General features: G+C 28.4%; 54 protein-coding genes and 2 riboswitches (2 of these 56 cut by a window edge). Of the genes, 47 read left to right on the top strand and 7 right to left on the bottom strand.

From position 1 onward, the window contains the following. From WJW32_RS00245 to prfB, 19 genes are all read left to right on the top strand, one after another. On the top strand, positions 1-186 hold the final stretch of the coding sequence (locus tag WJW32_RS00245) for a glycosyltransferase (RefSeq protein WP_340253246.1). It extends 2,424 nt beyond the left edge of the window; the window shows 186 of its 2,610 coding nt (coding positions 2,425-2,610); its start codon lies off the left edge, out of view; it ends in the stop codon at positions 184-186. Positions 187-189: 3 nt separating this feature from the next. Then, positions 190-1,284 carry a DegT/DnrJ/EryC1/StrS family aminotransferase gene (locus WJW32_RS00250; RefSeq protein ID WP_340253249.1) on the top strand — a complete coding sequence of 365 codons (1,095 nt, stop codon included), beginning with the start codon at positions 190-192 and terminating at the stop codon, positions 1,282-1,284. A gap of 108 nt (positions 1,285-1,392) precedes the next feature. Next, positions 1,393-2,049, top strand: coding sequence for an acetyltransferase (locus WJW32_RS00255; RefSeq protein ID WP_340253252.1), 657 nt, complete (start codon positions 1,393-1,395; stop codon positions 2,047-2,049). A gap of 102 nt (positions 2,050-2,151) precedes the next feature. Next, positions 2,152-3,276, top strand: a complete 1,125-nt coding sequence (locus tag WJW32_RS00260) for an FkbM family methyltransferase (protein ID WP_340253255.1) — start codon at positions 2,152-2,154, stop codon at positions 3,274-3,276. 98 nt (positions 3,277-3,374) lie between these two features. Beyond that, complete coding sequence (locus WJW32_RS00265; RefSeq protein ID WP_340253258.1) at positions 3,375-3,623, top strand: acyl carrier protein; 249 nt, start codon at positions 3,375-3,377, stop codon at positions 3,621-3,623. A gap of 27 nt (positions 3,624-3,650) precedes the next feature. Beyond that, on the top strand, positions 3,651-4,397 hold the full coding sequence (locus tag WJW32_RS00270) for an SDR family NAD(P)-dependent oxidoreductase (RefSeq protein WP_340253261.1): 747 nt from the start codon (positions 3,651-3,653) through the stop codon (positions 4,395-4,397). A gap of 13 nt (positions 4,398-4,410) precedes the next feature. Continuing rightward, positions 4,411-5,823 carry an AMP-binding protein gene (locus WJW32_RS00275; protein ID WP_340253264.1) on the top strand — a complete coding sequence of 471 codons (1,413 nt, stop codon included), beginning with the start codon at positions 4,411-4,413 and terminating at the stop codon, positions 5,821-5,823. 2 nt (positions 5,824-5,825) lie between these two features. Further along, entirely contained in the window at positions 5,826-6,908 is a 1,083-nt protein-coding gene (locus tag WJW32_RS00280; protein ID WP_340253267.1) for a LuxE/PaaK family acyltransferase, read from the top strand. Then, positions 6,895-8,106, top strand: coding sequence for an acyl-CoA reductase (locus WJW32_RS00285; protein ID WP_340253493.1), 1,212 nt, complete (start codon positions 6,895-6,897; stop codon positions 8,104-8,106). The genes WJW32_RS00280 and WJW32_RS00285 overlap by 14 nt, the downstream gene beginning before the upstream one ends. A gap of 136 nt (positions 8,107-8,242) precedes the next feature. Beyond that, positions 8,243-9,733, top strand: coding sequence for a glycosyltransferase (locus tag WJW32_RS00290; RefSeq protein ID WP_340253269.1), 1,491 nt, complete (start codon positions 8,243-8,245; stop codon positions 9,731-9,733). A 2-nt stretch (positions 9,734-9,735) separates the two neighbouring features. Then, positions 9,736-9,951 carry an FkbM family methyltransferase gene (locus tag WJW32_RS00295; protein ID WP_340253272.1) on the top strand — a complete coding sequence of 72 codons (216 nt, stop codon included), beginning with the start codon at positions 9,736-9,738 and terminating at the stop codon, positions 9,949-9,951. A 363-nt stretch (positions 9,952-10,314) separates the two neighbouring features. Continuing rightward, positions 10,315-10,677 (top strand): flagellar protein FlaG, encoded by a 363-nt coding sequence (locus WJW32_RS00300; RefSeq protein WP_340253275.1) that lies wholly within the window; start codon positions 10,315-10,317, stop codon positions 10,675-10,677. A gap of 11 nt (positions 10,678-10,688) precedes the next feature. Beyond that, a complete protein-coding gene (gene fliD, locus WJW32_RS00305) occupies positions 10,689-12,359 on the top strand; it encodes a flagellar filament capping protein FliD (protein WP_340253278.1) in 1,671 nt (556 codons plus the stop codon). Between the two features lie 34 nt (positions 12,360-12,393). Continuing rightward, positions 12,394-12,774, top strand: a complete 381-nt coding sequence (gene fliS / locus WJW32_RS00310; protein ID WP_340253282.1) for a flagellar export chaperone FliS — start codon at positions 12,394-12,396, stop codon at positions 12,772-12,774. A gap of 8 nt (positions 12,775-12,782) precedes the next feature. Further along, positions 12,783-13,283 (top strand): flagellar export chaperone FlgN, encoded by a 501-nt coding sequence (gene flgN, locus WJW32_RS00315; protein WP_340253285.1) that lies wholly within the window; start codon positions 12,783-12,785, stop codon positions 13,281-13,283. A gap of 14 nt (positions 13,284-13,297) precedes the next feature. Next, positions 13,298-13,495 carry a YjfB family protein gene (locus WJW32_RS00320; RefSeq protein WP_340253288.1) on the top strand — a complete coding sequence of 66 codons (198 nt, stop codon included), beginning with the start codon at positions 13,298-13,300 and terminating at the stop codon, positions 13,493-13,495. 943 nt (positions 13,496-14,438) lie between these two features. After that, positions 14,439-14,972, top strand: a complete 534-nt coding sequence (hpf, locus tag WJW32_RS00325) for a ribosome hibernation-promoting factor, HPF/YfiA family (protein ID WP_340253291.1) — start codon at positions 14,439-14,441, stop codon at positions 14,970-14,972. A 138-nt stretch (positions 14,973-15,110) separates the two neighbouring features. Continuing rightward, complete coding sequence (secA, locus tag WJW32_RS00330) at positions 15,111-17,789, top strand: preprotein translocase subunit SecA (protein ID WP_340253294.1); 2,679 nt, start codon at positions 15,111-15,113, stop codon at positions 17,787-17,789. Positions 17,790-17,799: 10 nt separating this feature from the next. Further along, a protein-coding gene (prfB, locus tag WJW32_RS00335; RefSeq protein ID WP_340253297.1) for a peptide chain release factor 2 occupies positions 17,800-18,904 on the top strand; the annotation gives its coding sequence in 2 pieces (ribosomal slippage) (positions 17,800-17,874 and positions 17,876-18,904; 1,104 coding nt in all). Between the two features lie 28 nt (positions 18,905-18,932). Here the strand turns inward: prfB and WJW32_RS00340 are convergent. Next, entirely contained in the window at positions 18,933-19,379 is a 447-nt protein-coding gene (locus WJW32_RS00340; protein ID WP_340253300.1) for a YaaR family protein, read from the bottom strand. Between the two features lie 281 nt (positions 19,380-19,660). Between WJW32_RS00340 and WJW32_RS00345 the strand changes: the two genes are divergently transcribed. The 13 genes from WJW32_RS00345 to tsaD all read left to right on the top strand — a co-directional run bounded on the left by WJW32_RS00345 (position 19,661) and on the right by tsaD (position 35,937). Then, complete coding sequence (locus WJW32_RS00345) at positions 19,661-22,360, top strand: DUF6240 domain-containing protein (protein ID WP_340253303.1); 2,700 nt, start codon at positions 19,661-19,663, stop codon at positions 22,358-22,360. Between the two features lie 10 nt (positions 22,361-22,370). Beyond that, complete coding sequence (locus WJW32_RS00350) at positions 22,371-22,499, top strand: hypothetical protein (protein ID WP_340253306.1); 129 nt, start codon at positions 22,371-22,373, stop codon at positions 22,497-22,499. A gap of 63 nt (positions 22,500-22,562) precedes the next feature. Continuing rightward, positions 22,563-24,560 carry a flagellin N-terminal helical domain-containing protein gene (locus WJW32_RS00355; RefSeq protein WP_340253309.1) on the top strand — a complete coding sequence of 666 codons (1,998 nt, stop codon included), beginning with the start codon at positions 22,563-22,565 and terminating at the stop codon, positions 24,558-24,560. A gap of 16 nt (positions 24,561-24,576) precedes the next feature. After that, positions 24,577-25,041, top strand: a complete 465-nt coding sequence (locus WJW32_RS00360) for a flagellar export chaperone FliS (protein WP_340253312.1) — start codon at positions 24,577-24,579, stop codon at positions 25,039-25,041. A gap of 238 nt (positions 25,042-25,279) precedes the next feature. Continuing rightward, positions 25,280-27,418, top strand: coding sequence for a Tex family protein (locus WJW32_RS00365; RefSeq protein WP_340253315.1), 2,139 nt, complete (start codon positions 25,280-25,282; stop codon positions 27,416-27,418). Between the two features lie 5 nt (positions 27,419-27,423). Beyond that, a complete protein-coding gene (locus WJW32_RS00370) occupies positions 27,424-29,508 on the top strand; it encodes an ATP-binding protein (protein WP_340253318.1) in 2,085 nt (694 codons plus the stop codon). A 10-nt stretch (positions 29,509-29,518) separates the two neighbouring features. Further along, entirely contained in the window at positions 29,519-31,102 is a 1,584-nt protein-coding gene (locus WJW32_RS00375; RefSeq protein WP_340253321.1) for a sensor histidine kinase, read from the top strand. Further along, the gene (locus tag WJW32_RS00380; RefSeq protein WP_340253324.1) at positions 31,090-32,244 is read left to right on the top strand and encodes an amidohydrolase; all 1,155 of its coding nucleotides are present in this window, start codon (positions 31,090-31,092) and stop codon (positions 32,242-32,244) included. The genes WJW32_RS00375 and WJW32_RS00380 overlap by 13 nt, the downstream gene beginning before the upstream one ends. Positions 32,245-32,330: 86 nt before the next feature. Next, positions 32,331-32,447, top strand: a riboswitch (FMN riboswitch). Positions 32,448-32,553: 106 nt separating this feature from the next. After that, the gene (locus WJW32_RS00385; protein WP_340253327.1) at positions 32,554-33,156 is read left to right on the top strand and encodes an ECF transporter S component; all 603 of its coding nucleotides are present in this window, start codon (positions 32,554-32,556) and stop codon (positions 33,154-33,156) included. A 142-nt stretch (positions 33,157-33,298) separates the two neighbouring features. Further along, the gene (gene tsaE, locus WJW32_RS00390; RefSeq protein ID WP_340253330.1) at positions 33,299-33,751 is read left to right on the top strand and encodes a tRNA (adenosine(37)-N6)-threonylcarbamoyltransferase complex ATPase subunit type 1 TsaE; all 453 of its coding nucleotides are present in this window, start codon (positions 33,299-33,301) and stop codon (positions 33,749-33,751) included. Continuing rightward, positions 33,751-34,467: a tRNA (adenosine(37)-N6)-threonylcarbamoyltransferase complex dimerization subunit type 1 TsaB gene (gene tsaB, locus WJW32_RS00395; RefSeq protein WP_340253333.1), complete on the top strand. Its 717-nt coding sequence runs from the start codon at positions 33,751-33,753 to the stop codon at positions 34,465-34,467. The genes tsaE and tsaB overlap by 1 nt, the downstream gene beginning before the upstream one ends. Continuing rightward, positions 34,457-34,921, top strand: a complete 465-nt coding sequence (gene rimI / locus WJW32_RS00400) for a ribosomal protein S18-alanine N-acetyltransferase (RefSeq protein WP_340253336.1) — start codon at positions 34,457-34,459, stop codon at positions 34,919-34,921. The genes tsaB and rimI overlap by 11 nt, the downstream gene beginning before the upstream one ends. Continuing rightward, positions 34,918-35,937, top strand: coding sequence for a tRNA (adenosine(37)-N6)-threonylcarbamoyltransferase complex transferase subunit TsaD (gene tsaD / locus WJW32_RS00405; protein ID WP_340253339.1), 1,020 nt, complete (start codon positions 34,918-34,920; stop codon positions 35,935-35,937). The genes rimI and tsaD overlap by 4 nt, the downstream gene beginning before the upstream one ends. A gap of 16 nt (positions 35,938-35,953) precedes the next feature. On the opposite strand, the gene abc-f is transcribed toward tsaD, so the two are convergent. Further along, positions 35,954-37,864, bottom strand: a complete 1,911-nt coding sequence (abc-f, locus tag WJW32_RS00410) for a ribosomal protection-like ABC-F family protein (RefSeq protein ID WP_340253342.1) — start codon at positions 37,862-37,864, stop codon at positions 35,954-35,956. 216 nt (positions 37,865-38,080) lie between these two features. On the opposite strand from abc-f, the gene WJW32_RS00415 reads away from it, so the two are divergent. Next, positions 38,081-38,710, top strand: coding sequence for a redox-sensing transcriptional repressor Rex (locus tag WJW32_RS00415; RefSeq protein ID WP_340253345.1), 630 nt, complete (start codon positions 38,081-38,083; stop codon positions 38,708-38,710). Positions 38,711-38,754: 44 nt separating this feature from the next. On the opposite strand, the gene WJW32_RS00420 is transcribed toward WJW32_RS00415, so the two are convergent. Then, positions 38,755-38,925 carry a 4Fe-4S binding protein gene (locus WJW32_RS00420; RefSeq protein WP_340253348.1) on the bottom strand — a complete coding sequence of 57 codons (171 nt, stop codon included), beginning with the start codon at positions 38,923-38,925 and terminating at the stop codon, positions 38,755-38,757. A 557-nt stretch (positions 38,926-39,482) separates the two neighbouring features. On the opposite strand from WJW32_RS00420, the gene WJW32_RS00425 reads away from it, so the two are divergent. The 3 genes from WJW32_RS00425 to WJW32_RS00435 all read left to right on the top strand — a co-directional run bounded on the left by WJW32_RS00425 (position 39,483) and on the right by WJW32_RS00435 (position 42,228). Next, positions 39,483-39,824, top strand: a complete 342-nt coding sequence (locus WJW32_RS00425; RefSeq protein ID WP_340253351.1) for a Lin0368 family putative glycerol transporter subunit — start codon at positions 39,483-39,485, stop codon at positions 39,822-39,824. Between the two features lie 168 nt (positions 39,825-39,992). Continuing rightward, the gene (gene glpK / locus WJW32_RS00430) at positions 39,993-41,516 is read left to right on the top strand and encodes a glycerol kinase GlpK (RefSeq protein ID WP_340253354.1); all 1,524 of its coding nucleotides are present in this window, start codon (positions 39,993-39,995) and stop codon (positions 41,514-41,516) included. Between the two features lie 481 nt (positions 41,517-41,997). Then, entirely contained in the window at positions 41,998-42,228 is a 231-nt protein-coding gene (locus WJW32_RS00435; protein WP_340253357.1) for a DUF1667 domain-containing protein, read from the top strand. Positions 42,229-42,415: 187 nt separating this feature from the next. Here the strand turns inward: WJW32_RS00435 and WJW32_RS00440 are convergent, their stop codons facing one another. Then, a complete protein-coding gene (locus WJW32_RS00440) occupies positions 42,416-43,729 on the bottom strand; it encodes a voltage-gated chloride channel family protein (RefSeq protein ID WP_340253360.1) in 1,314 nt (437 codons plus the stop codon). 53 nt (positions 43,730-43,782) lie between these two features. Beyond that, positions 43,783-43,854: riboswitch (Fluoride riboswitch) on the bottom strand. 212 nt (positions 43,855-44,066) lie between these two features. Here WJW32_RS00440 and WJW32_RS00445 point away from each other — a divergent pair. The 10 genes from WJW32_RS00445 (at position 44,067) to WJW32_RS00490 (ending at position 55,011) form a co-directional block, all read left to right on the top strand. Next, a complete protein-coding gene (locus WJW32_RS00445) occupies positions 44,067-44,621 on the top strand; it encodes a glycerol-3-phosphate responsive antiterminator (protein ID WP_340253363.1) in 555 nt (184 codons plus the stop codon). A gap of 404 nt (positions 44,622-45,025) precedes the next feature. Further along, positions 45,026-46,480, top strand: a complete 1,455-nt coding sequence (locus WJW32_RS00450; protein WP_340253366.1) for an NAD(P)/FAD-dependent oxidoreductase — start codon at positions 45,026-45,028, stop codon at positions 46,478-46,480. Further along, positions 46,470-47,711: an NAD(P)/FAD-dependent oxidoreductase gene (locus WJW32_RS00455; protein ID WP_340253369.1), complete on the top strand. Its 1,242-nt coding sequence runs from the start codon at positions 46,470-46,472 to the stop codon at positions 47,709-47,711. The genes WJW32_RS00450 and WJW32_RS00455 overlap by 11 nt, the downstream gene beginning before the upstream one ends. Positions 47,712-47,713: 2 nt before the next feature. Further along, positions 47,714-48,079, top strand: a complete 366-nt coding sequence (locus WJW32_RS00460; RefSeq protein WP_340253372.1) for a DUF1667 domain-containing protein — start codon at positions 47,714-47,716, stop codon at positions 48,077-48,079. A 683-nt stretch (positions 48,080-48,762) separates the two neighbouring features. Continuing rightward, complete coding sequence (locus WJW32_RS00465; RefSeq protein WP_340253375.1) at positions 48,763-49,566, top strand: ATP-binding protein; 804 nt, start codon at positions 48,763-48,765, stop codon at positions 49,564-49,566. 149 nt (positions 49,567-49,715) lie between these two features. Then, positions 49,716-51,086: an NADP-specific glutamate dehydrogenase gene (gdhA, locus tag WJW32_RS00470; RefSeq protein ID WP_340253378.1), complete on the top strand. Its 1,371-nt coding sequence runs from the start codon at positions 49,716-49,718 to the stop codon at positions 51,084-51,086. A 220-nt stretch (positions 51,087-51,306) separates the two neighbouring features. Continuing rightward, entirely contained in the window at positions 51,307-53,160 is a 1,854-nt protein-coding gene (locus WJW32_RS00475; protein ID WP_340253381.1) for a sensor histidine kinase, read from the top strand. Between the two features lie 38 nt (positions 53,161-53,198). Beyond that, positions 53,199-53,438, top strand: a complete 240-nt coding sequence (locus tag WJW32_RS00480; protein WP_340253384.1) for an HPr family phosphocarrier protein — start codon at positions 53,199-53,201, stop codon at positions 53,436-53,438. Between the two features lie 123 nt (positions 53,439-53,561). Continuing rightward, on the top strand, positions 53,562-53,687 hold the full coding sequence (locus WJW32_RS00485) for a hypothetical protein (RefSeq protein ID WP_340253387.1): 126 nt from the start codon (positions 53,562-53,564) through the stop codon (positions 53,685-53,687). Between the two features lie 589 nt (positions 53,688-54,276). Then, entirely contained in the window at positions 54,277-55,011 is a 735-nt protein-coding gene (locus tag WJW32_RS00490) for a hypothetical protein (RefSeq protein ID WP_340253390.1), read from the top strand. A 121-nt stretch (positions 55,012-55,132) separates the two neighbouring features. On the opposite strand, the gene WJW32_RS00495 is transcribed toward WJW32_RS00490, so the two are convergent. Both WJW32_RS00495 and WJW32_RS00500 read right to left on the bottom strand, forming a co-directional pair. Then, entirely contained in the window at positions 55,133-55,798 is a 666-nt protein-coding gene (locus tag WJW32_RS00495; protein ID WP_340253393.1) for a deoxynucleoside kinase, read from the bottom strand. Then, entirely contained in the window at positions 55,798-56,454 is a 657-nt protein-coding gene (locus WJW32_RS00500) for a deoxynucleoside kinase (protein WP_340253396.1), read from the bottom strand. Before WJW32_RS00500 ends, WJW32_RS00495 begins: the two co-directional genes overlap by 1 nt. A gap of 240 nt (positions 56,455-56,694) precedes the next feature. Between WJW32_RS00500 and WJW32_RS00505 the strand changes: the two genes are divergently transcribed. Further along, a complete protein-coding gene (locus tag WJW32_RS00505; RefSeq protein WP_340253399.1) occupies positions 56,695-57,051 on the top strand; it encodes a response regulator in 357 nt (118 codons plus the stop codon). A 4-nt stretch (positions 57,052-57,055) separates the two neighbouring features. Here WJW32_RS00505 and cobT read toward each other — a convergent pair whose 3' ends face one another. Next, a protein-coding gene (gene cobT / locus WJW32_RS00510) for a nicotinate-nucleotide--dimethylbenzimidazole phosphoribosyltransferase (protein ID WP_340253402.1) crosses the window boundary here: on the bottom strand, positions 57,056-57,671 show its 3' portion. It continues 431 nt past the right edge of the window; only the last 616 of its 1,047 coding nucleotides appear in the window; its start codon lies off the right edge, out of view — the gene reads right to left on this strand; its stop codon occupies positions 57,056-57,058.

Below are 57,671 nucleotides of genomic sequence, written 5' to 3' on the forward strand. Positions count from 1 at the left end.
TATCAATTTGGATTAATTAAAAAAGACACTGATTATAAATATGGATTATATAAGGTGCTTAGAGATATAGTACATCAAGTAGGTCTATTAGATGAAGTTGAAGATAAAAATGTAAGAACTAATATGTATATTATAATTAGGCAAATACTTAAAACTTTCTTAAATCAAAATAGAGTTAATAATTAGGAGGTGATTATTATAATAAATGTAACAAAAACATATTTACCAGATATAAACAAATATAAGAAATATGTAGAACATATATTTGAAAGTGGTTGGATAACTAATAACGGAAAATTAGTGCAAGAATTAGAAATTAAATTAAAAGAATATCTTGGCGTGAGGAATATTCTTTTGGTAAGCAATGGAACTATCGCTTTGCAAGTGGCTTATAAATTATTAGAGTTAAAAGGAGATGTAATAACTACTCCTTTTTCATTTGTGGCTACAACTAGCAGTTTGGTATGGGAAGGTTTAAAGCCAGTTTTTGTAGATATAGACAAGCATAACTTAAATATAGATACTTCTAAGATAGAAGACTCTATTTCTGATAATACTTGTGCAATTTTACCTGTACATGTATTTGGAAATGTATGCGATGTTGAAAAAATTAAAGAAATAGCTAAGAAATATGACTTGAAAGTTATTTATGATGCAGCACATGCTTTTGGAGTTAAATATAAAAACAAAAGCATATTAAATTATGGAGACGTATCTGTAATAAGTTTTCATGCTACAAAAATTTTTCACACCATTGAAGGTGGAGCATTAGTTATAAATGATGATAAGTTATATGAAAAAGCAAAAAAGATGATTAATTTTGGAATTACGGGACCTGAAACTATTGAAGGATTAGGTATTAATGCAAAGATGAATGAATTTCAAGCTGCTATGGGATTATGTGTATTAGAGGATATAGATTGCCAAATATCCAAAAGAAAAGCCATTTATGATAAATACAAGAGAGAATTAAGTCATAAGTTACAATTTCAAAAAATAAGAAATCAAATAGATTATAATTATAGTTATTTTTCTATTGGATTTGAAACTGAAGATATTTTATATAAAGTATTGCAAAAATTAAATAGCAAAAACATATTTCCAAGAAGATATTTTTATCCATCTTTGAATAATTTAAATTATTTAAAAAATAGTCAAGTTTGTTCAGCATCAGAAGATATAAGCAAACGAATACTGTGTCTGCCATTATATCACCAATTAAAAGTAGAAGAACAAGATTCTATAATTGAAATAATAAACAGTACAATATACGAAAGTATATAATAGCTTATTAAGAAGTAACTATTATATTTAGATGAAAAGTGAAAAATATATAAATTTAATAGGGTTGAAAACAAAAAAAAATTTAAAAATAAGAAAGGGAAAATTAGTATGAGATTATGTATATATTGTGCAGGTGGATTAGGGAGAGAAGTTTTAGATGTTGCACATAGGGTTAATAAAGAATTTAATAGATGGGAAGAAATATTTTTTATAGATGACGAAATAGAAGAAAATGAAATATGTGAAACTAAAGTTTATAAATTTAAAGATATTATAGAAAAATTGGATAGATCAAATACAGAATTTACAATAGCTAATGGAGAACCTGCAATAAGAGAAAAACTATTTAATAGATTGAAAGAGCATAAGTTAAAAATTGCAACTATTATAGCTGTGGATGCTATAATATCACCATTTGTAAAAATAGGTGAAGGTGTAACAATATTTTCTGGAGCAATTATATCTAACAATGCATGTTTAGAAAAAGGTGTATTTTTGAATTTTAACTGTATTGTAGGTCATGATGTGAAAATAGATGAATTTACTGTGGTTTCCCCAGGTAGTTCAATAGGAGGATTCACTTTAATTGGGAGAAGAAGTTATATAGGGCTTAATGCATGTATAAAGGATAGAATAAAAATAGAAGATAATGTTATTATTGGAATGGGATCAGTAGTTTTTAAAGATGTTAGTTTATCTAAGATAGTTATAGGGAATCCTGCTAGAGAAATTGCTATAAATGATAAACATAGAGTGTTTAAATGATTTGAATGATATAGATTTAAATAGAATTAGTAGAGGAAATGTTATTAGATTGAAAATATATGGATATATATAGATGAAATAGTAAAAAGGAGAGTAAAAGACATGACAGATAGTGAAAGTTTTATTGATTCTATGTTTATTGAAAAAATTATTGATTCACCGAATATTAGAAATTTAGCAATTAAAGAGTTAAAACAAATGAAGCAAAAAAACATACCCATAGTATGTTATGGTGCAGGTGGAACCTCACAAGACATCAAGGAGTTTTTAGAGAAGAATGATTTAAACATTGATGCCTACTTTGTAGATGATGAATATTATGATGAAAATAGTTATATAGATTCTAAAAAAATATATAAATTTGATCAAATAACACATATGTATGATAAATTTAATATTGTAATAGGTTTTTTAGATTGTATTATAGCTAAGCAAAATATAGATAAAAAACAGAGTAATAAAATAGTAAATGTATATAGTTTTGAATGCAATTTTATGAAAGTATTTTCTGATTTTAATTTAAAGTATATTAAAGAAAACCTGCCATCATTTCAAATTGTATATAAATCTTTGAATGACGATTTATCTAAAAAAGTTTTTATTGATTTTATAAATTGTAAAATTACAGGGAACTTAGATTTTGTTAGAAACAAGATAAATGAAGATCAATATTTTATAAAAGAAATTATGCCTTTATCTAATAATGAAGTTTTCGTAGATGCTGGCGCGTTTGATGGAGATACATTATTGTCTTTTTTAGAAAAAACGAATTATAATTATGGAAAATATTATGGATTTGAGCCGGATTATGAAAATTATAAAAAATTAGACAATTTAACAAAAAATAAATCTTTCAAAAATATTCATATTTATAATAAAGGATTATATGAAACTTCAAAAACTCTTTGCTTTTTTTCTAATGGAAAAATGAATTCTTCTATAGATATCGATGGAAATATCCAAATACAAGTAGATTGTATTGATAATTTATGTTCAGATGCCACATTTATAAAAATGGATATAGAAGGTGCTGAACTAGAAGCATTAAAAGGTGCTAAAAAAGCAATAAAGAAAAATCGTCCGAAACTGGCTATATGTATTTATCATAAGCCAGAACACCTTTATAAGGTGGCTTTATTTATAAAATCTATAGCTACTGAGTATAAATTGTATTTGAGACATCATTGTAACAATTCAAACGAATTAGTTTTATATGCAACAATATAAAGTATTAGAAAAATTAAATATGATGTAAAGTATGCTTGTTTAATAATGAAATATGCTAGATTTAATAACAAATTATATATAATAAAGGAGAAAAAAACATGAAAACAATTGACATTTACAACAAAATATTTATTGAGGTTTTTGAAATTGATATAAACAAATTAAATGATGATTTAAAATATAATACAATTTCTCAATGGGACTCAGTTGGACATATGCAACTAATAACAGAATTAGAAGAGTCATTTGACATAATGTTTGATACAGATGATATTATTGATTTTAATTCATATGAAAAAGGTAAAGAAATACTTGAAAAATATAATGTGAAATTTAATATGGAATAAATAGTGATTTTTATGGAGGCGCAAGATATGAAATTATTAGAAAACAAAAATATTTTTATAACTGGAGCTACAAAGGGAATAGGAAGAGAAATGGCATTAAAATTTGCTGAAAATGGTGCAAACTTAATAATAAATGGTAAGAATGAAGAAGAGTTATTGAAATTAAAAGTATTTATTGAAAAAACATATAATGTGAAAGTAATAGCTGTTCCTTATAATGTAGTAGATATTGCAAAAACTAAAGAAGCTTTTGATATATTGAGGAGAGAATTGGGAGGATTGGATTGTATAGTAAATAATGCAGGAATATTAAATGATAGATTACTTGGTATGATAGATGTACAAAATGTAGATGAAGTTTTCAATGTTAATTTAAAGGCAACTATTATGCATTTGCAATTTGCAAGTAGATTAATGAAGAGAAAAAAAAATGGGAGTATTATTAATATAAGTTCTATAATAGGCACCAATGGTAATGAAGGACAAGTAGTTTATAGTGCTAGTAAAGCTGGAGTAATAGGAGTTACTAAATCAGCATCAAAAGAGTTGGCTAAATATAATATTAGAGTTAATGCTATATGTCCAGGATTTATAGATACTGATATGGCTAGAAGTATATCTGAAGAAAAGTACAAAGAAAGAATTAATAATATTAAAATGAAAAGAATTGGAACACCAGAAGATGTTGCTAATGTAGCAATGTTTTTATGTTCAGATTTATCGAGCTATGTTACCGGTCAAGTAATTGGAGTTGATGGTGGTATGATTATATGATTGAGGTGAGCGTATGAGATTTTATTCTGATTTAGAATGCTTTGATTCAAATATAGCTATTATAGATGAATACGACAATAATATTACTTATAGGGAACTAGCAAAACTTGCTGACGATTTTGCAAAAATCATTAAGAGTAACATTCGCGAATTAGTATTTATATTTTGTGAAAATAAAATGGAGCCATTAATAGGGTATATTGGTTGCTTGAGAAATGATATAGTACCTTTATTATTAGATGCTAATATAGATTTGAAATTAGCTGAAAAATTAATAAAACTTTATAAACCAAGCTATATATATATACCTGAAATGATGCATAAAAGTTTTGATGATACAAAGATAGTAAGTGCTAATAAAAACTATATTCTAAAACAAACCAATTTTAATGTTACTCACAAACTAAACGAAAATTTAGCACTTCTTTTAACTACATCAGGAAGTACAGGAAGTCCTAAATTAGTTAGACAAAGTGCAGATAATATATGTTCTAATGCACAATCAATAGCAGAGTATTTAGAGATTACAGAAAAAGAAATGCCAATAACATCGTTACCAATGAATTATACTTATGGATTATCAGTAATAAATAGCCACTTAACGAAGGGCGCAACTATTCTGCTTACTAATAAAAGTATTGTTGAGAGAGCGTTTTGGGATTTATTAAAAAAATATAGAGCAACTTCTTTAGCAGGGGTGCCATATACATATGAAATATTAAAAAAAATTAGATTCTTTAGAATGAATCTTCCTACATTAAAAACTCTTACTCAGGCTGGAGGAAAGTTAGGATATGATTTAACTGAAGAAATTGGAAAATATTGTAAAAGAAATAATATGAAATTCTTTGTAATGTATGGACAAACAGAAGCTACTGCAAGAATGGGATATTTACCATGGCAATATGCAATAAGTAAGTGTGGAAGTATGGGAGTTGCAATTCCAGGAGGAAAGTTTTGGCTTGAAGATAATGGACATATAATACAAAAAAGTAATGTATCAGCAGAATTGGTTTATAAAGGACCTAATGTTACTTTGGGATATGCTGAATCTATAGAGGATTTAGCATTAGGTGATGAAAATAATGGCGTTTTAAAAACTGGAGATATAGCTAAAATAGATGAAGATGGTTTTTATTATATAGTAGGTAGGATAAAAAGATTTATTAAAATTTTTGGAAATAGAGTTAACTTGGATGAAGTAGAACAATTATTAAAATCAAAAGGATACGAATGTGCTTGTGGAGGTAAAGATGATAAAATGACAATTGCTGTTGTTAATTGTGCTAATGAAAAAGAGTTGAAGAATTATATTGCTACTAAACTTAAGTTTTCATTAACTGCATTTAAAATTATATCAGTAAATGAGATACCTAAAAATGAATCTGGTAAAACGTTATATTCTAAACTATTTAAGGAGGAGTAAAAATGATGTTTGATATAGTGGAAATTTTACAATACAATCCTTATAGTTTAGATAAATCAACAAAAGAAAATTTACTTATTGATAAGCTTAAGGAAATTACAAAATTTCATAAAAGTAATTGTAAGGAATATGAGCAAATAATTAATGGATTGGACATAGATATTGATAAAATACAAGATATTGAAAAAATTCCATTTTTACCAGTAAGGTTATTTAAAGACTATGAATTATTGAGTGTTGATAAAGGAAATGTTATAAAAATTATGACATCTTCAGGGACAACAGGACAAAGGGTATCTAAAATATTTTTAGATAGAGAGAATGCTACTAATCAAACTAAAGTATTGACTAAAATAGTATCTTCTTTTATAGGAAATAGAAGATTACCTATGTTAATTTTAGATACATCTGCTATAGTTAAAAATAGAAATTTATTTTCAGCTAGAGCAGCAGGTATTTTAGGATTCTCTATGTTTGGAAGAGATCATACATATGCTTTAGATGAAAATATGAATTTGAATATAGATAAGATACAAGAATTTTTAGGAAAATATCAAGGACAACCCATTCTTTTATTTGGCTTCACCTATATGATTTGGGAGTACATATATAACAAAATTAAAATAGAAGATATAAAATTAGATTTTAGCAATGGGATATTAATACATGGTGGGGGTTGGAAAAAACTTATAGACCAACAAGTAGATAATAAAATATTTAAAGAATCTTTAAAACAATTATGTGGTTTAGATAAAATCTATAATTACTATGGTATGGTAGAGCAAACAGGTTCTATATATATGGAATGTGAATATGGTCACTTCCATACTCCTATTTTTTCTGACATTATAATAAGAAATTTTACAACATTTAAACCAGAAAAAACTGCTCAAGAAGGATTAATTCAGGTTATATCATTACTTCCTAATAGTTATCCAGGACACTCTATATTAACAGAAGACATAGGACAATTATTGGGAGAAGATGATTGTCCTTGTGGAAGATTTGGGAAATATTTTAAGATAAAGGGCAGATTAAGGAATGCAGAAATTAGGGGGTGTAGTGATACTTATGAAAGTAAATGATTTTAATGTTCAATATATAATTGGTGATATTGATGAGTTTACTAGAATTGATGAGTATAGAGCAACAAAAATTTTTGATGAAAATGTTATAGATTTTTTGGATGATTTATCTAAAGTAATATTAAAGAATAAAAAAATGAGAGAATATTCGGATGTAGTAGAATTTGCTTTTTGGTGTAGAAAAGCATCTGTATTAAAACTGAAAGAAAAATATAGTTCAGATAGTGACATTATAGTAGGCAGAGGTATAGTTTTTCATATAGCTCCATCTAATATACCTGTTATGTTTGCATATTCATTAGCATTGTCATTACTTGCAGGAAATGTAAATGTAATTAGATTATCGAGTAAGGAATTTGAAGAGGTTAATATAATATGTAAAGAAATGAAAAAATTATTAAGAAAAGATAAATATTCAAATATTGGTAAGAAAATATTTCTTTTAAAGTATGGATATGATAAAACCATAAATGATTATTTATCAAAAATTTGTGATGTAAGAGTTATATGGGGAGGAGATATTACTATAAACACAATAAGGCAATCTCCGCTATCTCCAAGAGCGTATGATTTAACATTTGCTGACAGGTATTCCTTGAGCATAATCAATGCAGACAAAATAGTAAATGAAAAAGATATAAAAAAGGTAGTAAAAAACTTTTATAATGACACTTATTCAATTGATCAGAATGCGTGTTCATCTCCTAGACTTATTATATGGATTGGCAGTGATGAAAATATTCAAAAAGGCAAAAACATATTTTGGGAAGAATTACATAGTGTGGTTAAAAAAACATACGAATTATATCCAATAATAGCTATGAATAAGTATGTTCAAGTATGTAGATATCTTATTGATTATGAAGGTCTAAAATTAATCAAAACAGAGGACCAATATATTACTAGATTACAAATAGATAATCTGTTTTCTGAAATGGAGGACATAAAAGGTTTTTCAGGTTTGTTTTTAGAGTACAATAGCAATAACTTAAAAAATGATTTAAAAATTTTCAGTAGAAATTTACAAACTATTAGCACATATGGATTGAATAAATCAGATATTCAAGGCTTAATATTTGACATTTATCCATATGGAATAGATAGAGTAATTGATTTAGGATATGCATTAAAATTCAATGAGGTATGGGATGGATATGACTTGATTAAATCATTATCTAGAGTAATTAAGATTTCTTAAACAATTAAAAAGATAATTTTAACATGAAAAATTAATAGAAACACTAGACAAAACTTTAGTCCCAATTCAATATTATGTGATTTGTAGAAAAGAGAAATAATAGGATATAGGGTATTAATTTTTAGGAGGATAGTATATGAATAGCATAGAAGAACTAGACTCTATTCTAAAAAAAGTATATAAGCTTAATGAAAATAATGAAATTGAACAGGCTGAAAAACTAGTTATACAGACTGAACAAATTTTAACTAAAACATTATTAGAAATATTATCTATAAAATCTGTTATAAATATACAAAAACAAGAGACAGAAAGAGCTAAGAATATTTTAGAATTTGCACTTAAAATAGATGAGAATAATTTTGATTGTTTATATAATTTGGCATATATATATGAATCAGATAATGAATTTGAAAAATCAATACAATGCTATAATAGAGCTAAAATGAATTGTTTGGATAGTTATTTAATCAACAATATAGATAACATAATTTATAATTTACAATATAAATGTAATTGTAAAGAAAAAAAAGGATTATTAATTTTAGATGATACCTTTCCAAACTTACTTTCTAGTTTTCGATTACATGAATACAATTATTATTTAAAAAGCATAGAGAATACAATTATAGGTTGTTGGAATCTTAAATTTGAAAATTTATATAAAGAATATAAAGAAAAATATCCATACTTGTCTAATCATATATTTAGTATTGAAAAGTTGAAAAATATTGAGTCAATTTCATTATTATATACAATGTTTTTAAATAATATATATTATTGTTTACCTATAATCAATAATATGAAAATACCATTTGTGTTTACACTTTATCCTGGAGGTGGGTTTTGGATAGATTCAAAAGAAAGTGATGAGAAGTTAAAACAAGTTTGTATGTCACCGTTTCTTAGAAAAGTTATAGTAACACAAAAAAATACATATGACTATTTAATCAATAAGAATTTTTTAGAAAAAGAAAAAATAGAGTTTATTTATGGAGGGATTCTACCTACAGAAGAATATAAGAATAATTATATTGAAAAGAAGTATTATAAAAAAGATAAATATACATTTGATATTTGTTTTGTTGCTAATAAATATATGAAAAATGGTAGAGATAAAGGTTATGATATTTTTATTGATGTATGTAAAGCGTTGAATAAAATTGATGAAGATATAAGATTTCATGTTGTAGGAGGTTTTAGCGAAAATGATATAGATATTTATGAAATTAATGATAATATAAAATTCTATGGAATGCAACATACTGAATTTTTCTATAAGTTTTACTCATCTATGGATATAATTCTTTCTCCAAATGAACCATTTGTTTTATATCCAGGAAGCTTTGATGGATTTCCAACGGGATGTTGTGTAGAGGCTGGATTAGCAGGAGTATCAATTTTTTGTACGGATAAGTTAAATTTAAATATTTGCTTTGAGGACAAAAAAGATATTTGTATAATTAATAGAGATGTAAAAGATATAGTAGAAAAAATAATTTACTATAAGGATAATGTTGAAGAATTGTATACTATATCACAAAAAGGTAGAGATAAATTATTTGAAGTATTTGACTTAAAAAAACAAATGGAAGAAAGAATGAACATTTTAAAAAAGTTAATTTAAAAATGGATATTGAAGGTGCGAAATTAAATGCTCTCATTGGAGCTAAAGAAACATTAGAAAAATTTAAACCTAAACTTACAATTTTAGTATATCATTATATAAATGATTTTATAGATATATTTAATTATCTTGAATCTCTAAATTTAGGTTATAAATTCTATTTATACCATTATGGAATACATAGAGAAGAAACAATTTTATATGATTGTATGGATTAATAAAATTTAAGATAAGTACATGATTATAAAAGGAGGATATATGGAAGCATATGGATAGGGGCTTAATATTAAGAGATTGGTTATATGTTAAAAACCATTGTAAGGCTAAATCTAGTATTATGTGGGACAATATATATATTAAGTGGCCGTTAAATAAAGTAGAAAAGTAATTTATCTAAAGAATATGAAACAATTTACTGTTTAATGAAATTAATTTAGATTAAAATTTAATAATTAATTATAAAAAATAGTCTTCATAAATTTATAGAGACTATTTTTTTGAAATTAAATTAATAATAGCATAAACTCAATTACATTGGTTACCGATAATTAAAATATAACAATAAAATAGGAGTGTGAATTATGAGAGTAGATTCTTCTATGTTCAGTAATCAAATTAATCCAACTAAATCAGAAATAGTTAATGAAAAAAATATACCAAAAAATAAAGAAGATGTAGCAAAGCAATCTGAAAAGAAAGAAGAAAATGTATCTTTTCCAGGTGAAAAGAAGCTTATAGAGGCTATAGAAAAAGCTAATAAGGAGCTAGTAGGGACAAATACGCATCTTAAATTTTCTATACATAACAGAACAAAGCAAATAGCTGTAAAAATAATTGATGATGAAACTAAAGAAGTAATAAAAGAAATTCCATCAGAAAAAATATTAGATATGATTGCAGATATGTGTGAAAGAGCGGGTATTTTCATGGATAAAAGAGGATAGGAGGGATATATATGTCAGGAATTAGATTTAGCGGAATGGCAAGTGGAATGGACACAGAAAGTATAGTTAAGCAGCTTATGGATGTTGAAAGACTTAAACTGAATAAATACAATGAGCAAAAGCAAATAAAAGAATGGACTCAAGAAGCTTATAATGATGTAAATAAAGATATAGCAAATTTTATGTTAGATACTAAAAAGGAACTTGGTGTTGGGTTTGGTGGATCAATAGGGAGTGCATCGTGGATTAAGGAGGCTATTTCTTCAAATACAGATGCTATTGATGTTAGTGCTAATTCTAGTGCGGTATCTGGATCTCATAGTTTAGAAGTAGTACACTTAGCTAAAGGAGTTAATGGAGCTAGTAGCGAAGCAATAAAAGATAAGAATGGCGAAGTTATAACATCTGATGATACATTAGAAAATTTATTTGGGATTTCTGGAGACTATAAAGTAAAAATAAACAATGTAGAACTAACTTTTTCTAAAGATGATAAATTATCTGATATAGCAAATGAAATAAATGAAAAAGTTTCTGATGTTAAAGCTAGTTTTGATATTACTGCAAAAAGGTTTTTTATATCTAATACAGGAACAGGAACATCAACAGGTTTAAAAATAGAAAATATAGATAATAATCCACAAAACTTATTTAAAGATAAATTAAGATTAAATGTTACAAATGGGGCTGGAATAACGGAAGAGCTTACTTATGGAAAGAATTATATTGGGCAAGATGCAGAAATTAATTTTGATGGAGCTAATAACATAACATACTCATCAAATAATTTTACGATAAATGGGATAAGTATAACTGCAAAAGCAGAAGAGACTACTACAATAAAAGTGGATACTGATGTAGATGGAGTATATGATAAAATAAAAGGGTTTGTAGATAAATATAACGAACTTATAGATAAACTAGATAAAAAAATAGGCGAAAAAAGATATAGAGATTATCAACCTTTAACTTCTGAGCAGAAAGAAACTATGGATGAAAAGACTATAGAGCTTTGGGAAAAAAAAGCTAAATCAGGACTTTTAAAAGGTGATGAACATATAAATAGAATGCTTGCTGCTACAAGATCTGGATTATATGAAGAGGTATATAGTGATGTTTCAAAAGGTGATTTAGGAAAATTATCTAAATTTTCTTTTATAAGTGAGATAGGAATAACTACAGGAAATTATAAAGATAAAGGAAAACTTCAAATTGATGAAAAAGAGTTAAAAGATGCTATAAGAAAAGATGCAGATGGAGTAATGGATTTGTTATTTAGTACTTCAAATGTAACTGAATCAGATATTAATAATGCAACTACATTAGACGAAAAAAGCAAACTTGAAGCTGAACGAAGAGCTGAGACAGGACTTATAAACAGACTTTATGATGACATGGTAGATGGAATGAAAAATATCATAGATAAATCTGGTACAGGAGATAATGCTTCTTTATATAGAAATGTAAAATCTAATATTCTTATAGATTTTGTAACAAAGAAAGGTTCTATAAGTTTATTACATAAAGACGTAGTTAATATTGAAAAACAAATAGTAAGAGAAAATAGTAGACTAGCCAATGTTGAAGATAGATATTGGAAACAGTTTACTGCTATGGAAAAGGCAATGAACAAAATGAACTCTCAAAGTTCATGGCTTGCGTCTCAAATGGGAGGCATGTAGAAATAATTTCAAAATATAGTGGGGGGAACAAATTATGGCAATGGCAAATCCATATGCACAATATAAAAATCAATCAATAAATACAGCAACACCGGAAGAGCTTACTTTAAAGCTTTATGAAGGATGTATTAAGTTTATAAATTTAGCTATAATAGCTATAGATGAAAAAAATATAGAAAAATCGAATGCGAATATAATAAAAGCTCAAAATATAATAAATGAACTTAATATAACTTTAGATATGAGTTATGAAATATCTAAAAATTTAAGATTGTTATATGACTATCTTAAAGATAGATTAATTGAAGCTAATTTAAAAAAGGACAAAGATATACTTGAAGAAGTTAGAGGATTTGTAGTTGAATTTAGAGATATTTGGAAGCAAGCTATGAAATTGGCTAGACAAGGAAAGTAGGTAATTTGATGAATATAAAAGACCTAATAGATATTCTAACTCAAATTAGCGAAACAAAATATAATTTAATGAAAGAGATACATGAAATAACTAAAATGCAAAAAATAGATATAGAAAATAATAATTCAGATTTACTTATTAACTATATTGAAAAAAAACAGGATATAATAGATGAAATAGATAAATTAGACAAGCAGTTTTATAGTATATATATAAAATTAAAAGAAGATTTAAATATAGATTCTATTGATCATATAGATACTCAAAAATATCCTGAAATTAAAGAACTAAAAAGTAAAATAGAAAACATATTGAAATTAACCAAAGAAATAGATGAAGTAGATAAGATTAATAATAAAAAAGTAAAAGAAGAACTAGAGAAAGTAAAAGAAAATTTAAAAAATGTTAAAACTGATCAGAAATCTTTAAAAAATAATGCAAGAGCTTATAAAGGATATAATAATAAATACAATCATGCTCAAGGTGTATTTATAGATAATAAAAAATAAGAGGAGGAGATTGTATGGATATAGCAGCTATGTCAATTGGTCTTAGTCAAATAAACCTCGGAAATCAAATAGGTCTTTCTGTTATGAAAAATGTTATGGACACATCACAACAAAATGCAAATATAATTAATAAAATGATGAATACTAGTGTAAAAGCTATGGAAAAATCAGTTAGTCCTCATTTAGGAAATAATATTGACATTAAATTATAAAATTGATAAAATAGTATGGTTGATATTATAGGTCTGTGGTTGAAAGTCCAGGCCAGTCGCAGGCAAAAGGATCCACGTAAGTTAATTCAAAAGCGAGTTAATGATCATGGTGCGGCTTAGAGGTAAGTCCTGCCGATAAAAAATCGAGAGGGTTAGTAGTGAGGCAAACCCGAGCAAAACCTCCAGCAGGCGAGTGTGGGGTCAAAAACCAGGTCAGCTATAATATTTAAAAAGAGCATCTATATAGATGCTCTTTTTTTTCGCAAATTTACTGTAAATATAATAGTTTAAATGTTGAAATTTGAAGATTTTGATGGGCTAACAAAAAGTTCGACAATTTAGAAAAATCAAAAACTAACAACCTTGTGGACTTTTGTCAAAAAAGTCCACAACTAAGAAGCAGTTATAAACTTTATTCACAGGTTTATACACATTATCCACAGGTAAAGTTAAAAGTTATCCACCATAGATTTAAATAACAGTAATTATAAATATTATTAAATTAATATAGTGTATAATATTAATTTATTTTGTCTTTTAATAAAATGAAACTTAATATAAATAGAGTTTTAGAAGTTTTAGATTTCGTTATAAATTTCAAAAAAGTTTACATTTAAAATTTTCAAAGAAAGATTTTTTTATTTGTAAAATTTTTAAAAAAAGCATTAATTTAATTCTAAAAAAACTGTTTCAATAATATATTACTGGGTAAAATAATATTAATAAAATTTATTTTGAAATAAGTATTTTTAAAATTCAGATTTTATATTATAATAAGTATAATTTAACAATGATTACATAAATAAAATTATAAGGATATATTATATAAATTCAACTATATAATATACAATATTTTTATAATGAATAGTAAATTATACATTTAGAATTTATAATTATTTATGTAATATGTTAAATAGTTTAGATAACGGAAGGGGATGGCTTTATGAAATTAACTATAGTGGGAAAAAACATCGAAATAACAGAAGGAATTAAATTATCGATAGAAGAAAAGTTAGGAAAAATAGACAAATATTTTAATAATGATATGGATGTTAGAGCTACTATTAGAGCTAAAAAAAGCAGACAAACTATAGAAGTAACTATAATCCCTGTAAGTGGAAATATAATAAGAGCTGAAGATTCAGAAGAGAATTTATATGCAGCTATAGATGTTGTTGTAGATAAGTTAAGTAAACAACTTAGAAAATATAAGACAAAACTTATAAATAAAAGTCAAGATAATGCAAGTATTAGATTTGAAAATATAGAGAGTTCAATTGAAAATGAAAATGATAGTGAAATAAATATAGTTAGAAGAAAGAAATTTGGTATAAAGCCTATGAGCGAGGAAGAAGCTATACTTCAAATGGAACTTTTGGGACATAACTTCTTTGTATTTACAGACTCAGAGACTAGTGAAATGAGTGTAGCATATAAGCGTAAATCAGGTGATTACGGTATAATAGAACAGGCATAATAAAAGGTGGGACTTAGATCCCACCTTTTTGAATTTACAACTAATTTACATGTTATTTAAGAATATAATTTTATTTATTAACGTGGCTATGTTAAAATATATATTAATGAAAATTAATATAAGAGAGAGGTAAACAATATGAGCTTTTTAGAAGATTTATTTGGATTTTCAGGAAAAAGAGAAATAAAAAAGATTGAAAAGATTGTAGATAAGATAGATGCTATGGAAAGTAAATTTGAAAGTATGAGCGAAGAAGAACTAAAGAATATGACTAATGTATTCAAAGATAGATTAAAAAATGGAGAAACTGTAGATGACTTATTAGTTGAAGCTTTCGCTGTTACTAGAGAGGCATCAAAGAGAGTTCTTGGAATGAGACATTATAGAGTTCAGTTAGTAGGAGGTATCGTTCTTCATCAAGGAAGAATTGCCGAGATGAAGACAGGAGAAGGTAAAACTTTAGTTGCAACAGCTCCTGTATACTTAAATGCGTTAACTGGAGATGGAGTACATGTAATAACAGTCAATGATTATCTTGCTAAGCGTGACAAAGAGTTGCTCGCTAAGTTGTATGAATATATGGGATTAAGTGTAGGAGTTATAGTTCATGGACAGACTCCTGAAGAAAGAAAAATGCAATATGCTTGTGATATAACTTATGGTACTAACAATGAGTTTGGATTTGATTATTTAAGAGATAACATGGTTATACATAAGGAACAGATGGTTCAAAAGAAATTAAACTTTGTAATAGTCGATGAGGTAGACTCTATATTAATAGATGAAGCTAGAACGCCTCTTATAATATCTGGTGCTGGAGATAAGTCGACAGGACTTTATTTTGCAGCAGATCAATTCGTAAAAATGTTAAAAAATGAAGATGACTATGCAGTAGATGAAAAGGCAAACTCTGTATCACTAACTGAAGAAGGTATACAAAAGGGAGAAAAATTCTTTGCGGTTGAGAATTTAACAGATATGTCTAATATGGAAATATATCATCATATAAATCAGGCATTAAAAGCTCATAATCAGATGAAAAAGGATGTTGATTATGTAATTAAGGATGGAGAAATAGTAATAGTAGATGAGTTTACAGGGAGACTTATGTTTGGTAGAAGATACTCAGATGGACTACATCAAGCAATAGAGGCAAAAGAAGGTCTTAAAGTACAAAGAGAATCAAAGACTCTTGCGACTATAACATTCCAAAACTATTTTAGAATGTACAAAAAGATTTCTGGTATGACAGGTACTGCTAAAACAGAGGAAGAAGAATTTAGATCTATATACGGTATGGATGTTGTTCAAATACCAACTAACAAACCTATTCAAAGACAAGATGTATCAGATTCTATATATAGAACTGTAAATGGTAAGTTTAAAGCTGTAGTAACAGAAATAGAAGAAAGACATAAGAATAAGCAACCAGTTCTTGTAGGTACTATATCTATAGAAAATTCTGAGATTTTATCTGCTATGTTAAAGAAAAAGGGTATACCTCATGCTATTCTTAATGCAAAGCAGCATGAGAAAGAGGCAGAAATAGTATCTCAAGCTGGAAAATTAGGTGCAGTAACTATAGCGACTAATATGGCAGGTCGTGGTACTGATATTATACTTGGAGGAAATCCTGAATTTTTAGCTAAGAAGGAATTAAAGAAAAAAGGATATAACGATGAGGTATTGGCACTTGTAACATCTCCTATAGAAGTTGATGATGAATATGTTCAAATGGCAAAAAATGAATATAATAAAATTTATTCTCAAATAAAAGAAATAACAGATAAAGAACAGCAAAAGGTATTAAATGCTGGAGGACTTTGTATAATAGGTACAGAAAGACATGAATCAAGAAGGATAGATAATCAGCTTCGTGGTCGTGCTGGACGTCAAGGAGACCCTGGAGTATCTAGATTCTATATAACACTTGAAGATGATCTTATGAGATTATTCGGTAGTGAAAAGATTATGGGAGTTGTAGATAAATTAGGAATGGACGAAGATATGCCTATAGAACATAAGATACTTTCAAAGTCTATAGAAGGAGCTCAAAAGAAGGTAGAGGGCAAGAACTTCTCTATAAGAAAGCACGTTCTTCAATATGATGATGTTATGAACAAACAAAGGGAAATAATATACAAAGAAAGAAGAAGTGTTCTTCAAGGAGAAAATATAAAAGAAAATATCACTAATATGATAAAAAATACTGTAGATAATTCAGTTATGTTATATACAGCAGATAGTGATTATCCTGAAGAATGGGATTTAGAAGGTTTAAAGGAACATTTATATAATACATTCCTACCAAAAGGATGTATAGAATTTAATAATATAGAAGAGCTTAACAGAGATAAGATAAAAGAAGATATAATGGATAGAGCTTTGAATCTGTACAATCAAAAGGAAAATGAAATAGATTCTGAAAGAATGAGAGAAATAGAGAGAGTTATATTACTTCAAGTAGTAGATACTAAGTGGATGGATCATATAGATGCTATGGAGCAACTACGTCAAGGTATAGGTCTTAGAGCAATAGGTCAAGAAGACCCTGTTAGAGCATATCAATTTGAAGGATTCGATATGTTTGAAGAGATGATAAAATCTATACAAGAAGAAACTATCAAATACCTATACAACTTTACAGTAGAAGAAAAAATAGAGAGAAAACAGGTTGTTGATATAGACAATTTATCTACTGCATCAGATGAAACTGGAAATAAGACTGTTGTAAAAGGTGATGATACAGGAAGAAATGAAGCATGTCCTTGTGGTAGTGGTAAAAAGTATAAAAAATGTTGTGGCAAAAACGTATAGGAGGCTTTAGATGCTTAATATTCAAGAATATAATCAAAGAATAGATGCGATGAAAAATTCAATAGAAGAATTGAGGGCTTCTCTTTGACATAGCAAAAATAGAATATAAAATACAAGAGCAAGAAAAGAAAATGTCTGAACAGAATTTTTGGGATGATAACGAAAAAGCTCAAAAATTACTTCAAGAAAACAAGATAATAAAAGAGAGTATAGAAGAATTTGAAAATCTTGAAAACTCTTTAGAGGATATAAACGTATTAATAGAGCTTGCTCTTGAAGAAGATGATTTATCTCTAGAGAAAGAGGTTAATAAATCTATAGAGGATTTATATTCAGATATAGATAAAATGAAAATAAAAACTCTTTTAAATGGAGAGTACGATAAAAATAACGCTATAATGTCTATTCACGCAGGTACAGGTGGACTTGATGCTCAGGATTGGGCAAAAATGTTACTTAGAATGTACACAAGATGGGCAGATAATAAGGGATATAAGGTTGATTTACTAGATATAATATCAGATCCTGAGGCTGGAATAAAAAGTGCGACATTGTCAGTAGAAGGAATTAATGCATATGGTTATCTAAAAGGAGAAAAGGGAGTTCATAGGTTGGTAAGAATATCTCCCTTTGATACATCTGGAAAGAGACATACATCATTTGCATCTATAGATGTATTACCAGAGCTTGATGATGATACAAGTGTAGATATAGATCCTGGTGATTTGAAAATAGACACGTATAGAGCATCAGGAGCTGGAGGACAACATGTAAATAAAACAGAATCAGCGGTTAGAATAACTCACATACCAACAGGGGTTGTGGTTCAATGTCAAAATCAAAGATCACAACATTTAAACAAAGATAAAGCTATGAAGATGCTAATGGCAAAGCTTATAGAGTTAAAAGAACTCGAGCAAAAAGAAAAAATAGAAGATATACAAGGTGAATATTCACAAATAGCATGGGGGAGTCAAATAAGATCATACGTATTCCAGCCATACAAATTAGTGAAAGACCATAGAACAAACCTAGATATTGGGAATGTTCAAAGCATAATGGATGGAAATTTAGATCCATTTATGAATGAATATCTAAAACACACCAAAAAATAAGGAAGAGACTTAGTCTCTTCCTTTTTTGCTACATCATCACATCAACTAGCATACCCTTTATACCATCAAGTTTTTTTATTACGGAAAGTCTATCTACTTCTTGTCCTAAAAACTCTTTAGTTAATGAGCTAAGCTCTCTATCTACATTCTTAACTATTCCATAAACCCTATGACGGCCTCTTCTATCTAGAAAGTTTTGTTGAGAGAAGGAATGAGAATTATTAACTGCTACGTTAAGGAACTCTTTTACTAATTTTTTATATTGAATCAAATCTTTAAGATATAGTTTTTCTCCTATCTTATCAGATTGTTCACTTATTTTATCGTAAAGCTCGGTTAAATGTTCTTTCACTTTATCAGATTTTATATTTTCAAATTTAGCTTTAAATTCCGCTCTTTTAATTTCTTTTGATTTATTAACTTTATTAACATTGGATATCTGATTTATATTATTAACTGGATTAACCTTGTTCAAAATCGCAACTCCTCTCTTTTAACGACTATATTATATGTTATCGGCAAAATAAATATAAATTTTATATATTGTTTTGTATATTTTAAATATAACCTATGTTGAGTTGATAAATCAAATGTATAGTATGAAAATACCATATAAACTTATAATTAGTTCATGTCGATAACTAATTATAAAGTGAAACTTAATTCAGAAGCTGTTAAGTTCTTATCTCCAGTATTAAGAGGATGGAGTGTTAGAACTTTTAGCTTTCGGATAACTAATTAAAAAAGGGTGAGGACATGATAAATAAAGCTTCAGCTGAGGCGGCATATGCTGTTGTAAGTAATGCCTACAATAATTTGAATACAACTTCAAAGGTTAGAGGTACAGTTGTTGAAATTAGTGAAAATGATCTAACTATAGATACTGGAGATAAGAAACTTCTTAATTTTAATCTTAAAGAAAATATAGATGCAAAAGCTGGGGATACAGTAGTAATAGATAAAAGAAATATAATAGAATCTAAAAAAGTAGATGATACTAGAAATGAAAAAACAACTGAAAATGAGAAAATAGAATATTCGGATATACTCAAAAAGCTAGATATAGATGTGAATGATGAAAATTTAGAAGCGGTTAAGACTCTTAAAAATAATGATATAAGTATAACTAAAGAAAATATTATGTCGTTTGTATATAGCAAAAAATCATTAGATGATATTATAGTTAATTTAGATTATGATAGTGCAGTTAAGATAATGGACAAGGGCATTGATATCGAAAATGATTCACTTCAAAAGATAGCTGATACTATAAAAGAAGTTAAAAGTGAAAAGGAAGGCTTCTCGTTTTTAAAATTATTTAAAAATAAAAAAGAACTTACAACAGATGAAGCTGAGAAAATAACAGAGAAACTGTATGGAAGCAAGATGGGTAAAGATATAACTGATATAGTAAAAACTTTACATAAAAAGAATGTTAATATAACTAAAAAAAATATAGAAAGAGTAAATGATATATTCTATAAACTAGATAAACTACAAGATGTAGAGGAAGATACATTTATAGACACGGTAAAAAACAATATAAGTCCTACAATAGATAACCTATACAAGATAAAGAATTTTGTAAAAAAAGGAGCTATAAAAGTAGCTGATAAGATAAGCTCTATATCTGTTAAAGCATATGAAGCATTGGTACCTAAGTTAAATAAGATTACACAAAAGGAACTTAATTTGCTACAAGATGATATAAAGGAAAGTCTTGATAGAATGCAAATAGATGTTACGGATAATAACATAAAGCTTTCTGAGAAAATGATAAAGAATGAATTAGAACTCACAAAAGAAAATATTCAAAGTATAAATGAAATGAAAGAAGCTTTAGATTATATAATCAAAAATTTAAATAAAGAAAATCTAGCAGTTATGATAAAAGAAGATATAGACATAGAAAAAATGGATATAAGAGATATAGCTGATAACTTAAAAAAAACAGATAACATTAATAAAACAGCTAATATAGAGGAAAAAGAAGTATCTGATATAATAGAAAAATTACAAAGTCTGAAAGAAATAGATGAAACTGATTTAGTTAAATTAATTAAAAAAGACGTAGATTTTAATTTGAGTAAATTAAATAAAGTTATATCAAATTCTAATATAGGCAATGATCTTATAGATACAACAGTGCAGTCTATAAGTAAGATTACACAAGTTTTTAATGATGTAAAGAATTTAGATTTTAATATAATTTCTTTCAATCTAAAAAACAATGTAGCTATGACGTTAAATAACATAAATGTATCAGATAAAGTTATAAATCAACAAGTTATAAAGCTTCAACTAAACAGTGAAAATATAGTTAAAAAGCATGTGAAAGAAAATATAAATTTATTTAAAACACAAGATAATGATACTAAAACTATGGACTTAAATAAAGCATTTGAAGTAGCTAAGTCTTTGGTTCAAAATAAATTAAGTTTAAGTAAAACTAATATTCAAAAGGTATACAGTGCATACAATCAATATGAATACATAAAAGATAACCTTACAAGTAATATGGTAAAGGAAAGTGTTAAGCAGAATAAACCTATAGATCATATGAATTTAAAAGAAGCTAGCTCTTATATAAGAGAATTTAATGATACTGATAGGGTAAATATGAAAATAGACAAGTATATTAAAAAGTTAACAGATAATATAAAAAATATAAATAGAGAAAAAAATAATTGTATAGCTTTTAATATAAAAAACAACAAAGATATGACTTTAAAACAAGTTCAAAGTACATCTGATTTTTTTAATAACAAGAATCAACTAGGTCATAAGATATCAAGCTTTTTAGATGAAATAAAAAAATCTACTAAGGTTGAGAAAAAAGAAGATATTGAGTTGAGAAATTATGCCGATAAAATAGAGAATACAGTTAAAAAATACTCTGATAACATAAAAAAAGGTGATTTCAAACCTAATAAAGTGCATGAAGATATACGTGAAGATATGAAAAATATCAGAGAAAATATAGATTTAACTAAGGAGTCTAATAAAGATATTAATGAAAAACATAAGGAAGTAAAAGAATCGGTTGAAAAGAGTTATATATCAAATAAAGATGAAAAATTTATTCAATATCCAATTATTATAAATGAACAGTTCTCAAATTTAAATATGTATTATAAAAATAGAAAAAATTCATCTGAAAATATAGATAAGGATGATATGGATGTTGTGATTAGCCTAGATACTAAGAATTTAGGAAATATAAATATTCACTTAGGAGTAAATAAATCTAAGGTTAAAGTTAAAATAGGGTTAGATGATAAGAAGGATATAGATTATATAAAAGGCAATAAAGATCTATTAAATAACTTTTTAGAAGAGATAGGGTATAATTTAGACGATATAGAATTTGATTTTGATAAAGATAATATAATGAATCTAAATGATGAACAGGAAATAGAAAGTGATATTAAGGGATTTTTGGATATCAAGATTTAGAGGAGGCAATATGGATAATCAAGATCTAAAAAATGAAAAAGATTTAAATGAAGATATTCCAAAGGAATTGATAGACATTGTATCTAAAGTCCTACTTTTTGTTGAAAATATAGACGAAAGAAGGAATAGAAAGGATTAAAGTTTTTACGTATATAAGACGATAAAATAAAAGGAATTATTAATACGGGGAGGAATTATTAAGATGAGAATTAATCATAATATACCATCGATGAATGCACATAGATTACTTAATGTTAACAATGCCGCTGCATCAAAGGCACTTGAAAAATTATCTTCAGGTAAGAGAATAAATAGGGCTGGGGATGACGCAGCTGGAATGGCAATCACAGAGAAGATGAGAGCTCAAATAAATGGACTTAAGACGGCTTCAAGAAACTCTCTTGATGGTGTATCTTTAGTTCAAACTGCAGAAGGAGCTATGTCAGAAGTTCACTCTATGCTCCAAAGAATGAGAGAATTATCAGTACAAGCAGCAAATGGTACGGCAGCAGATTCTGACAGACAAGCGATACAAGATGAAATAAATCAATTAACATCAGAAGTAAATAGAATAGCAAATGGAACAGAGTATAATACAAGAAATATATTAAAAGGAAATGAAGGACCAAATAGTAATACAGAAGTTCATAGAATGTCTACTGGTGAACCAGCACAGATGATAGGTGAGAAAAATTTAAGAAATACAACTGACTTCCCTAATTTTAATCTCAAAAGTGATCAATTATCTATATGGATAGATGGAGAAGAAAAAGTAGTTAATTTAACTCAAACAGATGGTAGTACTGATGTAAATGATTTTATGGAGCTTGTAAATGATGCTTTAGGAGATTCAGCTAAGGCTGTTTTAAATAAATATGGACAAATAGAGATCACAACTGCATCTATAGGTGGAAGAAGTGAAGTGAAATTTACAGGAAATGCTGCAACTAAAATATTTGGTATGGAGCCAGCAACGGTAACTGGAACTACTGATTTTAATGGTGGTCAAGATTTTGGAACTACTGCTGACGGAAAAAAAATAAAAATAAATGGTAATGAAGTAACTCTAAATAATGTAAAGGGAATAGGGAATGGATCAGGAACGGGTACAGCTGATGATATCTCAATAGATGATGCTATAGATGCTTTACAAAAAGATATAGATACAGTTTCGGAACTACAAGGAAAAATTAAAGTTGAAAAAGATTCTACTGGTAAAAAGATAGTACTTACAACAGTTGATTTGGGAACAGAAGCTAAATTAAAGCTAGAAGCGGGAGCACCTGATGGATTAGGAGTATTAGGACTTACTGCAGCAGATAAGCAAGGAGCAGGGACTAATAAAGCTATGGGAAAAGCAGAAAATGCAACAAATACAGCAAAAGGAAGTTTTTACTTTGATGCAGTTCCTGAGGTTGGCTCAACGATTAAAATAGGAGATGAAATTATAGAGTTCTTTGATAGTAGCATATCTCCATATGTAGGTTCAAATAGACCTATTGATATAAATGGTAAAACTACTGCTGAAGCTGTTGTAGAAGAAATAGTAAATAAGTTTGCAACAGGAATAGACGGAGTAACTTTAAGTGAAGATCCTAGTTTTGATTTAGGAGCATCAGGAACATCTACAAATGCTAGATTAAACATAGTGGCTACAAAGGCAGGATTTGATGGGAATTTAATATATCTTGAAGGTACTCCAGATGATTTCACTACAAATCTTCAAGTAGGAGCAAATACAGGACAAAGATTCCGTCTTCAAATAGGAAATATAGGAGCAAAAGAATTAAAAATAAGTGCTGATAATCCAACAAGAAATCCAGGGGTTAAAGGTGCTTCTTATGTAAAGACAGGAGCAAGTGTTACAAATGGAATTTCTTCAAGTATGACAGAATATGCAGTAGATGTAACTTCTGAAGAAAAAGCTTCTGCAGCTATTAAAGTATTTGACAATGCTATAGTTCAAATAGCATCTGAGAGGTCAAAGCTTGGTGCTACTCAAAATAGACTTGAGCATACTATTGCAAATCTTGATAATACTAATGAAAACTTAACCGCTGCTATGTCTCGTATAGAAGACACTGATATGGCTCTTGAAATGGCTAATTATCAAAAATTAAATGTACTTCAACAAGCAGGGGTATCAATGCTTGCTCAAGCTAATCAACAGCCGCAAGCAATTCTTAAATTACTTGGTTAAGATTGGAGGTAATTAGATGATAGAAAAAGAATATTTAGCTTCAAGGGTTGCAACTGCTAATGAGGCACAGCTTGTAGCTATTATATATGAAGGATTAATTGATACATTTAATGAATGTATTTCTAATCTAGATAAAAAAGAAAGTTTAGATATTTTAATGGATAAGTGTAGAGATATATTAGCAGAGCTTATGGGCACATTAACAGGAGATTCTGAAATAGCAAATAACTATAAGAGATTATATTTATATATTAATAATATTATAACTGAAGGCTATATGACGAAGGATAAATCTAAGTTTGAAGAAGCTATAAAGGTAATGAAACCTTTGTATGAAGGTTGGAATGAACTTGGAGAAAAAATGTATATGGAAAACATAGATACAAATAAAGCCCCTAAAGTTGTAGTTGGAATGACATATGGAAAAGGATATGTTAATGAGAGTATAATGAATAATCAGGATAGATGGGAAAAAGGATAGACATAAAAGAGTCTCGCATTGTAAATAATAATGCGAGACTCTTTTGTAATATAAAGGAAACTTAATTCAGATGGAATTTTTACTTCAACTGAATTTTTAGCTTTCGGATAAAGCGAATTGAGATGAATGAAAATTGAAAATAATTCAAAAAAAGTATGATATTACATCAAACTAGTTTTTGAATATATAGTTTTTTTGATATAATGATTTTATAAGTTCGGATTAAGGAGAGATTAAGATGAATATAGAGAAAATACTACAAGAAGAATTGAATTTAAAATCTTCTCAGGTAATAAATACTATAAAAATGATAGATGATGGAAATACTATACCTTTTATTGCTAGATATAGAAAAGAGATGACTGGAAATTTAAGTGATGTTGTATTAAGAGAGTTTTATGATAGATTAAATTATCTTAGAAATTTGAAGAATAGAAAAGAAGATGTTGTTAGAATAATAGAAGAAGGCGGAAACTTAACAGATAAAATAAAAACAGATATAAAAAATGCTAAAACATTACAAGAGGTTGAAGATATCTATGTTCCATTTAAGCCTAAAAAAAGAACTAGAGCCACTATAGCTAAAGAAAAAGGGCTAGAAAAATTAGCTATATCTATAATGAATTATGATATAGAGGATATAAATAGTGAAGCTAAGAAATATATAGATAAAGATGTTAAAAATGAAGAAGAAGCCATAAAAGGGGCTCTTGATATAATAGCTGAAATTATATCTGAGGATGCTTCTCTTAGAAAGATTATAAGGAGAATAGCTTTAAATGATGGAGTTATATCATGTAAAGGAAGCACAGATGAAAAATCTGTATACGATATGTATTATTCTTATTCTGAAAAAGTTAAAACTATGGCATCGCATAGGATTTTGGCTATAAATAGAGGGGAAAAAGAAAAATTCTTGAAAGTTAAATTAGAACTTAATGAAGATATGATTATAGACAAGATAAAAAGTATTAATTTAAAGAATAAATCCAGTCAGTTGTCAAATTATATTGAACAAGCTATAAATGATTCATATAAAAGACTTATATTTCCTTCGATAGAGAGGGAGGTAAGAAGCTATTTAACTGAAAAGGCACAGGAAAGGGCTATAAAGGTATTTGGAGAAAATATAAAAAAATTATTGCTTCAACCTCCTGTTAAAGCAAATGTGGTTATGGGATTTGACCCTGCGTATAGAACTGGGTGTAAAATAGCTATAGTTGATGAAAATTCAAAATTACTAGATACAACTACAATTTATCCTACAAAACCTCAAAATGATGAGGAAGGATCTAAGAAGGTATTAATAGAACTTATAAATAAATACAATGTAAATATAATAGCTATAGGAAATGGTACTGCATCAAGGGAATCTGAGATGTTTGTCGCTAATTTAATAAAAGAAATAGATAAAGATATAAAATATATAATAGTAAGCGAAGCTGGTGCATCTATTTACTCAGCGTCATCATTAGCTACAGAGGAACATCCGGATATTAATGTTTCTATAAGGGGAGCAATATCTATAGCAAGAAGACTTCAAGATCCTCTTGCAGAGCTTGTAAAGATAGAGCCGCAACATATAGGTGTTGGACAATATCAACATGATATGAATCAAAAAAGGTTAGGATCAGTATTGGAAGGAGTAGTTGAGGACAGTGTAAATGCTGTAGGAGTTGATTTAAATAGTGCATCTTATTCTCTTCTTGAACATGTAGCTGGAATAAGTAAGTCGGTTGCTAAAAATATAGTTATATATAGAGAAGAAGTTGGAGAATTTAAATCTAGAAAAGAGCTTAAAAAAGTGAAAAGGTTAGGACCTTCAGCATTCGTGCAGTGTGCAGGATTTTTGAGAATAGATAATTCAAAAAATGTATTAGACAATACAGGAGTTCATCCAGAAAGTTATGATATATGTGAAAAATTAATAAAAAGGTTAGGATATACACTTGATGATATAAAGAATAAGAAGATAGAAGATATAGACGATAAAATTAAAAGTTTGGGTATAGAAAATTTGAGTTTAGAATTAAATGTAGGGGTTTTAACTTTAAAAGATATAATAAATGAAATTAAAAAGCCTGGCAGGGATCCTAGAGATGAAAGTATAAAACCTGTGTTTAGAAGTGATGTTTTAAAAATAGAAGATATTAAAGAAGGTATGATACTTAAGGGGACGGTTAGAAATGTAGTTGATTTTGGAGCTTTCGTCGATATTGGAATTAAGAATGATGGATTAGTTCATAAATCACAAATGAGCGATAGATTCGTTAAAGATCCAATGCAAATTGTATCTATAGGAGATATAGTAGATGTTAAAGTTATACAAATAGACTTACAAAAGCATAAGGTATCACTTTCTATGAAGGGGATTTAAATTATATGAGTATATGTAAATCATTAAGTATGGCGAGTAAGTTAAATAGTAACATGATACTTAGCACTAAACTTTATAGAGATTATACAATATTATTTAAATATATTAATTTTATTTTACGCAAAGAAGGCAGAATAATTATAATAGTAGATGGAAATTATGAAAATGAATTTTTTACTGAAGAAGAATTAAAACAATATAGATTATACGAGCACATAAAATCAGGTAAAATTATTATAAAAAATCGTGAAAATTTTGTAAATGATATGGAGTTATTTTATAAATTGAAAGTAGAAAGTGAAAAATTAGGGTATAAAACTAATTACATAGTAGGTATTTATTCTAGCGCTATTAATATGAAAACAGAGTTGATAAAGAATGTTATAAAAAATGGATATAAATTCTGTTGTTATTATAATGTACTTGAATTATCAATAGAAGATTTACTTGAAATATCGGTTTATTATGAAACTATATTGTTTGAAGATGATGAAACTATTGAAATATACAATAATAAAAAAATTAAGGAACTTGAATTGATATTACAAAGTATACGATCATCTGTTATAGCAAAAAAAAATACATACGATAATGTAAAAGATCTTGAAAAACTTAACTCTTTTTTAGGGAGTGTAAATAAAATAAGTAATTTAGATGATTTTTTAAAGAAGTTTTTAGATCTTGTAAGTAGCATAACGGATTGTAAAAGAAGTGGTATTTTGACTAAGTCTGAGTTTGAAAATTTTCAGATACATTATGAAAAGGGAATTTCGTGTGAGTGTGTTAAAGGTTACATAAATATAACTTTTAATGAAAATGAATTGATAAAAACTGTGGATAAAAATAATAAAATCATGGTATTTTTAAATATAAATGAATTCACTGTGATTTATTTATGTTTTGATAAGGATGTAAAAAAATATATAAATAAAGAAATACTTGAAATATACTCTTCTTCTGCTAAAAATATAGTAAATTCATTTCTAGAAAAGATAAAGAATGATAGAATAATAAGTCAGAATGAAAAGCTAAAGGCTCTTGGTGAAATAGCTAATGGAGTAGCACATGATTTTAATAATATATTGGCTACTATATCAGGGTATGTTGATTTATCTCTTGCTAAAAGACAAGATGATAATATTAGAGAATATTTGGAAATTATAAAAAGAGCTTCTCTTGATGGAGCAGAAATGTTGAGACGAATTCAAGAGTTTACTAAAAACATAAGAGAAGAAGAAAATTCTTTTTTTAGATTTGAAAGAATTATGAAGATAGTTCTAAATATGATAAACCCTAGGATCGATGATAAGGCTATGCTCGGTATAGATATAAATATAAATGAAGAATTAGATGCTAAAGGGTACGTTAAAGGTAGAGAATTTGAGATAAGAGAAGTTATGATAAATATCTTAAATAATGCTATAGATGCTATGCCTAGTGGCGGAGATATAAAAATAAAAACATATAATATAGATAATTATATTTATATTGAAATAGAGGATTCGGGTGATGGTATACCTAAGAATATTCTATCTAGAATATTTGACCCATTTTTTTCTACTAAAGGAGTTAATGGAAATGGTATAGGATTATCGGTATCATACAAGATAATAAAAGACCATGGGGGTAGCATAAAGGTTGAAACTGAAGAAGGAATAGGAACTAAGTTTATAATTTCACTTCCAATGCATTTGGAAGAAATTATCAATATAAATACTGAAAGTGAAGAAAAAGATGAAAAGTACCATAAAATATTAGTTGTAGATGACAAAATACAAGTTGCAATGGCAACGGGGGAAATAATAAAGAGTATAGGAAAAGAAGTAGACATATGCTATAGCGGTAAAGAAGCACTCCAAAAACTAGAAGTTGAGAAATATGACTTAATAATAAGTGACTTGGCAATGCCTAATCTAAATGGAATAGAGCTTGCAAAAAAAGTAAAAGACAAATATCCTCATATAAAGTTTGTTTTAATGACAGGCTGGTTAGGTGATATAGATAATTATAATGATACGACAATTGATTATATACTGGAAAAACCATTTGGCATAGATGAAATAAAGAAAATACTACAGATGCTAAATTAGGAGGAGTATGATGATTCAGTGGGGAAATATAGGGGTTATAGGTTCATCTAAACTGTTTGCAGTAGATTTAATGAAAAAAACTATAGACGAATCGCTGGATAATAATAGAAAATGTGCGTTTTTAGGAGATAAGAAAGTACTAGAAATGATAGGACATTATAGAGATGATGAAGTAATCGTTATAGAAGATAATAAATTTGAAGTAGATGAATACAAAAAAAATAAAAAATATTTTAACATGAGTATAGTTGTAACTTCGGATTGGATACATAAATACAGATATTATATTTTAGAAAATAAAGAGGAATACATTGATATTATAACTAATGAAAATTATAAACTATTAATATTTTTTAATATAATAGATTTTGAAATTGAAATTATGGATGAATTTTTAACAATTTATGATAAATTGATATTTGAAGATGAGAATGAAAGACAGACTATAAAAGTTGAAGACATAAGTAATATAAAATTTTTATTAAAATCTATAAAAAAATCTAAAATAGATAATCTAGACCTTCAAAAGAATAAAAAGAATCTAGAAACTTTAAATAACTCTATAATAAATTTTAGTTTCGAGAGTGACATTGAAAAAATAATAAAGAATGTTATAGAAACTGTACTTGAAATAACTGCTGCGGACTATGGTTCTATAACAGTATTATTTAGTAGTAATAAAATAGAAAAAGAATATTCTTACGCTAACATAGATATGACTTATAGTTATAGAATACATTGTAATGGAGAAATAGTAGGAATATTAACGCTTGGATACCGAGAAGGTTATAATAAAGGCAAAGCAGATGAATACATAATAGATGTTATATGCAAGAGTTTGGGAGATATAATATACGCAATAAAAGAAAAAGAAGAAGGCAAAATGCTTAAAAAAACAGATAAAAACATAAGATATACTGGTGAACTTGCCGGAGGAATAGTGCATGATCTCAACAATATATTTTCTATAATAAAGGGATATACTCAGCTTCTTGGAATAAATAAACAGGCTTCTAATATAAAAGAATATATAAATATAATCTACGATGGAGCTAATGAAGCTATAGACAAGGTTAAAACTTTGCAGGATTTTTCTAGAAACATAAGAGAAGATAAGAAATATGTATTAATAAATGATATAATTAAAAAAGCCATAAAGACTACTAGACCTAAATGGGAGAATATGACTTATATAAAAGGCATAAATATAGACATAATACTGAATTTAAATAGTGAAAAAACTATATTCGTACAAGAATCTGACATACAAGAATCAATTGTAAATATGATATTAAATTCAGTGGATTCTATGGAAGAAGGCGGAAATATATATATAAACACTTATGATTTAGACGGTGAAGTGTTAATGGAAATAATAGACCAAGGAAAAGGAATGGATAAAGAAATATTAGATAAAATATTTGAACCATTCTTTACTACAAAGCAAAAAAGTACAGGGCTTGGTCTTAGTATAGTTAAGAAAAATGTAGAGGCAAACGAAGGTAATATAGGTGCCACTTCTATTAAAGGACAGATGTCTAAGTTTGAAATAAGATTGCCTATAAAGGAGGAAAATGCAGAATGTTATGCATAAAAAATGCTAAAATAAATACTGTAACAAATGGAATTATACAAGGAGATATATTAATCCAAAACGGTAAGATAAAAGAAATAGGAAAAGACATAGTTGTACCTCTAGATGTAAAAGTGGTAGATGCAAAAGAAAACCATGTATTTCCAGGATTTATAGACCCTCATACTCATGTTGGAATGTGGGAAGATGGAATGGGATATGAGGGTGCTGATGGAAATGAAGAGACAGATCCTATAACTCCGCACTTAAGTGCTGTTGATGGCATTAATGCAATGGATAGAAACTTTAAAGAAGCATATGAGGGTGGAATAACTACTGTGGCAAGTGGACCTGGAAGTGCTAACGTTATAGGAGGTCAATTTATAGCTTTAAAGACATATGGAGATAGAATAGATGATATGGTATTAAAGACTATAGGAATGAAAATAGCTTTTGGAGAAAATCCAAAATCAGCATATGGAAAAGAAGATAAAACTCCTCAAACTAGAATGGCAACGGCAGCTCTACTTAGAGAGACATTAAAAAGAGCTCAATTTTATCTTGAGGATATGATAGATTATGAAGAAGATGAAGATTGTGATAGACCTGAATATGACAATAAGCTAGAGGCATTGATTCCTGTTCTTAAGAAAGAAATACCACTTAAAGCTCATGCACATAGAGCTGATGATATATTTACAGCTATTAGGATAGCAAAAGAATTTGATTTAAATCTAACAATTGACCATTGTACTGAAGGTCACTTAATAACAAAGCATTTAGCTAAAGAAAACTACCCTGTTCTTGTAGGACCGTCTTTATCGGAAAGATGTAAAATAGAGCTTAGAAATTTAACATTTGAAACACCTGGAATTCTGTCAAATGAAGGGCTTAATGTTTCTCTAATGACAGATCACCCTGTTGTTCCAATTCAATATCTACCTCTTTGCGCATCTCTTGCTGTAAAAGCTGGAATGGATAAGAATAAAGCTATAGAAGCTATAACTATAAACCCTGCTAAGGTTTTAGGTCTTGAAGATAGAATTGGATCTATAGAAGTTGGAAAAGATGCGGATATAGTTATATGGAATGGACATCCGCTTGATATTCAAAGTAACGTAGTATGTACTATAATAAATGGTGAGGTAGTTTACTCAGCTTAATTTAGACTAGTATATATTTAAAATTATTTTGACAAATTATTGGAAAAGTATTAATATAATATTAAATAAAACTAAAAAAGTATGAAGATAATCTTCAGGGCAGGGTGAAATTCCCGACCGGCGGTAAAGCCCGCGAGCCATTTGATGGCAGACTTGGTTAGATTCCAAGGCCGACAGTAAAGTCTGGATGAAAGAAGATGATAAGATAGTGTATGTATATGCATATCTGTATCTATTTTGATTATTAAGCCTGAAGAATATCTTCAGGCTTTTGTTATTATTTTAAGCGAATTTCAGGGAGGTATAAATATGTATAATCAAGCTACAACGAAAAAGAATCTTTTTACGACATCTGTTTTAGTTAAAATATCTATTTTATCTGTGATATCATACTTAATAATGTTTATTGAATTTCCAATAATATTTGCACCGGGATTTTTAAAATTAGATTTTTCTGATATACCAGCTATAATAGGTGGGTTTGCTCTAGGTCCAGTGGCAGGAATATTTATAGAACTTATAAAGAATTTACTACACTTTGTAACAAAGAGCTCTACTGGTGGAGTTGGAGAAATAGCTAACTTTTTAATAGGAGGAGCTTTCGTATTTATATCATCTGGAATATATCATCTTAAAAAGAATAAGAGAAATGCTATAATTGGATGCTTAATAGGAACAATAGGTATGAGTATAGTAGGAGCTTTAGCTAACTATTATATACTTATTCCGTTTTACGCAAATATGTTTCCAATAGATGCAATAGTTCAAATGGGAACTGTTGTAAACAAGAATATAGTAGATGTTAAGACTTTAATATACTATGGAGTTGTACCGTTTAATATATTTAAAGGTATTGTAATGTCTGTTGTTACAGCTGTATTGTATAAGAAGGTTTCTTGTATAATAAAATAGATTTAATATAATGATAATAAAAGCCATGAATAATATTCATGGCTTCTGTTTTTTTGTATTATTATAATTTTTCGTGTTTTTTGATATAATAAGGTGCATAGTGATTATTTGGTTAAAACTAAGGTTGGATAGGAGCAGAAACATGGAAAAGATATATTTAAAAAATGAACAAGAGACTAGCGAAATTGGATATAGATTGGGACAACTTTTAAATAAAGGTGATGTAGTATGTTTAATAGGAGATTTAGGTGCTGGAAAAACTACTATAACAAAGAGTATAGCAAAAGCACTTGAAGTAGATGATTATATTACAAGTCCTACATTTACTATAGTTAATGAATACGATGGGAAATATCCACTTTATCATTTTGATGTTTACAGAATATCATCTAGTGAAGATATGTATGAGATAGGATTTGAAGAGTATTTATATGGAGATGGAATATGTATTATAGAGTGGGCTAATTTAATAGAAGATATACTTCCTGATGAATACATAAATATAGAACTTAATTACAAAGAAGAGGGTAGAGAAATGATACTTACTCCTCATGGAAAACATTATGAAAACATAGTAAAGGAGATAATTAAATAATGAAGGTACTTGGAATAGATACATCTTCAAAAGCTGCATCGGTTGCCATTATGGAAGATGATAAACTTATATCAGAATATACTATAAATAATAACAAAACACATTCACAAAAACTTATGCCAATAATTGAAAATATGTTTGAACTTAATGAAATGAGTGCAGACGATATAGATTTAATATCAGTATGCGTAGGTCCTGGTTCATTTACAGGGCTTAGAATTGGAGTTGCTACAGCTAAAGCTATAGCTCATGCGATAGATGTACCTATGGTTATTGTAAATTCACTTGAAGCACTTGCATTTAACATATCTATGACAAACAAAACAGTATACCCTATGATAGATGCACAAAAAAAACAGGTGTATACTTGTAAATATTCTTGGGACAAAGAATCTTTATTAAAAGTAGGAGAAATAGATGTAAAAAAAGTAGAAGATTTAGCTGAAGAACTTAAATCTTCATTAGAAGAATTCGTATTAATTGGAGAAGGTGCAGATTTACATAAAGAAGTTTTTGAAAATATAAATAACGTATATATAGCTCCTAATTCTCATAGATTATCAAGAGCATCTAGCATATGCGAAATAGGTATACAGAAATTTAAAAAAGGAGATACAAAAACTCATTATGATGTAGTACCTTATTATATAAGAAAATCTCAGGCAGAGGTTCAATATGAAGAAAAGATTAAGAGGTTAAAGGAAGATGGAAAATAATATAGTTATAAGAAATTTACAAGAAAAAGATATAGATGATTTAGTTGAAATAGAAGAACTTTGCTTTAAGACACCTTGGACAAAGAATTCCTTACAAAAAGAACTCAAAAACAAACTTGCTAGATACAAGGTAATAGAGAAAGATTCAAAAATAGTAGCCTATGCAGGAATATGGTTTGTAGTAGATGAAGGTCATATAACAAATGTTGCTGTTCATCCTGATTATAGAGGACTAGGGTATGGAAATCAAGTAATAGAAGCTTTAATAGACGAATGTGCAAAAAGTAATATAATATCTATGACTCTTGAGGTTAGAAAATCAAATGATACAGCTATTAAATTATATAAAAAATACGGTTTTAAATTATCTGGAATAAGACCTGGATATTATACTGATACTCAGGAGGATGCACTTATTATGTGGAAAGATATAGAAAAAGGAGAAAAAATATGAATGATATAATAACTTTGGCAATAGAAAGTAGTTGTGATGAAACTTCTGCCGCTATACTTAAAAATGGAAGAGAAGTTATATCTAATATAGTTGCAACTCAAATAGATCTTCATAAAAAATTTGGAGGAGTAGTTCCAGAGGTTGCATCGAGAAAACATGTAGAGAGTATAGATGCAGTAATTCAAAGTGCTTTAGATGAAGCTAACATGACATTTGATGATATAGATGTAATAGGGGTAACGCATGGACCAGGGCTTGTAGGAGCTTTATTGGTTGGACTATCTACTGCAAAGGCTCTATCATTTGCGTTAAATAAGCCTCTTGTAGGAGTTAACCATATAGAAGGACATATAAGTGCTAACTTTATACAAGATAAAGAACTAAAGCCTCCTTTTATATGCTTGATAGTGTCTGGTGGACACACTCATCTTGCTGAAGTTAAAGACTATGGAAAATACGAGATACTTGGAAGAACTAGAGATGATGCAGCTGGTGAGGCATTTGATAAAATAGCAAGAGCAATGAAGCTTGGGTATCCAGGAGGACCTATAATAGATAGATTATCCAAGATAGGAAACAAGGATAGTATTAAATTTCCTAGAATATACTTAGAGAATGATAGCTACGATTTCAGCTTTAGTGGACTTAAATCATCTGTTTTAAACTATTTAAATGCTAAGAAAATGAAAAATGAAGATATAGTAGTTGAAGACGTTGCGGCATCATTTCAGCAAAGTGTTGTAGAAGTGCTTACTAATAAAGCTATAAAGGCAGCTAAGGAAAGAGGATATGACAAAATAGTTTTAGCTGGAGGAGTAGCAGCAAACTCTGGGCTTAGAGAAATGTTAGTAGCTGAATGTAAAAATCACAACATAGATGTTAAATATCCATCTTTAGATTTATGTACGGATAATGCTGCTATGATCGGATGTGCAGCTTATTATGATTATATAAACGGTAAGGTTGATGACCTTAGCTTAAATGCAGTTCCAAATTTAAAACTTGGACAAAAATAGAATAAAGAAGGGCTTATTACATAAGCCCTTCCCACAATTCATATAAATTTTCTAATCTTGTTTCAAATTCGGATTTTTTGGATGTAACCTCTTTAGATTTTTCAGGATTAGAATATACCTCTTCCTGGCACATAAGTTCATTCAGGTTTTCTATTTCAGATTCAACTTCCATTATTTCTTTTTCAATGTTTTGTCTTTGAATCCTTAACTTTTTTTCAGATTCTTTCTTTTCTCTTTCTTTTCTTTTTTCTTCTTTTATTTGAGTTTTAGTTTTTTCTTCAGTTATTTCAACTACAGATTCTTCTAATTGTTTTTTCTTTTCTATATAATAATCGTAATTTCCTAGATATTCTTTTACGCCATCTGGTCCCAGGAGAATTATTTTGTCTACAACAGTATTTAAGAAATATCTATCGTGTGAAATAACAAATAAAGTACCTTCGTAATTAGATAAAGCTTCCTCTAATACTTCCTTGGAGTTAATATCTAAGTGATTAGTAGGCTCATCTAAAAGTAAAAAGTTAGATTTTGAAAGCATAAGCTTTAAAAGAGCAACTCTGGCTCTTTCTCCTCCACTTAAAGTTGATATTTTCTTGAATACATCTTCATCTTCAAATAAGAATGCTGCAAGCATAGTTCTTATTGTGTTTTGCTGTAGTAATTTATTTTCATTCCAAATTTCATCAATTATAGTATTATCTAAATTAAGAGTCTTTTGTTCCTGATGAAAATAACCTATATTAACATTTTGACCTAACTTAAAATTGCCATCTATAAGTTCTAAATTATTCATTAAAACCTTGAATAAAGATGACTTACCTATCCCATTAGGACCTATAAGTGCTACTTTTTCTCCTTTATATATATTGAAATCAACATTTTTAAATAATGCATTATTATCATACCCGACAGATAAATTTTCAACAGATAATACATCGTTTCCGCTAGTAACACATGGTTCGAATCTAATACGAGCTTTTTTAGTAGCTGCATCAGGTTTTTTTAGAACATCTATTTTATCGAGAGCTTTTTCTCTACTTCTAGCTCTTTTGACCTGTTTTTCTCTTCCGAATGATTTTAATTTTTCGATAACATCTTCTTGTCTTTTAATTTCTCTTTGTTGATCTTCATATTTTTTTTGTTCTATTTCTTTTTCTATTTTTGATTTTTTTACGAACTCAGAATAATTACCATTATATGCAGTTAAAGTTCTGTTATGAAGTTCAAATACTCTATTAACGGTTTGATCTAAGAAGTATCTATCGTGGGAAATTATAAGAACACTTCCTTTATATTGCTTTAAGAAAAATTCAAGCCACTCAACAGCTTCAGTATCGAGATGGTTGGTAGGCTCATCTAGTAAAAGTAGAGTTGGTTTTTTAAGTAAAAGTTTAGCTAAAAGGACTCTAGTTTTCTCTCCTCCTGATAATATATTAACATTTTTGTCCATATCATCATCAGAAAAACCTAGTCCTTTAAGAACACCTTTTACTTCTGACTTATAACCATAACCATTTTTATCAGAAAATAATTCTAGTTTGCGAGAGTATTCATTCATTAACTTTTCAAGTTCTTTAGATTCAATTTGTTCACTTTTAATTGATATTTTGGATTCCAAATCCCGAAGATTTTTTTCCATATCTATAAGATCATTAAAAACTGTTAAAACTTCGTCTAATATATTTTTTTTAGATTCAAAATTCATATTCTGTTCTAAATAACCTATCTCAGTATTCTTAGATGTGTATACATCCCCGCTATCATGAGAATAATCCCCTGATAATATCTTAAATAAAGTAGTTTTACCAGTTCCGTTGATTCCTACGACACCTACTTTATCTCCTTCATTTACTGTAAAACTTATATCATTTAATACAGAATCTACGCCAAAACTTTTATTTATATTATTGCAAGATAGAACAATCATATTTATAACCTCCTAAATTAAAACAAATGCTAAGTAAAATTATAAAGTTTAAATAAGATATAATCAAGTTCTGTATAGTTGATTACTAAAAAATGATAAAAAAACCTATCAGTCGACAAAAAAGTATGGTACAATAATAAGTATGGTATTTGACAGATGAAAAAGAGTTTGTTATAATTATATCAAAAAGAAACTATATACAAAGTAGGTGGAGAAATGTCTAAACAAATTTCGATGGCTGTAATAAGAAGACTGCCAAAATATTATAGATACTTAAGGGACTTATTGGATAGAGATATATATAGAATTTCATCTAAAGAGTTAAGTGAAATAATAGGTTTTACAGCTTCTCAAATAAGACAAGATTTAAATAATTTTGGTGGATTTGGACAACAGGGATACGGATATAATGTTGAGGAACTATACAATGAAATCGGAAAAATATTAGGTATAGATAAGGGTTATAATACTGTAATAGTAGGAGCTGGTAATTTAGGACAAGCTATTGCTAATTATTCTGGATTTCAAAATTCTGGATTTAAAATAAAGGCTTTATTTGAAGCTAATCCTAGACTTATAGGTCTTAAAATAAGGAATTTAGAGATATTCGATATAGAAGATATAGAAGAATACATAAAGGAAAATGATATCCAAATAGCTGTAATATGTACTCCTAAGGAGAGTGCTCAAGATATAGCGGATATATTGGCTAAATCTGGAATAAATGGAATATGGAATTTTGCACCAGTGGATTTGGACTTACCAGAAAATCTAGTGGTTGAAAATGTTCACTTAACTGAGAGTCTTTATACGCTATCTTATTTATTAAATGAAAAGAATAGTTAAAAATAAATAAAGAAGCTATCATTTGATAGCTTCTTTATTATGTATTATTCAGCGTTTGGTGCATCTACTGGACATACTCCAGCACAAGCTCCACACTCGATGCAAGTGTCAGCATCTATAACGTATTTGTCATCTCCAGCTGATATACAGCTAACTGGACATTCAGGTTCACAAGCTCCACAGCTTATGCAAGCGTCATTAATTTTGTAAGCCATTTTAAATTCCTCCTCTAAACAGTTATAATTTTCTATTAAATTATAGCAGAAATATGGAAAAATAACAACTGCTAACGATATTATTATACACATAAAATATGATTTTAAACATATTTTTGTGTTGATTTGATATTAACAGGAAAACGTGAGGCCTGAAGATTTATTACAAATTATTTCTGGGGTGAATTTTGTTGAAATTTTACAAAAACGGAATTTGGGCGTGCGATGAATGAAAGGAAAACATATGTTATGGAGTTCGCCTTAACTACTGATGACTCCTATAGATAGTTATATCTATAGGAGTTTTTTTGCATACTTGGGTGTTTTGATTTTGTTGAAGGGAACGTATTGAAATTATAACTATTGGAGCGTTAGGCCTTAAGCTATCTTCTAAGAGATTGCTGGTTCAAGAGCAAAATTCTTAGAAAAACAGAAGTTTCTCAATATTGATAATGTTCAAATTAATATTGAGGAATCATATTAAATTGTAATAAACTATTTTTGAATAAAAAAGAAGCTGAAAAAGAAACTGTTTAAAAAAAAGGGGGGGATTTTTAATGACAATAAAATTAGCCATAGGAACATTTGTAGGAGCATTTATATTTCCATTTATGATAAGACTTGTTTGGGGAAATCTAGTTGAAGATTTTGGTCCTATAGGAGGATGGATGGCAGCTGCATTCATAGTTGGACTTTGTTGGACTTTAAACCATGGCGTTGGAGCAATACATCAAATGGATGGTGGAGCATGGATAGATATGGCATGGGCAGCAGGTATAGGATTATGGGCAGCAGCTATAGTTGCTGATAAAGCTGATGTAGGAAAATCAATACCTACAATGGTATGTTCTCTAATAGGAGGAACATTAGGGGGATTCTTCTTATCAACATTTCTTTAAAATTTAGATGAAATAATATATAAACTAAATATAAAAATTGATTTACATCTTTACCAAAGATGTAAATCAATTTCAATCTAGGGTTTTGATAAGAGCTTTTTGAATATACAAATTATTTTCTAATATAATTTAATTAAATACATATAAAAAATGGGGGGGAATATGAATATGGAAAAGAAATACATAATGTCTTTAGATCAAGGAACTACAAGCTCAAGAGCTATACTGTTTGATAAAGGTGGAAAAATAGTAGGTGCATCTCAAAAAGAATTTACTCAAATATACCCTAAAGCTGGATGGGTTGAGCACGATGCTATGGAGATTTGGGGAACTCAAAGTGGAGTTGCTAGAGAAGTTTTAGAAAAGACAGGTATATCTCCTGAAGAGGTTACAGCAATAGGAATTACAAACCAAAGAGAGACTACTGTTGTTTGGGATAAGAATACTGGAAAGCCTATATATAATGCAATCGTATGGCAGTGTAGAAGAACAGCTGACATATGTGATGGATTAAAAGAAAGAGGTCTTGAGGAAAGTGTAAAAGATAAAACAGGACTTGTAGTTGATGCTTATTTCTCTGGAACAAAGATTAAGTGGATACTTGATAATGTAGAAGGAGCTAGAGAAAAAGCTGAAAATGGAGATTTATTATTTGGTAATATAGACACTTGGTTAATTTGGAACTTAACTAGAGGTAAGGTTCATGTTACAGATTATACTAATGCATCAAGAACAATGATTTATAATATAAAAGAGTTAAAGTGGGATGATGAATTACTTGAAGCTTTAGATATTCCAAAATCTATGCTTCCAGAAGTTAAACCTTCAAGCTGTGTATATGGAGTTACTGATGAGCATACATTTGGTGGAGCTCAAATACCTATAGCAGGAGATGCTGGAGATCAACAAGCCGCTTTATTTGGTCAGGCATGTTTTGATGAAGGTATGGCAAAGAATACTTATGGAACTGGATGCTTTATGCTTATGAACACAGGTGAAAAACCAGTAGCATCTAAAAATGGATTATTAACTACTATAGCATGGGGTGTAGATGGAAAGGTGGAATATGCTCTTGAAGGAAGTATATTTATAGGTGGAGCTTCTGTTCAATGGTTGAGAGATGAACTTAAAGTTATATATGATGCTAGAGAATCAGAGTATTATGCATCTTCAGTTAAAGATACTAATGGAGTTTATATGGTTCCAGCATTTACTGGACTTGGAGCACCTTATTGGGATATGTATGCAAGAGGAGCTATAGTAGGTCTTACTCGTGGAGCGAAAAGAGAGCATCTAGTAAGAGCAACTCTTGAATCTATAGCATATCAAACCAAAGATGTTTTAGAGGCTATGCAAGATGATTCAGGTATAGAACTTAAAGGACTTAAGGTTGATGGAGGAGCTTGCGCTAACAACTTCTTAATGCAGTTCCAAGGAGATATATTGGATGTTCCTGTTAATAGACCAGAAGTTATAGAGACTACTGCTCTAGGAGCAGCTTACCTTGCAGGTCTTGCTGTTGGATTCTGGAAGGATAAAGAAGAAATAAAAGAAAAGTGGGCTATAAATAGAACATTTAACCCTGATATGGAAGAAGAAAAGAGACGCACTCTTTATAAAGGATGGAAAAAGGCAGTAAGAAGATCTATGGAATGGGAAAAAGAAGATTTAGCTGAAGAGGCTAATGCATAAAAATAGTAATTATTAAGTAAGCTAAATAAATTTAAACTTTATGTTTAAGGCAAGGAGAAGAGAGATAGCCTAATCTAGGCTATCTCTCTGTATTTTTTTAGTGGGAATTTACAATTTGTATTAATTAGACTCTATTGATATAAATTCTAAGTTTCTGATAATTAAGGATTGTAGAATGAGGAGGAATAAATATGTTTGATGTAGCTGTAATAGGGGCTGGTGTTGTGGGAGCCAGTATAGCTAGAGAACTTTCTAAGTATAACTTAAGNAGTTAGAAATATATACAGCAACAAAAAAATTGTTGTTAGAGATGGGGAAGAAATAATACTACAAAAGAAAAGACCTCATATGATACCTTCAGAAATAGAAAACTTAAAGTTAAGTCCAGAAATTATTAAAAATCTAAAGGGTAATATAAGTGTTTGTGTAGAGGAGGCTTAATAATGGAAAAAAATATTACTTGCATAGTATGTCCTGTAGGTTGCAGATTGACAGGGTTACAACTACTGTTAAAATAAAAGATGGAGCTTTAAGATTAATACCTGTAAAAACTAGTGATTCAATACCAAAGGAACTTATATTTGAGCTTATGGAACTTCTTGATGATGTAGAGGTTGAAGCACCTGTAATGGTTGGAGATGTAATTGTTGAGAATGTATTAGATACCGGAATTAATATAGTTGCTAGTAGAGATATGAGCAAAGTCTCTTAAATATAAAAGTTTAATTAGAGGTTAATTGAAAAATGAAGGTTATTGAAATGACGTTGCTCTAATAATATCTCAATAACCTTCATTTTTGTTGTACTTTTAAAATTTGCGATAGCAAATTATATGGAAAGACTATCTAAGAACATAACTATGATAATAAGTAATATTAACAAATTTGAGTAGAAATATTTTAAGATGACTTTTGTTTTATAGTTGATAGACTTTCGGTTTCATCTAAATTAATCCACGGATACTTAGGTGTTGAAATTTTTTGAGAACTATATATGCCATGATGTCCTGAGAATAAGTAACTTACCATACAAGCTATGAATAAAAATATTACACCTTCGCCATGAAATAACTCAAGTCCCATTATAAAGCAAGCCAAAGGAGTGTTAGTAGCACCGGAAAAAACAGCTACAAAACCTAAGCTTGCAAGAAAGTATGGAGATATATTAAGTATTGGACCAAGTGCATTGCCAAGTGTTGACCCTATATAGAATAAAGGAGTAACCTCTCCGCCTTGAAAACCAGCACCAAGAGTTATGGATGTAAATAAAGTTTTCCAAAAGAATGCAAATGAAGAAATTGGTTCGGTTAAAGATTTAGAAATCATAGGAAGACCAAGGCCTACATAATCTCTGGTTCCAACAATATAAACTAAGATTATAACTATTAGTCCGCCAAAAGCACTTTTATATACAGGATTCTTTAAAACTCTATTAAATAAATATTTAAATGTAGAAGTTAATTCGCTAAATAATATAGAGCAAAGACCAAAGCATATCGATGCAATAATTACCTTTAATATAACCATAAAAGTCATATCCGGTATTTGAATCATTTCATAATGAGAGTGAGTAGCACCTAAAGCTAAGGCTACAAAGTTTGATACAAAGCTTGATATAAAACACGGTATGAATGCGAAATACTGCATTTCTCCAATTGCTACAACTTCCATAGCAAATACAGTACCTGCAAGAGGTGTTCCGAATACAGAACCAAATCCGCTGCTTATACCGCAAAGTAGCAATATCTTTCTGTCGGTAGAATCTACCTTAAATAGTTTACCTACTAGTTCTGCCATACTTCCACCCATTTGAACTGCTGTACCTTCTCTTCCTGCTGATCCTCCAAATAAATGAGTTACTACAGTCCCAAACAAGACAAGAGGTGTCATTATAAGAGGAATATCTTCTTTCTTTTGATCTCCAATTTGTACTTGTTCAAGTATCAAATTATTACCCTTAGAGCTATTTCTACCATATTTTTTATAAAGATAACTTACAAAAGCACCTCCTATAGGAAGCAAAAATAGCATATACGAATGATCAACTCTATAATTAGTTGCTGTTGATAGACTTATAAGAAAAAAAGCTGATAAGCATCCACTTAAAACTCCAACTAAAGAGGACATAAAAGTCCATTTAGTTAAGAATTTGATACCGCTAGTATCGAAAAAATATGATAATAATTTTTTGAAATGACTTTGTGTTTCTTTCATAAATACCCTCCGTGAAATTATTTTGTATACAAAAAAAACTTCTACAAAACAAGTGTTTTGTAGAAGTTATTAACCTTAAAGGTGGTTTAGGATTATCCAAGGGAAACTTCATTCCCAAATATTCAAATGCATTTAAAAGTATATCATAAATGTATTTAAAATGCAATATAAAATTAAAATTGATATATATATTTAAAACGAATAAAAATTAAAAGTTCCGAAAAGATGATAAATTTTAAATAAACGTTGAAAAATGCCATAAATTTGTAATATACTGTTTAATATAGAAATATAATAAGTATATACAAATAACAGGATAAAAAAGGAGAGAAACTATTTGAAAGAGTTATTAGAATATAATCCTATAATTGCAGCAGTAAAAAATGATAAAGGCTTACATGATGCAGTGAAATCTGATTGTGAAATAATATTCTTATTATATGGAGATATGATTACATTAAAAGAAAAAGTTGATTTTTTAAACAAGAACAAGAAAAAGGTTTTTGTTCATCTAGATATGATAACAGGATTTGCATCTAATCCCATAATAATAGACTATATAGCGTCCTCTATGAATGTAGAAGGAATTATAAGTACAAGGGTTAACATGATAAAAAGAGCTATAGACAAAAATATTAAAGCTGTGCAAAGGTTTTTTATAGTTGACTCTATGTCTTTGGATAGTGCTCTTGAGAGTCTTAAGAGGGTTAGACCTCAGGCGGTTGAAATAATGCCAGGTATAATGCCGAAGGTTATAAAAAAGGTGAATTCTCAACTCAAAATTCCGGTTATATCAGGAGGTCTTGTTGAAACCAAGGAAGAGGTTATATCAATTCTTAAAAATGGAGCGTCTTCTATATCAACTACTAACCAAGATATATGGGAAGAGTAAAATGATGAAATCTTCAAAAAATGTTGATTTTTAGAAAATGTTGAATTATAATGTAAGTACAACAATTTGATAAATAAAAGCTAGAGAAGAGAGAGCTATAATAAATAAGAAATTTATTTATATTATAGTTGTCTCTTTTTTTACTTTAAAAGATGTTGAATTTTGGAAGGATAAATAAGATTTAACTTAAGAGGCTAATGCCTGAAATGTAAATTTTTTCATCAAATTAAATAAATTTAAACTTGGTGTTTAAGGCAATGAGAAGAGAGATAGCCTAATCTAGGCTATCTCTCTGTCTTTTTATTGATATAAATTCTAAGTTTATGATATTCAAATCTATATTTGATATTTTGAAATATGAGTTTAAGTAATAAGTAAGGATTGTAGAATGAGGAGGAATAAATATGTTTGATGTAGCTGTAATAGGGGCTGGTGTTGTGGGAGCCAGTATAGCTAGAGAACTTTCTAAGTATAACTTAAGTACAGTTGTACTAGAAAAAGGAGTTGAAGTTTGTCAAGCAACTACAAAAGCAAATAGTGCGATAATTCATGGTGGATATGATGCTGTTGATGGAACTTTAAAGGCAAAGCTAAATGTTAAAGGGAATGAAATGTATGAAGATTTATGTAATGAACTGAACGTTCACTTTAAGAGAATTGGGTCTTTAGTTGTTGCATTTTCTGAAGAAGAAATGGAAACTATAAAAGATCTTTATGAAAGAGGAATTGACAATAAGGTTAAAGGCCTTGAAATATTAAATAAAGAACAGGTTAAAGAAGTAGAGCCTAATATAAGTAATGAGGTAGTAGGAGCTCTTAGATGTAAAAGTGCGGGAATTGTTTGCCCATTCAATTTAACTGTTGCTTTAATGGAAAACGCTATTACTAATGGGGTTAAGTTAAATACAGAGTGTGAGGTTACTAATATAACCAAAGATGAATACTTTAATATAGAGACAAAGAAAGGGAATATACAAGCCAAATATGTTATAAATGCAGCTGGATTATATGCTGATAAGATAAACAACATGATAGGCGGAGATGAGTATTACATTATAAGTAGAAAGGGAGAATACAGGGTTTTAGATAAATCTGAAGGTGATATTGTAAATCATGTATTATTCCAATGTCCAACTAAAAAAGGTAAGGGAGTATTGGTTGCGCCTACTGTTCATGGCAATATACTTTTAGGACCTACTGCTGAAGAAGTTGATAATCCAGAAGATGTATCAATAACAAAGGCTGGTTTAAGTTTTTTAACTAAAAATGCTAAAAAAAGTATACCAAGCCTTGATTTATCAAAGACTATAACATCTTTTTCAGGGGTTAGAGCAACTCCTAATATCAAGGATTTTATGATATTCGCATCAGATAAAGCTCAAGGATTTATAAATGTTGGAGGAATAGAATCTCCTGGACTTAGTGCAGCACCAGCTATAGCTGAGTATGTAATAGATATATTAAAAGAAGAGGGATTAGATTTTGAAGAAAAACAAAATTTCAATCCATATAGAAAAAAAGATAAGCCGTTTTCTCACATGAATAATGAAGAAAGAAAAGAAGCTATCAAAAAGGATATAAGACATTCAAAAATCATATGCAGATGTGAGACTACAACAGAAGCTGAAATAATAGATGCAATTCATAGACCAGCTGGAGCGAGAACAGTTGATGGAGTAAAAAGAAGAGTAAGACCAGGTATGGGAAGATGTCAAGGTGGATTTTGTGGTCCTAGAGTAGTTGAAATATTAGCTAGAGAACTTAATTTAGACATGGAAGATGTTTTAAAAGACTATGAAAATTCTAAAATGATACTAGGAAAAGTAAAAGAATCAAGGGGTGAGAAGGTTGAAATATGATGTTGTTGTAGTTGGAGGTGGACCAGCAGGACTTGGAGCTGCTGTTGAAGCGAAAAAACATGGAGCAAATAAGGTATTAATAATAGAAAGAGATAGAGAACTTGGAGGAATACTTAATCAATGTATCCATAATGGTTTTGGTCTTCATGAATTCAAAGAAGAACTTACGGGACCTGAATATGCAAATAAATTTATAAAAATGGTAGAAGAAAATGATATAGATTATATGTTAAACACTATGGTACTTAGTATAGAAGATAAGAAGATAATAGCACTTGGAGAAAAAGGACTTATAGATATTGAAGCAGTTTCAATAATTCTTGCAATGGGATGCAGAGAAAGAACAAGAGGAGCTATAGACCTTGCAGGTTATAGACCAGCAGGAGTTTATACAGCGGGAGCTGCTCAAAGATTTATGAATATGGAAGGCTACATGGTAGGTAAAAAAGTAGTTATATATGGTTCTGGCGACATTGGACTTATAATGGCTAGAAGAATGACTTTAGAAGGAGCTAAGGTAGAGGCTGTAGTTGAAGTCAACCCTCATTCAAGTGGTCTTACTAGAAATATAGTTCAGTGTTTAGATGATTTTGGTATTCCTCTTTTATTACAGCATGGAATAACTTATGTTCATGGAAAAAATAGGGTTACAGGAGTTACGATATCAAAGCTTGATGATAATAGAAATCCTATAGAGGGAACAAACAGAGAAATAGAGTGTGACACAGTATTATTATCGGTAGGTCTTATACCTGAAAATGAACTTTCAAGTGATACAGGAGTAAAGCTTCACAATACAACTAAGGGTCCTGTGGTAAATAATAAAATGCAAACTAATGTTGATGGAGTATTTGCATGTGGAAATGTTGTTCATGTTCATGACTTAGTTGACTTTGTAACTAAGGAAAGTAGAATAGCAGGAAGAAATGCTGCTTTATATGTTTTAAATAAAATAGAAAATAATGAAACTATAGAGACTGAGGCTGGAGAAGGCATTGGATATATAGTACCTCAACAAATAGATACTAAATTAGGAGAAGAAGTTAACTTATTTATGAGAGTTAGAAATATATACAGCAACAAAAAAATTGTTGTTAGAGATGGGGAAGAAATAATACTACAAAAGAAAAGACCTCATATGATACCTTCAGAGATGGAAAACTTAAAGTTAAGTGCAGAAATTATTAAAAATCTAAAGGGTAATATAAGTGTTTGTGTAGAGGAGGCTTAATAATGGAAAAAAATATTACTTGCATAGTATGTCCTGTAGGTTGCAGATTGACAGTTAAAAAGAATGAAGATAAAGTTTATTCGGTTACAGGGAATACATGTAAAAGAGGGGAAAAATACGGGGTAGAAGAGATGACAACTCCTAAGAGAATGGTTACAACTACTGTTAAAATAAAAGATGGAGCTTTAAGATTAATACCTGTAAAAACTAGTGATTCAATACCAAAGGAACTTATATTTGAGCTTATGGAACTGCTTGATGAGATTGAGGTTGAAGCACCTGTAATGGTTGGAGATGTAATTGTTGAGAATGTATTAGATACCGGAATTAATATAGTTGCTAGTAGAGATATGTGTAAAGTTTCTTAAAAAATAGGAACTTAATTAGTGGTTAATCGAAAAATGAAGGTTATTGAAATACCGTTACTCTAATAATATTTTAATAAAACTAAAGATTGATCTAGATAAACATCCTAAAAGTTCTAAACTCCCGTTGGTTAGACAACGAACTTTCTTAACGGATATTGATCTAGCTCAATCTAAGTTTTATATAAAAATATTAAAAATGAGTAACTAACATTTCAATAACCTTCATTTTTAATTTATACGTAGAATATGAATATCAATGTTTATATGACTTAATATTTTTAATAAAACTAAGAATTACATCTTATTGAATATCCTAAAAGTTCTAAAAGCCCTAACAGTCAGACAACGAACTTTCTTAACGTGTATTCAAACGACATAATGCAAGTTTTAAGCAAAAACATTTAAATCATTCTCTAACATTTTAATCCCCTTCATTTTGTAGGTATAGTTTTTAGTTGTAATTTATAGTGAGGTAGGATCAATTTTATGTTATAGGAATTAATACTAAAAAACTGTCTATGGAAATGTTTTGGTTATATTCAAAATATAGTTGTATTCACGGTATTTTTATAGACAGTTTTTGATAACCCACAAACTATGAAAAAGAACTTATAGAAAATAAGCAAAAGATACCTAAATAGGGTTATAATATATATTATTACTAAATGAAGAGAGGTATTTTTATGAAGGTATATGCACTTTGTGGAGCTAGTGGTACGGGAAAGAGTTATAGAGCATTAAGTATAGCTCATGAAAATGATATAGATTATATAATAGATGATGGAATTCTTATACACAAGAACTGTATAGTAACTGGTATTTCAGCTAAGAATGCTTCTACTAAGATGGAGGCAGTTAAGAGGGCTATATTTGAAGATTTAGAGCATAGAAGTAATATGATAAAGGCTATAGAGAAAAATGACGTTCAAAGCATATTAATAATAGGGACATCTTGGAAAATGATAAACAAAATAGCGGCTAGATTGGATCTACCTGACATTTATAAAAAAATAAATATGGAGGATATAGCAACAAAAGAAGAGATGGATGAGGCTAGAAAAAGTAGAATGGAAAAAGGAATTCATATAATACCTCTTCCTACTTTTGAAGTGAAAAAACATTTTTCTGGTCTTTTTACAAATCCTATTAAACTTTTGTTCAAGGATAAAAATAGTGATATAAAGGAATTTGAAAAAACTCTTATAAGGCCTACTTTTAGCTATATGGGTAAATACTATATATCTCAGAAAGCTATACGACAAATAGTTACGTATGAAATGACTAAATTTGAAGATGTATGTCAAACAATCTCTATAGATATAAAACACAATAGATCAGGCATAAAAATTGATATAAAAGTCAAACTTAAAATAGTCGAAATATTAAGACAATGCGAAAGTATACAAGAACAATTAATGAATACACTAGAAAATACAACGCTTCTGAGTGTTAACAGTATAAATATACATATAGTAGATATTTGTTAAAAAATAAATAACCATTTAATATGTTTACAAGTTAAATTTTAGTATGTTATAATTTGGTTAAGGAGCGGGAAAACATTTTCCTTGATTCGACAAATAACAACTTTGTCAAAGTAGAAAATGATTAACATTAATAGAGGGGGTTTATTTAAATGTCAAAAGAAATTTTAAGTGCTAAAGATTATATATCTAATGTAATGGAGAATGTTACAAAAAGAAACAGTACAGAGCCTGAGTTTTTACAAGCTGTTGAAGAGGTATTAAATACTTTAGCTCCAGTTTTAGAAAAACGTCCAGAATATATAGAAGCTAACATATTAGAAAGAATAACTGAGCCAGAAAGACAAATAGTATTCAGAGTACCTTGGGTTGATGATGCAGGAAATATTCAAGTTAACCGTGGAATGAGAGTACAATTTAATGGAGCTATAGGACCTTACAAAGGAGGACTTAGATTCCATCCATCAGTTTACATAGGTATAATCAAATTCTTAGGATTTGAGCAAATATTCAAGAACTCATTAACTGGACTTCCAATAGGAGGAGGAAAAGGTGGAGCTGATTTCGATGCTAGAGGAAAATCAGATGCAGAAATAATGAGATTCTGCCAAAGCTTTATGACTGAGCTTTACAGACATATAGGACCAGATGTAGATGTTCCAGCTGGAGATATCGGTGTTGGAGGAAGAGAAATCGGATTCTTATACGGACACTACAGAAGAATAAAAGGAGCTTTCCAAAACGGAGTTCTTACAGGAAAAGGACTTTCATATGGAGGAAGTTTAATAAGACCTGAAGCTACAGGATTTGGAATATCTTACTTCTGTAATGAAATATTAAAGCATGAAGGAGATACTTTTGAAGGAAAGACTGTTGCAGTTTCTGGATTTGGTAATGTTGCTTGGGGAGTATGCCAAAAAGTTAGAGATCTTGGAGGAAAGGTTGTTACACTTTCTGGACCAGATGGATACATCTATGATAAAGATGGTATCGTAACTGATGAAAAGATAGACTACTTAGTAGAAATGTTAAAAGAGAACAAAGGTGCAAGAATTAAAGATTACGCTGATAAGTTTGGATGCGAATTCATAGCTGGAGAAAAGCCATGGGGAAGAAAAGTTGATATCATAATGCCTTGTGCTATTCAAAATGATATTACTATAGAACATGCTAAGCAAATAGTAGCAAATGGAATTAAGTACGTTTGTGAAGGTGCTAATATGCCATGTACTAATGAAGCTGTTGAGTATTTCTTAGAGAATGGACTAATAGTTGGACCTTCTAAAGCTGCTAATGCTGGTGGAGTTGCAGTTTCTGCTCTTGAAATGTCTCAAAACAGCATGAGACTTTCTTGGACTAAAGAAGAAGTAGATGCTAAGCTTCATTCTATAATGGTAAATATTCATGAAAATGCTAAGTCTGCTGCTGAAGAGTATGGATTTGGATATAACTTAGTTGCTGGAGCTAACGTAGCTGGATTCTTAAAAGTTGCGGATGCAATGCTAGCTCAAGGAAACTACTAATAATAAATTTTAAATCAGATAGAGTGATTTACTCTATCTGATTTTTTTGTTCCAAAAAAGTATGCCTTTAAAATATTTATAATAAAAACTTTATATACATAAAAAAATCAAATAAAAAGTAATAAAATTTTCATTACATAATGTAATATTATGGTTTATATGGTATTATTTTAAATGGAGAAGTCGATAAAATTCAATTTATGTTATTAGGGGGATATTAATGATTAGCATAAAAAAAGAAAGAATATATGCCATTAAAATCATATGTATATATGCTATTATTGCAAAGGCTTTTGTTTATATAAGTAGATATATAATAAGTTCTACTTTTAAAAGCATTGATAAATTAATCTTGTTTGATTATATAAAATGCAATATATGTATAGTTATAACTTCTATAGGGTTTTATATTGTAATAGAAAAATATATCAGAATTATTAAAAATTTAAAAAATGAAATTCAAGTAAACGATGAGCAATATAAATTTGTAATAAATAATACAACTGGAGGTCTTTGGTACTGGGATATAGAAAAAAAGAATATAGTATTTCCATTTAAATGGAAAAGTATACTGGGATATGAAGATTATGAACTATCTGAATCAGAAGATGATTGGTTAAAACTGATACATCCAGATGATTATGATTATGTATTAAAAAAGACATATGATTATATGAACAAAAAAATAGATAAATATATATTAGAATATAGAATGAAAAAAAAGGATGGAACATATATATGGGTATTAGATAGAGGACAAGGTATTTGGGATGAAAATGATGAAATAATAAAATTTATGGGAACTTATACAGATATAACAGAGATTAAGGAAAATGAGATAAGCTTGAAGCAGAGTGAAGAAAAATTTAAGACATTATTTGATAATGCAGGAGATGCTATTGCGCTTATACAATTAGATAGTAGTTGCATAGATGGATATATAGAAATCAATAAGAGTGCTTGTAAAAGACTTGGATATACCAAAGAAGAATTATTGAATATGACACCATATGATATAAGAGATGATAGATCATATAATAAGTATAAAGAAGCTTTAATAAAGCTAAATGAATCAAAATGCATAACGTATGAAACAATTCATATAACTAAGGATGGAACTAAAATACCGGTTGAAATAAATTGGCATTTATTTGAATTCGATAATAAAAAAGTTATATTATCTATTGCTAGAGATATAACACAGCGAAAAGAGGCTAATGACAAGCTATTAAAGATAATAGAAGAAAATGAAGAATTACTCGTAAAGACTATTGAGAATGATAGAATAAAAACTGAATTTTTTTGCAATATATCTCATGAGTTTAAAACTCCGTTAAATGTAATACTTGGAACTATTCAATTGTTGAATACTTACAATAATGATAATTACATAAACATAGAAGCAGAAAAATTTAACACGTATATAAATATGGGAAAACAAAACTGTCTTAGATTATTAAGACTTATTAATAATATTATGGATATTACAAAAATAGAATACGATGCTTTTGAAGTTAAATATAAAAATTATAATATTATATATATAATAGAAAGTATAACTCAATCTGTAGTAGAATTTGCAAAATCAAATGGAATAGATATAATATTTGATACTGTGGTAGAAGAAAAAATAATCTCCTGTGATGCAGATATAATAGAGAGAGTAATACTAAATATATTATCAAACTCTATAAAAAATACTGATAAAGGTGGATGCATATGGGTAAATATATACGATGAGAATGAGTGTATACTTATAAAAATAAAAGATAATGGTATAGGAATACCAAAGGATAAAATAGAAACTATATTTGATAGATTTACTCAGGTGGATGGATCTTTAAAAAGAAAACATGAAGGAAGTGGAGTGGGTCTATCTCTTGTAAAATCTTTAGTAGAAAAACATAATGGAGATATTTGGGTGACTAGTGAAGTGGGGGTAGGTACCCAAACATCCATAAGGTTACCGGATAATAATTGTAATAATAATTATGAGATTGAGGAAGAATATAGTTATAATAATAATTTGGTTGAAAAAATAAATATTGAATTTTCGGATATATATTCATTATAATTAAAATGAAATGAATAAATAGTAAAGGAGGAAATGAAATGAGAGTAACTTTTATGAAGGTTGAGGATATAAATAGATTCGTAGAATTTGTATCTACGTTAAAAGGAAAGGTGTACTTGAAATCTGGAGAGTATTCTGTAAATGCAAAGTCTATAATAGGAGCTATGTATATAGTTAATGAAAATCCCGATGAAATAGTTGTAGAGGTTGAGGACGAAGGTGAAGCTAAACAAGTATTGACATTTTTAATGCAGGGATCACATCTTAAAGAAGAGTAAAAAAAGACGACTTAAATTTTAAGTCGTCTTTTTTTATGTAATAAAGCGAACTTAAAGTTATTTAGAAAATATAATGTAAAATTCTGTATTTCTCGGGAAATATGTTTGAAAGGGGAATAAAATATGATAGATTGTCACATACATATATCTCTTGATGGAATAGATTTCAAAAAAGCAAGAGAAAACGGAAAAAGAGAAGAAATATTTGATATTATAGGAAAAACATTAAAAGAATATAGAAAAAGGTGAATTTATTATATATGATTTTTATATAATTAAGATAAGACATCAAAAGGAAAAAGGTTAAGCATGATTTATAATAGAATTTTTAAATTTACTTTTTACAATTTTATTACAACTTAAAAACACTTTGGTTAAATTTAAAAGCTATAATTAAATTATAATAAAACAATAAATTTTAAAGGAAGAGGGTTGAAATAATGATAAATATAATAGCAATATTATTAGCAACACCATTTATAGTGGGAATACTAGCACCTATATTTTTAGAGCAAGATATTAAAATTGGTAAATATTAATATCTCAATTTAAACATAATGATTAATATGAATTAGAAAATTGAAAAATATATAAAATTTAAGGAGAAAATCATATGAAGATTTTATTTATTTCTATGTGTATATTTAATCTATTTTTTAGTATTTTATATTTTGGTTACACATAAGCCATATCTTATTATAAATAGGATAATGGCTTTTTTTATTTATATAAAAACTATAATTTTACAACTTTTTTACAATAAAAATATAATTCCTATATATTTGATTTGTATAATGAATTTAACGAAAGAAATTAAATATATAGGGGGAAATTAATTATGAAATTTATGAAAATAAAAAAAGGATTACCAATAGTATTAATAGCAGGAATGTTATTAACAGGAGGAGTACCAAGTTTTGCAGCAATGAACAATGTATCACAAACACAAGCAGTACAAGCTAATGCACAAGTAAACAAAGAACAAGCAAAAGAAATGGCTATAAAAGCATTTGAAAAATATTTAAATACAAATATAGATGAAAAAAAATTATTTGAAGAAACAAAATTATTAAAAGTAGGAGATAAATATAATTTTGAAGGAAAGGATCATTGGAATATTACTTGGACAACATATGATAATAACAAGGATATAGAGAGTATGACGGATGCTGAGCTAGATAAGTATAATGAAGATATTCATAAGGGTATAGGTTATTGTATAGGAATAGACGAAAAAAGCGGACAAATAATGGGAATATCAATAATAGATGGAAATAGAACTTGTACAAAAGAACAAGAAATAAAAACAGAAGATGCAAAGAAAATTGTATTAGATTACATAAAGAAAAATAAACTAGTAGACAATGCAGAAAAATTAGAGTTCTTAGGAGATGTAAGAATGGATCCATCATTATGCACTATTGCATATAAATATGGAGAAAATAAGGTTGTAACTGTTTCAGTAGAATCAGCTTCAAAAAAAGTATCAGGTTTTAGTTATACAGATGAAGAAAGTACAAAGAAAGCAATAGAAAATACTAAAGATTATAAAGAAAAAGGACTACTTGGATAAAAATGTATTTGAATAAAAGTAAGGTTAGGTATTAGTTAAAATACTTAACCTTACTTTTTTTGAGACAAAAATGTAAGGTTAAGACTATAAAAAACTCCTAAATTGATTAGGAGTTTTTAAACTACATATTTAATATTTTTTTTATTTCATCAGCTATAATATCTAGTTGCTCAGGATTTTTTATTAAATCAACTTTATCTATATTTACATATAATATAGGTGAGTCGGTATAACTTTTAATCCAATTTTCATATCTTGAATGAAGATTTTCCCAGTATTCTCTAGGAACCCTTTTCTCCATATCTCTACCTCTTAAATTTATTCTATCTATTATAGTGTCGATAGAACCGTTTAGATATATCATAAGATTTGGTTTTTTTAAGTGAGGTATCATATCGTAAAATAAATCTCTATATGTTTCGAAGTCTCTTTTGCTCATTTTATGGTTGTCATATAAAGATTTTGCAAATATTTCAACATCTTCATATATACTTCTATCTTGTATATTATTAAATCCATTAGATGCTATTGATTTTTGCTGTTTAAATCTTTGGGCTAAAAAGTACAACTGAAGATGGAATCCCCATTTTTCTTGATCTGTATAAAAATCATCTAAATAAGGGTTGTCATCTACTTTTTCAAAGTGAGAATTTAAATTAAGTTTTTGAGATAATAACTTTGTTATAGTAGATTTACCTGCTCCTACATTTCCAGCTATAGTTATAAATATATTTTCATTTTCATCTCTAGGTATTGATGAAGTGTTATTATTTATAAGTTTTAACATTAGATGCCTCCTAAATTTTTAATGCTGTCTTCTACCTGTTCAATAATCCATTCTTTATCTTTTTGGCAGTTTATAAAATCCATGTTTGTATTATCTACATTTATTATGATTGGAGTTTTTTCACCAAAATAGTGCTTTAAAGATCTCTCATTAAAATAATACTCGTATTCTTCTCTTAGATTGTTTATATAATTTCTATCCATTTGTCTTTCAAAATTTCGATCTCTAAGGGCTATTTTTTTCATCAAAGTATCTGTACTAGAATTAAGATAAATTATTATATCTGATTGAGGTAGACCATTTACAAAAATATCATAGACTTGCTTGTATTTATGGAATTGCTTTTTGTTGAGTGTAAGACCTGCAAATATCAAATTTTTAATTATGTTATAATCACTGATTACCATAGTACCTTTTTTTAGTGAAGCCTCGATATCTTCTAATTGTTTTACTCTATTAAAGAAAAAGAATGATTCTGTTTGAAGAGCATAATCTTTAATATTAGTATAAAAATGAGATAAGAAAGGATTTTCTTCAACTATTTCTCTTAAATGATGTGAATTAAAATGAGAGTTTAGTATATTAGATAATGTAGTTTTACCAACACCTATAGGTCCTTCTATAGAAATTAAAATTCCTCTTTTTGTATTTTTCATTATTAAAATCACCTTCTAAAAATAATATGTACAATATTGTATCAAAAAAATAGTGTTAGTTCCACAATAGTAGAGCAAAAATAATATTCTAAATTATAACATATTATAATATGCTGCAGTTTATTGTTAAATTATAAAGAAATTATATACATTTGTCTAATCTATATAATCAACCTTTAATTGAATTCCAATGAAAAAAATGGTAAAATAGTTCTAGTGAAAGGTAGGAAGGGTGAAGAAATGAAGATATTAATTGTAGATGATGCGACTTTCATGAGAAATTTTCTATTTGACAATATGAAAAAATGTGGATTTGAAGTTATTGGAGAGGCTTGTGATGGAAAAGAAGCTGTTCAAAAGTATATTAAATTAAAGCCTGATCTAGTTACTATGGATATAACTATGCCAAAAATGAATGGGATAGAAGCGTTAAAAGAAATAATAAAAATTGATGAAAATGCAAAAGTTGTAATGATATCTGATATAGGTCAACATGATAAGATTATTGAAGCTATAAAAAATGGAGCGACAGACTTTATAATAAAGCCTGTACACCCAGATAGGCTAAAAGAATCATTAGAAAAGATTTTTGTATAAATAATTAAACAATACTACAGATTTCATCTCGCTTTACCATATTTTTATACATATAATTAGCAGACTCTATTATGTTAAAGGCAAGAGCTGCTCCACTTCCTTCACCAAGACGCATATTCATATAAAGCATAGGTTCTAGTTGTAGAAGTTCAAGAGCTTTACTTGTAGCCTTTTCTTTTGAAAAATGAGATGCGATCATATATTCTTTAGTTGTATTATTGAGATTGTACGCGATAATAGCAGCGGCATAAGAAATAAAACCGTCTAATACAATAGGTATATTATTACTACTTGCACTTAGTATAACACCAGCCATAGCACCTATTTCAAAACCACCTACTTTAGATAAGACATCTATAGGATCTTCTTTTATAGGGTTATTGATATGTATGGCTTTTTTTATTGTATTTGCTTTTCTTAGTATAGAATCACTGTCCAATCCGGAACCCATTCCTGTAACATCCAAAGGATTAGAATCTGTAAATACGGATATTATAGCACTAGAGGCTGACGTATTTCCTATTCCCATCTCGCCTATTCCAAGTACTGTATACCCATTGTTTATAAGTTTGTTAGATAATTCAATACCTATTTCCAGTGAACGAATAGCCTCCTCATAT

Origin of the sequence: Tepidibacter sp. Z1-5, assembly GCF_037844525.1 — a bacterium.
In the GTDB taxonomy this organism is placed as follows: domain Bacteria; phylum Bacillota; class Clostridia; order Peptostreptococcales; family Peptostreptococcaceae; genus Tepidibacter_A.

Bases quoted from the DNA above. Each gene is read 5' to 3' on its own strand.
- WJW32_RS00480 (WP_340253384.1), top strand. From the start codon at position 53,199: ATGAGAGTAACTTTTATGAAGGTTGAGGATATAAATAGATTCGTAGAA.
- WJW32_RS00275 (WP_340253264.1), top strand. From the start codon at position 4,411: ATGAGATTTTATTCTGATTTAGAATGCTTTGATTCAAATATAGCTATT.
- WJW32_RS00380 (WP_340253324.1), top strand. From the start codon at position 31,090: ATGTTATGCATAAAAAATGCTAAAATAAATACTGTAACAAATGGAATT.
- WJW32_RS00345 (WP_340253303.1), top strand. From the start codon at position 19,661: ATGATAAATAAAGCTTCAGCTGAGGCGGCATATGCTGTTGTAAGTAAT.
- WJW32_RS00440 (WP_340253360.1), bottom strand. From the start codon at position 43,729: ATGAAAGAAACACAAAGTCATTTCAAAAAATTATTATCATATTTTTTC.
- WJW32_RS00450 (WP_340253366.1), top strand. From the start codon at position 45,026: ATGTTTGATGTAGCTGTAATAGGGGCTGGTGTTGTGGGAGCCAGTATA.
- WJW32_RS00355 (WP_340253309.1), top strand. From the start codon at position 22,563: ATGAGAATTAATCATAATATACCATCGATGAATGCACATAGATTACTT.
- WJW32_RS00300 (WP_340253275.1), top strand. From the start codon at position 10,315: ATGAGAGTAGATTCTTCTATGTTCAGTAATCAAATTAATCCAACTAAA.
- WJW32_RS00285 (WP_340253493.1), top strand. From the start codon at position 6,895: ATGAAAGTAAATGATTTTAATGTTCAATATATAATTGGTGATATTGAT.
- fliS (WP_340253282.1), top strand. From the start codon at position 12,394: ATGGCAATGGCAAATCCATATGCACAATATAAAAATCAATCAATAAAT.
- glpK (WP_340253354.1), top strand. From the start codon at position 39,993: ATGGAAAAGAAATACATAATGTCTTTAGATCAAGGAACTACAAGCTCA.
- WJW32_RS00255 (WP_340253252.1), top strand. From the start codon at position 1,393: ATGAGATTATGTATATATTGTGCAGGTGGATTAGGGAGAGAAGTTTTA.
- fliD (WP_340253278.1), top strand. From the start codon at position 10,689: ATGTCAGGAATTAGATTTAGCGGAATGGCAAGTGGAATGGACACAGAA.
- WJW32_RS00505 (WP_340253399.1), top strand. From the start codon at position 56,695: ATGAAGATATTAATTGTAGATGATGCGACTTTCATGAGAAATTTTCTA.
- WJW32_RS00415 (WP_340253345.1), top strand. From the start codon at position 38,081: ATGTCTAAACAAATTTCGATGGCTGTAATAAGAAGACTGCCAAAATAT.
- tsaD (WP_340253339.1), top strand. From the start codon at position 34,918: ATGAATGATATAATAACTTTGGCAATAGAAAGTAGTTGTGATGAAACT.
- WJW32_RS00290 (WP_340253269.1), top strand. From the start codon at position 8,243: ATGAATAGCATAGAAGAACTAGACTCTATTCTAAAAAAAGTATATAAG.
- WJW32_RS00425 (WP_340253351.1), top strand. From the start codon at position 39,483: ATGACAATAAAATTAGCCATAGGAACATTTGTAGGAGCATTTATATTT.
- WJW32_RS00360 (WP_340253312.1), top strand. From the start codon at position 24,577: ATGATAGAAAAAGAATATTTAGCTTCAAGGGTTGCAACTGCTAATGAG.
- WJW32_RS00495 (WP_340253393.1), bottom strand. From the start codon at position 55,798: ATGTTAAAACTTATAAATAATAACACTTCATCAATACCTAGAGATGAA.
- WJW32_RS00460 (WP_340253372.1), top strand. From the start codon at position 47,714: ATGGAAAAAAATATTACTTGCATAGTATGTCCTGTAGGTTGCAGATTG.
- WJW32_RS00260 (WP_340253255.1), top strand. From the start codon at position 2,152: ATGACAGATAGTGAAAGTTTTATTGATTCTATGTTTATTGAAAAAATT.
- secA (WP_340253294.1), top strand. From the start codon at position 15,111: ATGAGCTTTTTAGAAGATTTATTTGGATTTTCAGGAAAAAGAGAAATA.
- WJW32_RS00350 (WP_340253306.1), top strand. From the start codon at position 22,371: ATGGATAATCAAGATCTAAAAAATGAAAAAGATTTAAATGAAGATATT.
- WJW32_RS00265 (WP_340253258.1), top strand. From the start codon at position 3,375: ATGAAAACAATTGACATTTACAACAAAATATTTATTGAGGTTTTTGAA.
- flgN (WP_340253285.1), top strand. From the start codon at position 12,783: ATGAATATAAAAGACCTAATAGATATTCTAACTCAAATTAGCGAAACA.
- WJW32_RS00500 (WP_340253396.1), bottom strand. From the start codon at position 56,454: ATGAAAAATACAAAAAGAGGAATTTTAATTTCTATAGAAGGACCTATA.
- WJW32_RS00365 (WP_340253315.1), top strand. From the start codon at position 25,280: ATGAATATAGAGAAAATACTACAAGAAGAATTGAATTTAAAATCTTCT.
- WJW32_RS00270 (WP_340253261.1), top strand. From the start codon at position 3,651: ATGAAATTATTAGAAAACAAAAATATTTTTATAACTGGAGCTACAAAG.
- tsaB (WP_340253333.1), top strand. From the start codon at position 33,751: ATGAAGGTACTTGGAATAGATACATCTTCAAAAGCTGCATCGGTTGCC.
- WJW32_RS00370 (WP_340253318.1), top strand. From the start codon at position 27,424: ATGAGTATATGTAAATCATTAAGTATGGCGAGTAAGTTAAATAGTAAC.
- gdhA (WP_340253378.1), top strand. From the start codon at position 49,716: ATGTCAAAAGAAATTTTAAGTGCTAAAGATTATATATCTAATGTAATG.
- WJW32_RS00420 (WP_340253348.1), bottom strand. From the start codon at position 38,925: ATGGCTTACAAAATTAATGACGCTTGCATAAGCTGTGGAGCTTGTGAA.
- abc-f (WP_340253342.1), bottom strand. From the start codon at position 37,864: ATGATTGTTCTATCTTGCAATAATATAAATAAAAGTTTTGGCGTAGAT.
- hpf (WP_340253291.1), top strand. From the start codon at position 14,439: ATGAAATTAACTATAGTGGGAAAAAACATCGAAATAACAGAAGGAATT.
- WJW32_RS00375 (WP_340253321.1), top strand. From the start codon at position 29,519: ATGATTCAGTGGGGAAATATAGGGGTTATAGGTTCATCTAAACTGTTT.
- tsaE (WP_340253330.1), top strand. From the start codon at position 33,299: ATGGAAAAGATATATTTAAAAAATGAACAAGAGACTAGCGAAATTGGA.
- WJW32_RS00280 (WP_340253267.1), top strand. From the start codon at position 5,826: ATGATGTTTGATATAGTGGAAATTTTACAATACAATCCTTATAGTTTA.
- WJW32_RS00490 (WP_340253390.1), top strand. From the start codon at position 54,277: ATGAAATTTATGAAAATAAAAAAAGGATTACCAATAGTATTAATAGCA.
- WJW32_RS00465 (WP_340253375.1), top strand. From the start codon at position 48,763: ATGAAGGTATATGCACTTTGTGGAGCTAGTGGTACGGGAAAGAGTTAT.
- rimI (WP_340253336.1), top strand. From the start codon at position 34,457: ATGGAAAATAATATAGTTATAAGAAATTTACAAGAAAAAGATATAGAT.
- WJW32_RS00475 (WP_340253381.1), top strand. From the start codon at position 51,307: ATGATTAGCATAAAAAAAGAAAGAATATATGCCATTAAAATCATATGT.
- WJW32_RS00385 (WP_340253327.1), top strand. From the start codon at position 32,554: ATGTATAATCAAGCTACAACGAAAAAGAATCTTTTTACGACATCTGTT.
- WJW32_RS00320 (WP_340253288.1), top strand. From the start codon at position 13,298: ATGGATATAGCAGCTATGTCAATTGGTCTTAGTCAAATAAACCTCGGA.
- WJW32_RS00295 (WP_340253272.1), top strand. From the start codon at position 9,736: ATGGATATTGAAGGTGCGAAATTAAATGCTCTCATTGGAGCTAAAGAA.
- WJW32_RS00485 (WP_340253387.1), top strand. From the start codon at position 53,562: ATGATAGATTGTCACATACATATATCTCTTGATGGAATAGATTTCAAA.